Origin of the sequence: Corynebacterium liangguodongii, assembly GCF_003070865.1 — a bacterium.
GTDB lineage: Bacteria > Actinomycetota > Actinomycetes > Mycobacteriales > Mycobacteriaceae > Corynebacterium > Corynebacterium liangguodongii.
The window spans coordinates 112834-170504 of record NZ_CP026948.1 but is presented as its reverse complement, the minus strand read 5'-3'; the positions used below and the strand labels follow the sequence as shown (position 1 = coordinate 170504).

Genomic DNA, 57671 nt, shown 5'->3' with positions numbered 1-57671 from the left:
ACAGCAACGTCCTCGCCGTGACCTTCGCGCTCGCCTCAGCGTTGACGATCGCGGTGGGCACCGTGTGGCGCCACCACATCCTGCGCACGGGCTTAAGCCACACGGAGGCCAACGCCTCGCCGCTGGGCTCGCTACGCAGCGCACAGTGGTGGGCCTCCCTCTGCCTGGCGTTTGTGGCCTACGGCCTGCAGGCGCTCGCCCTGGGGTTCGGCTCCCTGCTGGTTGTCCAGCCGATTTTGGTGCTCTCCCTCATGTTCACCCTCGTGCTCTCCGCCCGCGTGGAGCGGCGCCGCATGGATACCGGCGAGGCGTTGTGGGCGCTGGCTCTCACCGCGTGCGTCGGCGTTGTCATCGTGCTGGGTCGGCCGGTGCCGGGGCAACGCGTCGCCGCCTGGTGGGAGTGGGCGGCGGCCATCGCGGTGGGGGCCATCGCCTGCGCGCTCGTTGTCGCAGCTGCTTATCGACGCCCCCCTTACGCCCAGGCCCTCCTCTACGGCATCGTCTGCGGCGCTGTGTTCGGCTACTTGGCCGTCTTTTCCAAGGTCGCGGTGGACGCGTTCGCCGCCGGGGGGCTTCCCGCGCTGGTGTCCACGTGGCAGTTCTGGGCGATGCTCGCGGCCTCCGTGCTCGGCACCGCAGTCCAGCAATACGCGTTCGGCGCGGGGGTGCTCTCGGCCTCCCTGCCCGCGATGAAGATCGTCGAACCGCTCATCGCGCTCACCCTAGGGTTGACCATCCTGGGCGAGAGTCTGCAGGTCAACACGGTCGCGGAGTGGGCGGTGATGGGGGCGTCGATTAGCGGCATGCTCGTTGCCACGGGCATGTTGGCGCGCAGGCCAGTGGCATAAGCGCGCGGGGGTGTATGATGTGTCCCATGTCATTGGCTGCGGCTCGTCCGTGTGGGCGACTTCTCCTTCTATGCCGCGGCGGGAATCAGGCCACTTTCAGCTAACACGGCCGGCACCCCGCCGCGGAGATTGTCGTTGCCGGCCGTGGAAACACACCGAATACGAGGAGCGTTTGCTGCCATGAGCCCAATTCACCCCGATAAGTTCTCCCACCCCGCCGAAATCCGCACCCCCGAAGGCGCACCCAACCCGGGCCAGCCCGCGTGGAATAAGCAGCGCGGCTCACAGATGCCGGTGTCGCGCTACCTGTCGTTTGCCGAAGAGGTCGAGGACATCACGCTGCCGGATCGCACATGGCCGGACAAGAAGATCACCTCCGCGCCGCAGTGGTGCGCGGTCGATCTGCGCGACGGTAACCAGGCCCTGATCGACCCGATGAGCCCGGAGCGCAAGCGCCGCATGTTCACCCTGCTGGTGCAGATGGGCTACAAGGAGATCGAGGTCGGCTTCCCCTCGGCCTCCCAGACGGACTTCGGCTTCGTGCGCGAGATCATCGAGAAAGACATGATCCCCGACGACGTGACCATCCAGGTCCTCGTCCAGGCACGCGAGCACCTGATCCGCCGCACGTTCGAGGCCTGCGCGGGCGCGAAAAACGTCATCGTCCACTTCTACAACTCGACCTCCAAGCTGCAGCGCGAGGTCGTCTTCCGCAAGGACCGCCCCGCGATCAAGAAGCTGGCCACCGACGCCGCCGAACTGATCAAGGCAGTCGCCGCCGACTACCCGGACACGAACTGGCGCTGGGAGTACTCGCCGGAGTCCTACACCGGCACCGAGCTGGATTTCGCCCTCGAGGTCTGCGATGCGGTCGTCGACATCATGGGTGCGACACCGGAGCACCCGATGATTATCAACCTGCCGTCGACGGTGGAGATGATCACGCCCAACGTCTACGCCGATTCCATCGAGTGGATGCACCGCAACCTGGCCAAGCGCGACTCCATCATCTTGTCCCTGCACCCGCACAACGACCGCGGCGAGGGCATCGCCGCGGCCGAGCTGGGGTATTTGGCAGGGGCGGATCGCATCGAGGGCTGCCTGTTCGGCAACGGCGAGCGCACCGGTAACGTCGACCTGGTCACCCTGGGCTTGAACATGCTCACCCAGGGCGTGGACCCGCAGATCGACTTCTCCGACCTCCCCCGCATCCGCGAGATCGTCGAATACTGCAACCAGCTGCGGGTGCCGGAGCGCCACCCCTACGGCGGCGACCTCGTCTTCACCGCGTTTTCCGGCTCCCACCAGGACGCCGTGAACAAGGGCCTCGACGCGCTCGCCCAAAAGGTTCGCCCCAGCGCGACCTCCACGGAGGTGAGCTGGGAGGAGCTGCGCGAAACGGTGTGGGAGGTGCCCTACCTGCCGATCGATCCGAAGGACGTCGGGCGCACCTACGAGGCCGTGATCCGCGTCAACTCCCAGTCCGGCAAGGGCGGGGTGGCCTACATCATGAAGACCGACCACGGCATCAACATGCCCAAGGCGATGCAGCCGGAGTTCTCCGCGGTGGTGCAAAACATCACCGATTCCGAAGGCGGCGAGGTCAATTCGAAGAACATGTGGGACATCTTCGCCGGCACCTACCTCGACCTCGACTCCCCGCTGGAGCTGGTGAGCTATGAGGTCACCGGCGCCGTGAGCGAGGACGAGGACTCCTCCATCACCGCCGAGGTCCGCTACAACGGTGAGAGCCGCACGGTGACCGGCAGCGGCAACGGCCCGATCGCCGCCTTTGCCCAGGCGCTGGAGGCCCTCGGCATTGATTTCGAGGTGCAAGACTACAGCCAGCGCTCCCGCTCCGCCGGCGATGACGCGGAGGCTGTGTGCTTCATTCGTGCGGATGTCAGCGGGGCCTCCGTGTGGGGCGTCGGCATCGCCGGCTCGATCACCCGGGCCTCCCTCAAGGCCATCGTCTCCGCCGTGGACCGCGGCTTGGGCTCCGCGCTCGCGGGTGGGGTCTAGGCCGGTGGCGCAGCCGAGCACCGATAACCCCGTCGAGGCCTATCCGTTCGTCGCGCTGACCATCCAGGCGACGGGGATCCACCCGTCGACGGGGCGACTGCTCACGCTCGATGCCGTCACTTTTAATGACGAGGGCGCCATTGGCGAGGAGTTCCACTGCGTGTTCAATCCCGGTGGGGACGCCGGGCCGCGCCACAACCACGGGCTCGAGCCCAGCGACTTTGCCCAGGCACCCCGCTTCGCCAGGCACCTCAAGGCGCTCGACAGGCTCGTGGACAAGCGCACGCTCGTGCTTCACGACGCCCCCTTGGCCTGGGGGTTCATCGTCTCAGAGGCGCGCCGAGCGATGACCGCCGCGGCGCGTGCGAACCGCTCGCGCGCCGAGCGAGGCGGTAAGCGCCGTCGGCGCGTCGGGCACATCCCGCGGCCTTGCGGGATCGTCGATACGCTTGCCGCCGCGCGGCGCCACGGCGTCATCCCGCTCGATACCCGCCCCGCCGCCCTCGCCCGCGCTCTTGGGCTGCCTGCCGACGACCCCACGGCCTCGGTGCAGCGCGCCGCCCGCACGGAGGAAGAGACCTCCCGCGAGCGCACGCTGATGGTGCTCTCGCTCTTCTTCGCACTGCGCGCGGCCGGCCCGGTGGCGCAGCTCGCTCCCGATGACCTCGCCGCCGACCGCTTCGGCCTGCAGCGCTCCGCCCTGCGTGTCGACGCCGAAAACGACGCCCAAGGTACCCCCAACCCCGGGGTGTACACGCCGGATCGGGGGCTTGCGCCGGGCATGGAGATCGTTGTCACCGACGACATCGCCGTCGATCCGGACGAGGTCATCGCCCTCGCCCTCGACGCGGGCCTGAACTACTCTGAGAAGCTCACCCGCCAGACCTCCCTGGTCGTCTCGGACGCGGTGGCCCAGGGCGCGGCGCTGCGGGGAAAGGCCATGCACGCAGCACGGAAGCAGATACCCGTACTCTCCGCCGACCAGTTCCAGCGCGCCGTGGCGCGCACCGGGTAGGCCGCCCGTTTCTCAAGCGCCCAGCGGTGCGCTGCGCGTGCGCAGCACAACCACAACAAGCAGCGCGCACAGCAGCGGAACGCCGAGAATCAACCAGAGGTCTAAAACCGGCATGGCCCAGAAGACACCCTGGCCGTCCGGGGAGGAAAAATCCCCGACATTGCGGGCCGGGACCGCCACATGCGCTCCCGCGATCGCGGATGCGGCAGCCAACGCAGCTGTCCACGGGGCACGCCGCGCCGCGAGGGCGCCAAAGACCCCCACCGCGACAACCACAGCCAGCGCGATGAGCAGCGGTGAATCAGCGAGCGGCCCCAGCAAGAGCGCACCAAGCCCGAATCCAAGTGCGCCCGAGACAACGACCGCGATCACGCTCGTCGTGAGCGATTCGGCCCCGTTTTTCCCAAGCCAAGCCCACGCAACGCCCACTAGCGCAAGGCACGGCAGCCACGACAGCAGGGCAAAGAGCAAGAGGTTGCCCATCACAATTCGTCCTTCCTTTTCTTGCTAGCACCCGAATTGGCGACACAGCGCATAAAGCGCGATAGCTTTTCTCGCCAGCGTAGCGATGCCCCTCGCACAGTGCAGCAAGGTTCTGCGGAAAAGGTGCGCCACACCTCTCATCGCCCGTTCAACGACCGCCGGGCAGTGTTGAGTACGCTAAGACCCATGAAAACCGGTCCCCTCTCACGTCTGCGCGCGGGCGCCGCGGTCGCCGCAGCAAGGCTCGCGACCACCGCGTCCCGCGCCACCGGCCGCGGCGCCGGCGGCATGATCGGCGGGCTCGTCGCGGGTGCGATCGACCCGACGATCATGGCCTCGCTCGGTGGCGGCCGTCCGGCTGCGCTGGTGACGGGGACGAACGGCAAGTCCACCACGACGCGCATGCTCGCCGCCGCCGTGGCCACCAAGCACACTGTGGCCACCAACGATGGCGGCGACAACATGGACGCCGGCATCATCTCTGCCCTCCTCGCCGGCAGGGACGCCTCTCACATCGTGCTCGAGGTCGACGAGCTGCACGTGCCGGCGGCCGCGGACAAGCTCGATCCGCTCGCGTTTATCCTGCTTAACCTCTCGCGCGACCAGCTCGACCGCGTCGGGGAGATCAACAAGATCGAGCGCGCCCTGCGCGCCGGCATCGATGCGCACCCCGAGGCCACGGTCGTTGCCAACTGCGACGACGTGCTCGTCTCGTCCGTGGCCTACGATCACCCCAACGTCGTGTGGGTCGCGGCCGGGGCCGGCTGGCTCGGCGATTCGGTGACCAATCCGCGCTCCGGCGGGCACGTCGTGCAGGGAGACGGCGACTGGTATGGCGTACAAAAGCTTGCCGACGGCCGCGAGTTCCGCCGCCCGGCCCCCTCCTACTGGCTCGACGGATCGACCCTCCACTCCCCGCGCGGCGAGGCCGAGTTGGCGCTGAAGCTGCCAGGCCGCGCCAACCTGGGCAACGCCGCCCAGGCGATCGCGTGCGCGGTCGAGGCGTTCGGGGTGCCCTTCGCGGACGCCGTGCGCGCGGCGGAGGGTATCGACAACGTCGCCGGGCGCTACTCCCGCGTCGCCCTCGGCGAGCGCGACGTGCACCTGCTGTTGGCGAAGAACCCGGCCGGCTGGCAGGAGGCGCTGAGCATGGTGGATCGCTCGGCGGACGGGCTGGTGATTGCCACCAACGGGCAGGTGGCCGACGGCGAGGACCTCTCGTGGCTGTGGGACGTGAAGTTCGAGGACTTCGAGGGCATCCACGTCGTCGCCGCCGGGGAGCGCGGCACGGACCTTGCGGTGCGCCTGCTCTACGCCGGCATCGAGCACGAGCTCATCCATGATCCCGTCAGGGCGATCCGCGCCTGCCCGCCGGGCCGGGTGGAGGTGCTGGCCAACTACACCGCGTTCCGCGACTTAAAGAAGGACCTGAGCAAGCAGGAGGACTACCGTGGCTAAGCGTCTGCGCATCGGACTGGTCCTGCCGGACGTCCTGGGCACCTACGGCGACGACGGCAACGCCCTGGTGCTGCGCCAGCGCGCCCGCATGCGTGGGATGGAGGCCGAGATCGAACGCATCGGGCTCGGTGACGACGTTCCCGCCGACTGCGACGTCTACACCATCGGCGGCGGCGAGGATGCCGCCCAGATTATCGCCTCGTCGCGCCTGAAGGCTTCCCCCGGCCTGCAGTCCGCGGCCGCCGACGGCCGCCCGATCTTCGCCGTGTGCGCGGGCATGCAGGTCCTCGGGCACGCCTTCACCGCCCACGGCGAGACCGTCGAGGGGCTCGGGCTTATCGACGCCACCACCACCCCCATGACCACCCGCGCCATCGGCGAAGTCGCCTCGCACCCCACGCGCGCTGGTATCACCGCGGGGCTGACCGAGCCGCTCACCGGGTTCGAAAACCACATGGGCGGAACCGTCCTCGGCCCCGAGGCCTCAGCACTAGGCACCGTCAAGCGCGGGGTGGGCAACGCGGAGAACACCGACGTCGAGGGCGTGGTGCAGGGCAGCATCATCGCAACTTACATGCACGGACCCGCGCTGGCGCGCAATCCGCAGCTGGCTGACCTGCTCATGGCCAAAGCCCTGGGAATCCCCATGTCAGACCTGGAGCCACTGGAGCTCGCAGAGATCGACCGGCTGCGGCTCGAGCGGATGCGCTAGCTAGAGCGTCAGCCGCCCCGTTAGCGCGCGAGAGAGGGTCAGTTCGTCGACGAACTCTAAGTCCCCGCCGAGCGGCATGCCAGAGGCGAGACGGGAGACGACGAGGTCCGGGAAGTCTTTGAGCAGACGCGCGAGGTAGGACGCGGTCGCCTCTCCCTCGGTATCGGGGTCGGTGGCGATAATGACCTCGTGGATCGTTGGCGGCTCCGCGCCCTCGACGTCTGGCAGCACGGAGCCGATGCGCTGGAGCAACTTGGCAATGTCGAGGTCTTTGGGCCCGACGTTGGCCAGCGGGTCGAGCGCCCCGCCGAGCACGTGGTAGCGGCCCTGGTACTCGCCGGTGCGCTCGATGACCTGGATGTCCTTGGCGTCTTCGACCACGCAGACCAACCCCGCGTCGCGGCCGGTGTCGGCGCAGATGCGGCAGACGTCGTCACGCGAAACGTTCGAGCAGACCCGGCAGAACCTCACCCCGTCGCGCACGGCGCCCAGCGCGGCGACGAGCCTATCGATATCGTCCGCGTCCTGCTTGAGCAGGTGAAAGGCGATCCTCTGGGCGCTTTTAGGCCCGACCCCGGGCAGGCGCGAGAGCTCGTCGATAAGGTCTTGCAGAGGTCCTTCAAACACCCCTCGACCCTAGACGATGCCCCCGAACGGGATCTCGCCGGCACCCGGCTGAGCCGCACCGGCGAGCGGTCCGATCTTGCTCTGAGCGAGCTGGCCGGCCTTGTTGTGCGCGTCGCGGTATGCGGCGAGGATGAGGTCCTGCAGCGTCTCGACGTCCTCAGGATCCACCGCCTCCGGCTTGATGGAGAGGTCCTTAATCTCCGCCCCGCCGGACATGGTGATGGAGACAAGCCCGCCGCCGGCGGTGCCCTCCACGGTGGTAGCAAGCAGCTCCTCCTGCGCCTTCTGCAGCTGCGCCTGAACCTCGGCTGCCTGGCGGATAAGGTCCTGCATGTCCTGGGGGATGTTCGGCTGGGTCACGGTGAGTTGCACCCTTTCACGATGTGGGTTTGTGGGAAATTTTGATCGCCAGTGTACTTTTCGTGCGCGAGGAGCGCTACAGAGGACATGCGGGCGAAAGAAAACGAACACGAAATTGATTCCTTGCCAAACGTAGCTAAACGTATAGTTGTACGGTAATGTGTGAGCGCGAAGCGAACGGGACCAATGTTCGCGATTCGTTCTGCAAGAGCAGTGACAAAAGGCACCTGAAAATGCACTCACTTACGAAGCGCAAGCCATCAGGATCTCATATAGTGCCGAAATCAACGACTCTGCACCTGCACCAGCGGTCGCTCAGTGAATGACCCGAGAAGGGTGAACCCCGTTTCGACCCCCACATACGACAGAAGTGCGGGAAGAAGCTCAGCGAAGCACAATAGTTGACGTCATAGCAACTGTTAACCTGAATCTATAATAAGCCGTAAAACGCACTATGAACTGCCTGTAAGCCGCTTAGTCTGTGAATATACTGTACAACGGCGTTGTGCGTTCTATACTGAGGCATAACGGAGCTGCACGATAGCGTAGGACATCGCACGAACTCTCAGTCGCACGAGAGTTTCTACGCTGTATCCGCAGCAGGTTGACCCGGCTTCGTTCGTTCAGGTTCAGTTTGGAACAGGTATGGAGGAAAAGTGCTTAATACCCGCATAGTTTTCGGTTCTTTGGCTGCAGCTTCGCTTATCGTGTCGTCGCTTTTCACCCCGGCGTTTGCACAAGCAGAGTCCGGCGTGGCTGGACAAACAGCAGAAGGCAGCACGGTTACCAACGGCACGGAGGCAGATTTTTGGTTTAAATCCGCAGAAGGAACGCGCACGTTCGATGTTGAGAAGAATGTGCTTGTCCCCCGTCTGTTGGAGGGAGATACCGTCAAAATTGAAGGAGATGTGATCAACGCGTACAACGCGAAGGGTGAGCTCGTCGCCAGCATCAAGGCGACCCTGCCACAAGGCATCGCTCTCGGATATGATGGCGAGGTCATCTACGCCTCATCCGCTGACGGCGTTGCGAACCGGTGCATCGAGAATAAGTGGGTGAGCCTCGGAATCAACACGGCCGCTGACTTGCTTGTTTGCCCTCCTCTCGGTATAGCAACAGGCGGGGTCGGCGGCGCAGCTTGCGGCGCAGCAACCAGTCTAGGCGTGACTGCAGCCAGCTGCTGAAGGCAGTACACCACACACGAAGACCAAAAGGAAGTGATGCTAAATGAGTTCCTCATCCTCACGCAACGCAGTGAGTGTTACTGAGGGGTGGAAAGTCCCTGTTGCAGTCTACGTCGTCTACATGGCCACAATCATTACCGCGGCGTCGGCACTCTTTGGTTGGTCGCTAGAGATTCCGTGGTGGGGTTGGCTGTGCGAGTGGGTCGTGCTCGTTGCAGGCACCTACGCGTGGATCAAGGCCGAGTCGAAGCCCGGAGACGACGGAACACTCTTCCTCAAGAAGAAGACACTAATCACCTCTGCAGCTATCTTTGCGGCTTTGTTCTTCATCGCGCTGGCCATCCTCTGGCTTTTGTAGGCGTCAAGGGCGACGTACTGGCAGCATAATGTGGGTGAGCCCGAAGATATGGGCCCACCCACATTTTAGTGTGAAGAATAGAGAACGAATATGCTGCGGTAGACACAGAAGCTCTACAGGCTACTGCTGACCGACCGATCTCCTCTGACAACAGTGCACTAAGAAGTTTGTGGAGCTTTTCTACCGCCTCGCTTCGCTCGTTGTGCTAGCGCCCGGGCTCCGAAAAGGCAACATTGACGGCTACGGCCCGCGCGCAGCACTTACCGACCGCGCCGACTTTATTACGGACGTCCGTCTCCTCTCCGACAAGAACGGGGCATTCACCGCCTACTCCGGAACCCAGGTTGCCACCGACGTGCTGGTCTTCTGTAGTCGCGAGGACCGCCAAGGGCCCACCGAGCGCACCGAGCACTTCCTGACCACCGCAGAGCTGGAGATCAACGGACAAACATTCCGCATGAACAAGCTTTTTGCGGATCACCCCGAGAACATCCTGGGCACCCCGCGCGCCGCCACAGGGCGTTTCAGGGCACAGCTGGCCTTCGACGCGGGCACCACCACTTCCCTCCCCGAGCAGGGGAGTGCCCGCCTCACCGCCGACACCGCTATTTCCTAGGCTGTGAACACCACCGGCCTGCTCAGCACCGTACGCGCTGAGATGGAATCTGTTGTCGGCACGCTGCACAACTAGAACGACGGAAAAGACCTCACCTTTTCCAGAGGCAGAATACCTTCGAGGGAACTACCGAGTGGGTGCCTGTGCGGTACACGAAAAAGTACGCCGGTTTCCACGCGCTGCGCCCCTCAACGAGCAGTACGACTCCTGTGTAAAAGCCCACGGACTCATCAACCTCCACGAGGTGAAAGAGCCCATAAAGAAATCCGAGGCTGATGTCGAGAAGGCCGTCACCTAACTGGATGCGAAGTGGCGATTCGACAAACGGCCTCGATGATCGTCCTTTCGAAGGTGATCTGTCCACCGACGTTTACGACGAGCTCATGTACCAAGCACGGCAGACCTCCAGCGCCCCGGTCATCAAACGCCGGCACTTGGAGGGAGCTATTGCCTCCGCCCTCTTCATGAGCGCCGTCTATACCCTGGAGCGCTACAACCCGGACACCAAGGAGGCGACAAAAGGACCGCTGTTTACCACGAACCCGATTCGTACCGATGTCAAACCTGACACCGCAGACACTCTCATCGACGCGCTCGACATCATCGAGGGCTCCGATAGGGCACTTACCGCCAACAATCCTGCAGACCTTCCCGGTGGTTACGACGCCGACGCCGTCGTGGAGGAATTGGAGGCAAAAGGTCTAGCGTTTCAAGACCCGCTCGAACCGGAGGAGTGGATTCCGCGCCACCGCTACCTCTCTGGTGCCGTGCGCACTAAGCTACGGATGGCCGAAGACCTGGCCTCCGCCGATGAGTATTTTGTTATCACCCGCGAGGCGCTGCGCCAGGAACTCGTGGAGCGCGGCATGGATGAGAGCCGCAGCCGATTCATCCACGAATGGGATGACCGAAACCTCGAACTCTTCGATGACTACAAAACGGTAAGGTCGATGTGTTATCTGCAACACCGCGAAGTTGTCGACCGGTGCCAACAACCAGACCCGAGCGGTGGCACTGCACCAATTTGACGTGCCGTGGCGACCTGCAGACATGGAGCAACGTCACGGGCGAATATCTGTCAGGGCAACCAGAACCAGGACGTGCGCGTGTACCACTACATCGCTGCAGGAACAGCGGACGGTCACGCCTGGCCCACCCTGAAAAATAAGCAGGAATTGATCCAACAGATTTACCAGGGTAGACGCTGTGCCAATGAGTTGAACGTCGAGAACAACAAGGGTGACGTTCCCGCACGCAACAAGTCGCTGGCCACGGGCAACCCCGACTTCGAGCGCGAGATCGTGTTGACCCTCGAGGTCGAGGAACTGCAATCGCGCAAGACCGAGCATGTTGCTCAAAAGGAGTCGGTGGAGTTCTAGCGGGGACTAGTTCTCACAAGTTGAGCAAGAAGGTGCTAGTCGATCTTGTCGGACTCTTTAAAATAGTCTCCGCAAACTCCGCCGTCCCGGGTGCGCAACCTTATGCAACCCGCAATTTCTAAAAATTAACGGTGCGGTCATTAAGAACACATAGACATCCCGGGCTCGGAACGTGTATGGCAGACTTCGCCGTCATAATCCCCACTACCCGTACACACATTCACAGTCGATGGATCGGCGAACAACGAAGATAACCGATCAACAATGTCTACTTCGTCTAGCCACGGAAGAATCCCAGCCCCTTCTTCTGGTTCGTATTCTTTCAGAGCACCTCCTATTGCCCTACATGGCGCCAATAGGACTTTCGCCGGGGAAGATCAACGAGACGGCGCGGATGAAACATCTCGCAAACAAGAGGGAGAAAGGGACTTTGGTGGTATTCCTCCACACTACAACGGCCGCGCCCCGAGTTCGGAAGCGAGCAGCTCCATTGCCACCTCGGTGGCGTCGCGGCGATCCCTGCTCCCCTCCTCCCGCGCCTGGTCCGCCATGTCGCGCTCCTCGTCTTCCTGGGCGTACTCGGGCGCCGGCGGCACCGGGGAGGGTTCGGCGTCGGGGGGATAGTCCTCCGGCTCGTCGGGTTCCGGAGGCAGCGGGACCTCACTGCGCTGGGCATTACTGGTGTTACCGGCATTGCCACGCTGGGCGCGCCTCGCCGCATCTGCCGCGGCACGCCAATCGTTCTTCAGCTCCGGCACGGGGGCCGTTGCCGACAACTCAGTGGACGGCGCCTTGGGCGCAGGAGCGGTGGCAGCTGCCGGGGCAGGCTCCTCGGGTTCTGGCTCGCGTGGGGCTTTCCCGGCGTTGGGGTTCCACACGCGCTGGGCAGGTGCGGTGGATGCGCTGAAGCCGGCCTTCCCCGGATCGGTGCCCACCACGCAGCGCACCTCCACCGTGCTGCCCAGGTGCTGCGAGAAGACCGCGGCGATGTCGGCGTTGTTCGACGCAGCGTTGATGCGCTCTGCTAGCGCCCCGGTGTTGTGGCCGACGACCAGCGTGTTGCCGTCCATCCCCAGCGGGGTGGCCTCTGTGAGCATGATCTCGGCGACCTTGTTGCGCCCGCCCACCGCCTGGCGCATCTGCGTCCAGTGGGCACGCACCCGCTCGAAGATGTCCTCTGCGGGATGCTCCACGGGTTGGGGCTCCGGTTCGGGTTCCGGCTTACGCTGCGGTGCGCGCTGCGGCCCCGGCGTCGACGTGGTGCGCGGCACCTTGCGTTCCCCCGCCGCTGCGGCTGCGGCAGCGGCGGCAGCGGCAGCACCAGCCCCGCCCCGGGTGACGGGGGCGGGAGACTCCGGCGCGAGCTGGGCGGGCTGCGAAGGCAGGTCTGGGCCAACAACCTGCGCCGGGGCGGAAACCTCGGGGGCGGTGATGAGGTGGGCCATCATGACCTCGAGAAGCAGACGGGGGCTCGTGGCACCACGCAGGCTTGCCATGCGCTCGTTGACCTCGGAGGCAAGGCTGGCTAGCTCATTGCCGGAGAACTTCTCGGCCTGGCTTCGCAGGATATCGACGCGTTGTTCCGGGGCGTTGACTAGGCCCTGGCCGAACGCGTCGGGTACCGTCCTGACAATCATGAGGTCGCGGAGGCGATCGAGCAGGTCGGAGGCGAAACGGCGCGGCTCGTGGCCGGCCTCAATGACGTCGTCGATGGTGCTAAACATCGCGGCCGCGTCGCGTGTGGCGAGTGCATCGACAGCGGCGTCGATAAGCGTCAGCTCAGTGACCCCGAGCAGCGGGATGGCAAGGTCGTAAGTGAGCCCGGCTGGCCCCGCGCCGGAGAGCAGCTGGTCGAGCAGGGAGAGCGTATCGCGCGGCGAACCCCCGCCGGCCTGGATGACCAGCGGGTAGACGGAATCCTCGACGTGAACGCCCTCCTCGCGCACGACCTTTTCCAGCAGCTCGCGCATCGCCTGCGGGGTGAGCAGGCGGAACGGGTAGTTGTGGGTGCGCGAGCGGATCGTGCCCAGCATCTTCTCCGGCTCGGTGGTGGCGAAGATGAAGATGAGGTGCTCCGGCGGCTCCTCGACGATCTTGAGCAGGGCGTTGTTGCCCTGGGTGGAAATCATGTGCGCCTCGTCGATGATAAAGACGCGGTAGCGAGACTCCGCCGGCGCGAACAGGGCGCGCTCGCGCAGCTCGCGCATGTCGTCGACGCTGCCGTTCGAGGCCGCGTCGAGCTCCATGACGTCCAAGTTGCCGGGCCCGCCCGGCGCGAGCGAGACGCAGGAATCGCACTTCCCGCACGGCGTCGAGGTCGGGCCTTCCACGCAGTTGAGCGAGCGCGCGAGAATGCGTGCCGACGACGTCTTACCGCAGCCCCTCGGCCCCGAGAACAGGTAGGCATGGTTGATCCGCCCGTTGTCCAGCGCGGTGGACAACGGCCTGGTCACCTGCTCCTGCCCGATGACCTCACCGAACGTCGCGGGGCGGTATTTCCGGTACAAAGCCACGGGGCTAGCTTAGCGGAGAGCGCCCGCGGAGAAACGGGGCCTTACTTCCCACGCACCAGGTGGGATTCGAGTCGTGCGACCGCCGTACTGGCATTAGGGCCGACCTCGTCGAATTCGGCGACAGCCACGTTGATCTGGGCCTTGGCGTGGGCATCAATAGGGAAATCTTGCGCAACATGCTTGTCCGAGTCGGGGAACAGTGCGCCGTGCGCCCTTAAGTTTCGCAGTCAACGCGCTCCGCGTGGCTAATCCCCTGCTCCAGCTGGCCAAAACTGGATTCATCCACGTCAACGTCGAAGAACACATCGCTATACGGTGCGTCCTTGTCGTTGGCCAGATTATGTTTTACCTTTCCGACGATCTCTTCCGGAGAATGGGACTCAGTTCTCGCCTTCAGGCCAGACAAGCGGTAGAGTTTTCTCAATCTCTCAAAGTATTCTTTCTTCGTAACCGCACCTTGGACCACGAGCAGGGTGGTAGGGTTCTCGGGCCGCCGTCCCGCGGGCTTCCGGCGCTTCGACTACGTTAACCTCCTACCTTGTCCGCGAGAGGTCTGTGTAGCTCCGCCGCAGTTCGTCGAGGGTGCGAACGAGTTCGGCGTTATCCGGGATCGGTACTGCTCCATAGCTGCCCTGCAAGTAGCGTTTTTCGATGTTATGGGCGCTGCGCACGGGAAACTCGTCGAGCGCAATGAGCTCGGAACGAGAGCTTTGTTTGTCGACAAACCATACCTCCCCGCGGTGGAGCACCTCGTCGGGCTGCTTACCGATAAGCGATGTGTCGTGCGACGTAAACAGCAGCTGGGCTCCTGATGGATTGAGCTCAGGATCATCGAAATACGAAACCAGTTGGCGCACAAGCAGCGGGTGCAATGAGAGTCCGATCTCGTCGACGGTAAGAACTCCCCCAAGGGTAAGTGCGAAAAGCGCGGGAACGACAACATCCATCCAGGTCTTGGTCCCCTGCGATTCGTCTTCCTCATGGAGAGAAAAGCTCGCGCCGTCACTCTCGTGCTCGAACTCCAGGTAACGCAAGTACTGTTCAATAGCCTCCGCATCAACCTTGAGCTGAGTGTCGTTGGCAGCTTTTTGGCTCATCGAATAGAGGACCTGCTCCACGGCCGGAGGCGCATCTTCTTTCCGCACATCAACGTTGATCACTCCGACATCCGCCACGCGGAGGATGGACGTCAAGGCGGTCAGCCAATGAACGTTTTCCTGAGCGAGGTCGATAAGCCACCTGTGGCGCTGGACCTGGTCGCCTTCCCCGTCGATCAACGGTAGGAAGAAACGCCACCAGTCAACCGCGGCGATGTGTTTACCCGGAGACTTCACGGTGTCCCAGGCGGAAAACACTAATGACCAGTTGCGCATAAATTGCTCTATATTCCCCTTCGCGGCCTGCGGGAGTCCCGATTGCTGCCCGAACTCGATGTCGTTGCGGGTGCGCTCAAAGAGTTTGATGAAACGAACACGCTCGACGGCTTCCAGCTTCTCCTTGACCACGCCGGCATTGTCAAGAACCAGAAGCCAGCGGTAGTGCACATCGTCCGCGACGTACTCGACTTCAAAGGACGTCTCCCTGTCGAGTGACAACCGATGCGGATCCCGCAACGCCGCCACGAATCTCTCGCCCGTCAGGGAGCGGAAGACAGCGTCGCGAAGTAACGACAAGGGGCGCAAGATATTCGACTTTCCGGATGCATTGGCGCCAAAGACGGCGGCTCGCCGCCAGGTGTTGTCCCGCCACGTCTCCCCGCCGCGCGGCCGAAGAGTCTTAAACCCGCGACGCTGGAGGTCCAACACCGCTTCCTCGGAAAAAGAGCGGTAGTTTGTGATCGCGATTGAGAGCAGCACGCCTTCAGACTACGTCCTGCGAGTCATGCAAATTCTCTGCGTACATGCCATCAATTACTTCCCAGCCCCACACCGCTGCCCAGGATCACCACCCCGAGGACGATCATCACCGCGGGGAACAAGATCTTGTCGGAACGCTCCAGCCACTCACGAATCCCCGGCCGCGTCGCCGCGAAGCGCGCAAGCCACACCAGGGCCGCGACCAGCACGAGGAAAACACCGCAGTACACCGCCACGGCCCACTCCGGCGCCGTGATGAATACGGGCAGGTAGAGGCCGATGTTGTCCCCTCCGTTAGCGAAGGTAACAGCGGCGACGGCCACGGTGGTCACACGCGTGGATCCAGCGAGGTCATCGTCGTCCTCGCCGCGGTACGCGTCCCAGGCCGACTTCAGGCCGATCGCCAGCGGGATGAGCCCGAGGTACGGGATCGCCGAGGGCGGGAACAGCGCCGCAGCTCCCCACGCACTCAACAGCGAGACGGCGAGGATGCCAGCGAAGCCTACGTACTGGCCGGCGAGGATGCGTCGCCACGCGAGAGGTTCCCCCGCCCCGCGGGCGAAGAACAGCGCGAGCACGATGATGTCGTCGATGTTGGTGGCCGCGAACAGCAGTGCGGCCTGCGCGATGGTGGCGAGCATGGCCGAGCCCTACCCCGCCGGGTGAATGACCGACGACACAAAGGGCTGCCGTGCCGCGGTCGCATCTTTGAAACGTTGCACTTCACGTGGCATGAGCACGATTCTACCCGGGCCCCCAGGGCCCCAACCGGGGGTGGCGGGAACGGTATGTTCAACCAATTGAACTATTATGTTCAGTGTAAGCTACCCGACCCACGCAAGGGGACCCCATGACAGAGACCCCGCGCCTGGTGTACTTCTCCTCGGCGAGCGAGAACACCAAGCGGTTTGTTGACAAGCTCGGCATCCCAGCGCTGCGCATCCCCCTGTACCCGAAGCGCGACGGAATGCTTCGCGTCAGCGCCCCCTACGTGCTCATCGTCCCCACCTACGGCGGCGGGAGCATCAAAGGCGCCATCCCGGTACAGGTGAGGAAGTTCCTCAACGTCGAGGCCAACCGGGCCCTGCTGCGCGGCGTCATCACCGCAGGTAACCGAAACTTTGGCACCGCGTACTGCATAGCTGGGCCCATGATCTCCCGAAAGTGCGGTGTCCCGGAGCTCTACCGATTCGAGCTCCTCGGCACCGAGCACGACGTCGCGCGCGTGCGAAGCGGACTGAAAGAGTTTTTCGCCTCCGACGCCTTTATCCGTCACGCCGAACCTGCCGAGCAGCACTAACCACCAAGAAAAGATAAGGATGGACACAATGAGAACACCCACCGAGTTTCTCGCGGATTCGCAAACGCCCCCGCACTTCCGCCTGGGCAACGCCAAGCCGCTGCGGCCGATTAATTGGAACCGCGTGCAAGACCCGAAGGACCTCGAGGTGTGGAACCGCCTGACCAGCAACTTCTGGCTGCCCGAGAAGGTCCCGCTGTCGAACGACCTGGCGGATTGGAACAAGCTCGGCGAATTAGAAAGGCGCCTGACCATGCGCGTGTTCACCGGCCTAACGCTGCTCGACACCGTGCAGGCCAGCGTCGGCGAGATCAGCCAGATCCAGGACGCCCAGACCGACCATGAAGAGGCGGTCTACGCCAACATCGCGTTCATGCAGGCGGTCCACGCCCGCAGCTACTCCTCGGTCTTTTCCACCCTGTCATCCACCGCAGAGATCGACGCCGCCTATTCCTGGGCGATCGACAACCCCGTGCTGCAAGAGCGCGCCGCCGTGGTACTGCGCCACTACTTTGGCGACGACCCATTAAAGCGCAAAGTAGCCTCCACCCTGCTGTCGTCCCTGCTGCTCTACGCCGGGTTCTACCTGCCCCTCCACTTCAGCGTGCACGCGAAGCTGACCAACACCGCCGACCTCATCCGCCTCATCCTGCGCGACAAGGCGGTCCACGGCTACTACTCCGGTTACAAGTACCAGCGCGGCCTGGAGAAACACCCGCAGGAGACACAGGAGCAGATGCGCGAGTTCACCTACGACCTCGTGCGCCAGCTCTACAACCTTGAGGTCGAATACTCCGGCGAGCTCTACAAGCCCTTCGGGCTTTTCGACGACGTCTCCGCCTTCGTCCGCTACAACGCGAACAAGGCCCTGATGAACCTCGGCTACAAAGAGCTCTTCGCCTCAAAGAAGTGCGTCATCCGCCCAGAGATCCTCACCGCACTTACCCCCGGGGCCGACGAGAACCACGACTTCTTCTCCGGCTCCGGGTCCTCCTACGTCATCGGCAAGACCGTAGAGACCGACGACACCGACTGGGACTTCTAGCCTCGAGGCGTGCGCCCGGCTCCTAGAGGGTCTTGAAAATCTCCTCTGCCACGCGCGCCTGCCCCTTGCCGTTAGGGTGGAAGGGGATGCCATTGTCAGGCACGCCCAGGAAACTCGCCTCGCGCACATCGGGGTCGGCGCACATTCCCTGGGGGTTGGCGGGCGGCTCGACGAAGATCGTGCCGGTCTCCGCGGCCACCTGCCGGCCAACGTCGTTGAGGCCGTTGATGTAGTTCTTAATCCACAACCGGTCCTCCAGCGTCGCACCGCCGAGGTCCGGGCAAGTGCGCTCCGGGTCGCCCACGACGTCGAAGTAGCCCACCACGCGCACCTGCGCCTGCGGTGCGCGGCGCTGGATATCGCGCACGATAGCGAGGTATTCGTCGTGGTAATCGCGGTTGGTGTGGGCCACAGAAGCAGTGCCGTTTCCGCATGTTATCCCCCTGCGCGCCGACGACTGTTGCATAGCCTCAATCGAATCTCGCAGCCCAGCGGGGTACGAGGAAGTTGACGACAAAGGATTCGGCTGGCCGTTGAAGCCAAGCACAGCGGGAAGACACGCCGCCAGCGCATCCTCTGTGGACGGATTACCACCGAGGGTAACAGTGACGAGGTCAGTGTCGGGCGTGATTGCCTCAGCCTGCGTAGACGGGTTGGTAAACGGCAGGGGAACGTGCTGCGGACGCCAGTAGTCCTTGGTTCGTGCGAACCCGCAGGACTCATCACGGAACTGCTCGGGGCCGCTGAGCCCGAGGCGAGCCGCGAGTTGGCGCGGGTAATTGTCGTTCGAGCGCGCGCACAGCGGACGGTCGAGGACGTCGAATTGGGTGATGGAACCGACGGAGGCGAACGAATCCCCCACGGCGACATACTTGTGGTACTTCCCCGGCTCCGGTTGCGCGTGCGCGGGGGCAGCTGCGACCCCCGCGATAGCGGCGGCCGCGGAGGCGGCAAGGATGGTGAGGCGAGATAGCACTTTCATGGCAGCTCCTGAACGTCGGCGGATACAACTTCAGGTAGCACCATAGGGCGTATCCAGGGAAAGCGACAGCGGCAAAAATTGTGGACGCCTTTCCCGCATGCCGCCTATGAGCACTTTTATACTTTCGTTCCAGGAACGAGCTACCGCACTCTCGACCGAGATTTTACGGCCCCCATCTGGCCTTATAGTAAGTTCCTGCCAACTTCATGCCACTTACCCGGGTAGCAGGTCCCCGCAGGGCCTAATCGGGGTCCCTGCCCCAATCCCCTACCCACACTCCGCGCCGGCGCAGGCGCGTCTCCAGCGCCGGGTAGCCGCGCTCGCGGGCGATACCGAACTCGTCATCAGTAAGCATGACGAGCTCGAGCAACAGCGTCATCCGCCCCGGCTCGTTATAGAGCGGGGTGCCGCGAGAGAAAAGCTCCGGCTCACGCAGCAGGCCGTGGCGCACCGCCTGCTGCGGCAAGAGGTCCTCCAAAAGCACACCGGGCTGTGCCGGGGCACCAAGGGCCTCAAGCGCGCGAGTGGCCGCCACGACAGCACTCCCCACCGCAAGCGGCTCGGCATCGGCACGGCAGACGATCTCGCAGCGCACCTCGGTGTCGACATCGTCGCTCATCACCAACCCCGTGTCCACGCCCGAGAACCCGGCCGTTACGGCGACGGGCTGGCCATCGTAGGTATCCAGGGCGACCTCGCGGGCGTCGATAAGCGTCAGGCGCATCGTCGGGAAGATCGACGCGAGCCAGCTAGCGAGCTCGTCGCCCGTCATGCCCCGAGCTTTTCCACTGCCGCGAGCAGCACGCAGGTGGCCACGCCGTCCATCGCCTCACGGACCTCATCCAACGGCGGCAGCGAAGGAGCGAGACGGATGTTGCGGCCGCGCGGATCCTTGCCGTGCGGGAACGAGGCCCCCGCCTTCGTGAGCGTAATGCCCGCCTGCTTCGCCAGCTCCCACACGCGATCAGCGGTGCCGTCGATGACGTCGAGCGAGATGAAGTAGCCGCCCTTGGGCTTCGTCCACGTGGCGACGCCGTAGGCACCCAGGCGCTCGTCGAGAATCTCGAGCACCGCCGCGAACTTCGGCGCGAGCGAATCAGCGTGCTTGCGCATGAGCGCATACACGCCCTCGGCGTCCCGGAAGTACCGTGCGTGCGCGAGCTGGTTGACCTTGTTCGGGCCGATGCCGCGGGTGCCCGCGATCTGCGTATACCAGTTGAGGTTCTCCTTCGAGGACGCGAAGAAAGACACCCCCGCCCCGGCGAAGGTGATCTTCGACGTCGAGCTCATGTACCAGAAACGGTTCGGGTTGCCCATCTCCGCAGCGATGGAGATGACATCCGGGTTGTCCGGGAACTCATCCGTGAGCGTGTGCACCGCATACGCGTTATCCCACACGATGCGGAAGTCGGGCGCCGCAGTTTCCATCGCCGCTAAACGGTCGATGACCTCGCGAGAATAGCTAATTCCAGTAGGGTTCCCAAAAATGGGGACGCTCCACATTCCCTTCACGCAAGGGTCTTTGACCAGCTCCTCGATCGCGTCCACGTCGGGGCCATCGTCGAGCATGGGCACCTGGACCATCTCGAAGCCGAATTGCTCGGTGATGGTGAAGTGGCGATCGTAGCCCGGCACCGGGCAGATCCACTTCACGTTGGCCTCGTCCTTCCACGGGCGCTCGGAATCGTTGTTGCCGAAAACGTAGGAAAACGAGACGAGGTCGAACATGATGTTCAGCGAGGAGGCATCCGCCGCAAGGAGCGTGGCGTGGTCGATGCCAAGCACCCCGGCCCACAGCTCGCGGATATCCTCAATGCCGGCCAGGTTGCCGTAATTGCGCACATCCGCACCGGTGGCATCCGTGTAGTCCCCCTCGCCCGGCAGAGCAAGCAGCGCGCGGGAGAAGTCGAGCTGCTCCGCCGAAGGCTTACCGCGGGTCAAATCCAGGCTTAAGTCCTTCGCCTTGAGCTCGTCGTAGCGGGCGCGGACGTCGGCAGCGAGCTGGTCGAGCTCGCCCTTTTCTAGATCAAGCAGGGACATGGGTGCACCACTTTCGTGAGTCGACAATCTGGACCCATGATACGTGCCTCCGACTCTGCGCTGCGCTCCAATACCCGCCAGAGGCAAAAGAAGGGGACCCCACGCACCTGCCAGAGCTCGCTGACCCTTGCTGCGTTCCCGCCCTGGGGGAGTTCACAAGATAGACACCGCGTGGGATCCTGCCCCACACTCTAGCGGCTCGCCATTCCAACCTCAAAAGCCACTACCCCACCAGCCGTTTTGGCCGGTATGCACCGATGGGCTAGAGTAATTCCCCGATGCATTCCGCGTCGCTTCATGGAGGATTCGACTAGCGGCCTATGTCACACGCCTGGAACGCGTGCGGGTAGCAATACCCTCGTGGGTTCAAATCCCACATCCTCCGCCACTGCCAACCCCCGGCGCTTGCCGGGGGTTTCTCACTGTGCATGGCGCACCCTAGAGCCCCAGGGCGAGGAAGGGAAACGTGCTGATCTTGTCTTCGGTGGTGTAGCTCATCCCAGTCGCGGTGATAACGGCTGCGAAGGATGGGGGCGTGCCGGCATCGATTTGGTCGAGTGCCTTGCGCAGGCGGCGGACCCCCTCATCGACCTGTCCGTAGCCGAGCTTGACTTCGACGGCAGCCCAGCGGGCGTCGTCAAGCACGATGACAGCATCAATTTCATACCCGTTAGAGTCGCGGTAGTGGTACACGCGACCCCCGAGGGCTTCCGCCATGACCGAAAGGTCGTGAACCACGGCCGACTCGAATAAAAAGCCAAGCGTTTCAGGATCGCGGCGCAGACTCTCAGCCGTCGCTCCTAGAGCGGCGGCAGCCAGGGATGCGTCGGCGAGGTGGTATTTTCTACTGGTCCTCAGTCGCGCCTTTGAGCGCAACCGGGGAGCCCACGCAGGGACCGATTCGATGACAAATATCCTTTCTAAGGTATCGACGAGCATCGCGACCGACTCAACACTTATCGAGGGCGCCACCGCCTTGAGGTCCTTGCGAATGGTGGCCTGGGTTACCTCTGAGGCGGTCACGCGCGCGAGGGATGCCAGGAGCTGGTCGAGGACAATCGGATCGTGTCGGAAGTCGTGGAGACGGTAGACGTCCGTGCGCGCCGTCTCAGAAAGGTAAGCACGAAGTGGACCTCGCGATTGTTCGGGCGAAAGCGAAATGTGAGCGGGAAACCCGGAGGTTAAGAGTGCCTCGAGGTTGTCATCAAGGCTGAACTGGGTTGGATCGGTCGGAACATCTGCCCCGCCAAAGAGCTCATCGAGCGTGACGCGCGGCTGCGATTTCCCCTTCTCCGCCCACGTGAGGGTGCGCTGCCGAATGCGGAGAAAACGAGCGGCACCGCTGTGCCGCGTAATGTCATCGCTCGGAATGGCAGAGCCTGTGAGGATGTAGTTGCCGAAGCCCTCCGCTCGGTCCACCTAGCCACGCCCACCAGCCTATTCGGATTTTTGCAGACTTTCTAGGTCGATTCTTGCAGATTTGGCATCGGACGCCGAAAGGCTACAAGCCTCAGCTAAACTCCGAGAACCTAAACCCGAGCTGCGCCGCGTTTTCCTTAATCACCCGGATCGTGGAATCGGGAAAGCCTGCCGGCAGGTCGGCGTGAATCTCAACCGTCACGCTCACGCTGGCGCCTGAAGCGTTGAGCATGGCCAGAATCTCGTTGCCGATGGTGTAGAAGCCCGACGCGTACGACTCGCCGTCCACTGGTACCGCACCTCGATAGCGTGTATTCACGGGCACGGGAGGTGTTGGTGGCGCGGGTGGCGTGGGGGTGATCGGAGCGTCAACCTCGGGACCAGGCGAGGGCGTCGGCGCGACCGGCTCCGGTTCAACGACCTGCTTTTGTGCGAGCTCAATAGAGAGCAACACAGTCGAGTCCGTGACGTTGAAGTAGCCCGTCCCCGCCGGCGGGATCACCATATCGAGGTACCTGCCTGAGTCTGGGTCCTTACGTGCCGCAATGGCAAACTTCTCAGAATCGACCATAATGCGTTGGGTCGCACCCGCGATGGCGGAATCGAGAACCTCCCTGCGCGCAAGCCGCATCATATAGGGGAAGCGCGTAAAGTATCCCCACAGCTCACCGACCGTAATCTCCCCCCGCTCGCTCCAGATGGCGCCAAGCTGGTCGCGCAGGGTCATCCCGAGAGTCTCCGCGCCGAGGTCCGCAACGAGCTGCCCGCCGCGAATTAGCTGGGCAGCAGCTCGCTCCGGGATTGTGCCGGTGCCGGATCCCATTTTGTCGTGCTCCACCGTGAAGGGCTGCGTGGCGTCATCCATCTCGGGGTAGAGCAGGTGCGAGTAGGCCGAGATGATCTTATCGTCGACGGATTCGTTGAATCTCCTCCGGTTCTCAACGGCCTGGCGCGTCTGCTGCGCAGAGAGGTTGAGCGCGTCCGCGTCTTTGACAACAGAATCCCACGCGAGGAAGTTGCGCACTGCGGCATCCAGGCTCTCGAGCTCGGCGCTGTCGGCCGCGGCGAAGACCAAGGTATTGCGGAACACTCGCGGAGTTGACCCCCGCTGCTCGATCGTGTCATGGACCCAATCGCGCGCGGGGTTAACCTTCCCGCTGCGCGAATACGGGTACTTGGGGTGGACGATGACGAGGGCGACGGTGTCCTGGTCTGGAACGTCACCGCTGGCCGTCGGAGCCGCGTGAATCCGCTGGAAGTGGTTGTCCGGCTTGGCGGTGCGCTGCAGCCTGGTAACCACTTCGTTCCATACGGTGTCGGGGTCTTCGCGCAGCCTTTCGGCGTAGTCCGCGGCTGTCTTAGCCACAGAGGGCTGGGTATCGAACCAGTAGTGGCCGTTTTCCTCGTAGAAGTAGGTCGAGCGCTGGGAGAGCTGCTCGAGGGCGCTGCCGAAGTTGCCCAGCTGGTCCCCTGGAACTGCCACGCCCAACCAGACGTACTGCTTATCCAGGCCCTTTCGGGAGGTGCGGGGGGCAGCCCCCATAAAGATTGTGCGCGCGATGCGCTGGGTCACCGATCGCGCGCCGAGCACGGGCTTTTGCTTATCGACGACCGCCGCTGTCGATCCTTCCCCGTCAATGTCGGCGTCGATAATAGGCTTCCAGGAATCTTCCAAATACTGCGTGAGTTCGGTGCCGACAGCGTTCGATCCCACGGGCACGGTCCCCGGCATGATCATCGGCGATGTGTCGTTCGTGGCCCACAGCGTGGAGACGATGGTGGAGACGAGCTTGAGCACGCCGCGGGTGCGCTGAAACCGCTCGAGAGCCGACCAATCCTCGTAGAGCCTGTCCATGAGATCGGGGTGGATCGGGTACGAGCGCTTGATGCGGGTCTCATAGTCGTTGCTTGCGGTGGCCGCCTCGCTGGGGAAGAGCGGGGAATCTTTCCGGTACATCTCCGCGAACAGGCGCGCCGTCGCGCTTATTTGGCGCAGCTGATCGGCATCGGGGTCCCGGAATACGCGGCGCCGGACGATTTCGAAGGACTCCTCCTTCGTCGAGGGGCGCCACTGGTCCGCCACACGCCCGATGACGTTTTGCAGGTTCTGCAGTGCCGCCTTGCCGCGGGCGCCGCCGACCTCGTGATCCCTGGCCTCACCGTCGGCGGCCTCCTCGGACGCCGGGATGGAGACCAACAGCATCGTACGCGGGGTCGTACGAACTGCCTCCGTAAGCGTTTGCGCAAAGGTAAATTGCGTTTCAAAGCTGCCCGCGTGCAGCCCCGTTGCATCGACGAGCTGGCGGGCGTAGGCCACCCATTCGTCGATAAGGATGAGCGACGGGGAATACTCGCGCAAAAGCCTGTGCAGAGACTCGCCCGGGTTCGTACCGGTGCGGTCGGCCTCCGCGACGATCTCGTACGCTTCCCGCCCGCCGAGCTGCCAGGCGAGTTCGCCCCAGAGCGTGTGCACCTGCGTGCCATCGGGCTTTGTATCAACACTCCCCGGGTGCAGGTACGTGCCTACGAGCACAACGCGGCGCAACCCGAGGCCTTCCAGGTCCACGTTGCCGTTTTCAGCCACGAGCTCCTGGACGTCCTGGGGGTATGCCCGCGCGGGGAGCCCACTGAACAGGTGGTAGAGCGCCAGCATGGAGTGGGTCTTGCCGCCGCCGAAATTCGTTTGCAGGTTCACCACGGGGCTGGCGTTGTCGTCACCGCCGAAGCGCTTAAGAGCGCGCGAGAGCAGATCGGTCAAACCTTCTGTGAGGTAGGTGCGGTTGAAGAACTCAACCGGGTCAGCGTACTCCGCAGCGTCAGTCCCGTGCGTGTGCACTTTGTGCAGGTCGGCGGCGAACTCCGCGGCGGTAAAGTTGCCGTTAAGCACGTCGTCGTGCGGCAGGATCACCTCACGCCAGGGTTTCATACCCGCGCTGGGTTCCACCGAGACGGCCCTCGTGCGGGTATCGCTCCGCGTCTGCTCCTGGAACACCCTTCGTTGCAAAAGCTTTCGTTGTTTGGCCACGTCGTCGGCCGAGTCGGCAGAGTCCACGGCCCGGAGTAGGCGCTCGATGGAATCGAGCGCACGAATCGTGTCCTCTGAGCTAAATACTGCTCCATGCGCCCACTGATTGCGGGTTTCCCTCAGCTCGGACGCATAGGCCTGCTGGGGGCGCGCCAGGACGTCGTTGAAGGACTTGCCGTACTCGGTGATCGCGCGCAGCAGCGTTTGGGGGTCATCTAATGACACTGTGCGGATAGACCGACCCCCTAACTGTGCCTCACGCCGCGCCCACACATCGTTCCACGGGTCTCCAGAGCCATCTTGAAGTTGGGGCACGGTTCGCATGACCTCATCGACGACGTCTCGCAAGCCCTCTACGAGGTGGCCGAATGCTGCCGTCAAGAGCTGGTTGTTGCTTTCTGCCATCATGTCTCCCTGCGCAGGCCAAATAGCCCCGTTTCCCGGGGCATGTTTTCTTCTCTTGCATTACCAATGTACGCAAGGACCAGACGCGGGAGACTATTTTCTTTAAAACTCCAGGTGGCCCTGGGCACCTGCAGGAAGCTCCGCGGCGAGCTGGCGCGCCTTCTCCACGAGGTCGTTCCACGAGGTCACCAGCGCGTTGAACATGACACCGTGGGAGGTATCACCGTTCTTTTCTGCCTCGTGGTAGAGCAGGAACCCGAGCTCCTTGACGGCGTCTTCATCGACGTGGCCTTTGATGTCGTTGAGCATGCCGGCGACCCTGTCGATGCCGTCGACGCTGAGCGCACCCGTTAGCCGCACGGTGGCTTCCCAGATACTCACGGATTCGTCGCTGGCCACGTCCCATGCCTCGGCGAGTTCCTCCGGCGGGATGAGGCGCGCCTTGCCGCCGCTGGCCTCGAGGATGCCGCCGCGCACCAGCCCGCCGAGCGACGTGTCGGAGGAGCGGGCAAGCTGGTCGGCGATGCCTGAGCTCTCTTTGCCCCACGCGTAGGTGCGGTACCAGCGCAGCGCGAACCGCGAGTCCGGGTCGAGGTCTGCCTCCTGCTCGCCGAGGACCTCGTCGAGAACCTGGTTGATGAGGATGAGAGCATCGCGCACGCCCATGTTGGACCCGTCGGGCTCGCGCACGAGCGAGTAGCGGGAGTACACCGCGATGCCCGGGCCGATCGCGGCCTGGGCAAGGTCCACCGGCGCGATGGTCGCCTGCATGAGTGCGCGCAGCGACTCCGGCAGCTCGCGCTTGAGTTCGCGGACGAACGCCCGGCGCGTGGTTGTCGGCGCGCCTTCGCGGCGCGGGCGGCAGGCGAGCACGATTGACGACGCCAACGCGTTCGTACCCACACTGATCATCCTGCCGCCGCGCTCGCTACGCATCGGCCAAGTTGCGGTGATCTCCCACCCTGCATTCATCAGCCCGTCGAGCAGAGTGTGCCAGCCCGTTGACGATGTGCCCGCATCGCGCGTGTCCTGTTGCTTATACGCGTAGTAGACGGTCAGCGGGACATCGCTCCTAGCGCCTTCGCGCATCCGCGCGAAGACCTTGTTGAAACCTTCGACGAAGAACTGCTCCGCGCCCTCCTTCCCACCGTGGCGATACGGGTTCGCAACCAGTTCCTCGGCCTTCGGCGTGAGCATTGTGCCAAAAACGCTCGGAAGAATCTCTCGCAAAGAGCGCCGCAGCCACACGTAGAAGTAGTCCGACAGATCCGAGTAACCGATGTTGTCGTAGTAAGGCGGGTCAGTTGAAATAACCATCCCGCTGTAATCCTCTTCAACCGCATTGGCTTGGACCGCGAATCCAGGCGATTGAGCCGAAACGTGCTGGATAGCTTCAGCCACCCATTCGACGTTGCCCAGAAACCCGCCGGATGAACCCGAGAACGGATTGACATCAGCAAAGTCCCAGACCATTGGTATAGCTTGGCGCCCGAAGACGTTCCTAACCTTTTCTCCATTCGATTGCCACGAAGCAAGCGACGAAAGCCGATCTGTTTGCCTATCGACAGCCATCCCAAGGAGAATAGACACAGCATCCGCATACGCCTCCGCTCCGCTGCCGCCGGCGTCTAGTCGGGCACCGCGCTCCATACCCGACGCAAGGGCACCGCTAAGCACCTTTTCGCGCGCCTCGGAGACCAGGTCACTCAGCGTGGTGAGTGCGACGAGCTGACGGTTGGTGAAGAGGTCTGCCCACTCGGTCATGCCATAGTTGGGTGTCTTGAAATCCCGAGGGTTCTTCGGGAGTGTACCGCTAGGCACGCCAATAGGCCTGTCCACTGCTGCAACATCGACTTGATGCTCAGACGGTGAGACGTATATCCTCCCTCGCTTGTCTTCACCAACGATTGCGATGAGGTGACGTCCCATCCGTCCAACCTTCCCCTCCGACCGGATATACTTGAAGTCGATCGGCGTGCCGTCGGCAATCGATACCGCCCCCTTGCGCGACACAGTCCCATCCGCATCGCCCTTCGGCCCCTCGGCGTCGTGGCGGACCTCGTAGCGCACCTCGCCGTCGACGACCTTGGCCTCGACCCAGGCTTCCTTGCCCTTCTTCTTGCTCAACCACCACGAGCGCACGAGCGGCACCTCGATGGGGTTGGCGGGGTTCGGGTTTTTCACCGTGCGCGCCCAGATCCACGCGATCACCGTGTGCTCGGTGCCGCCTGGCGCCGTGACCTTCGGGTAGAGGTGACCGATGCGCTTTTCCGCCTCGTCGCGCATCCACTCGCCGTAGAAGCGCACGTCGTCTGCGAGCCCCTCCGCGCGCGACCAGCCGTTCGTAGGCGCGGGAGCGTCCGGGTTCACAGGGGCTTGGCCGGCAAACTTCGGCGGGATCTCAATCATGGCCTTGTTGATGAGCACCGCCAGCGGGTTAAGGTCGCTGGCATGCGCCTCAAGCCCGAGGCGCTGCGCCTCGAGCGGGATCGCACCACCACCGGCGAAGGGATCCACCACGGCGGGTAGTTCACCGCCGTTGGATTTTCTAATCTCCTCGCGCGCCTGCGCAAGAAGCTTCTCGTCGTTGGAGTTCTCCCACACCACGAGCTTTTCCAGCAGCTCGTGCAGGCGGGCGCGCTCGGCGTCTTGTTCCTCCTCCGTGGGGAAAAGCTCGGGGTGGGAGGAGGGGTCGTCGACAAGCTGCGCGAAGAGCACCGCGCGTGCGGCCGCGAGCGGGCGCCGCGCCCAGTAGAGGTGCAGCGTCGAAGGGTGGCCGTGGCGGATGGATTTCTCGCGGGCAGACTCGGCGTTGATGACCTCGAGCGGCAGGGCGACCTCGATGAGCTTCTTGCGCGGGGTGTCAGTCACTGCATCAGGGTATCAACGCTGCTAACTAGGCCCGCGGATCGATCCCCTTGTTCCAGTGGTAGGCCCACTTTTCGTTAGAGGAGTCCGTCCCTAGGCCGGGGCGGTAGGTGTCGAAGGCGCGGTACACATAGCGGATGTCATCATGCGCGGGCCCGTCGGGAGACAGGCTCACCAGCGAGAGGATATGGCGGTTGTCCTCGCTCTGGTTCTGGGCGAACTGGATCTCGCTCGCAGTCACTGTGAACAAATCGGCGCCGCGAGTACGAGCCTTAACCTCGATGAAGTAGACATCCCCGTTCGCGTCGGTGGAGCGAATATCAAAACCCTTGTTGTTGTGCGGCATTTCAACAGGCGTGCGCCCGAGCGCACGTTCCACCGCCATCGTCAGGTCAACTCCGCGGCGCTCCGATTCCTCGGTGCTAATTGCAAAGGTGTCCGGATCTTTGTCTTCTTTTCTGGGGCCGGCGATACCGGGTGGGAGGACGAGCGCTACCCCGCGGATTACCCCAGGAGCCGCCACAAGGCGGCGCTGCCGCTCGATATCGGCGAGGCGTTGGCCTAGCCGCTCCTGCAGCTCCTCGCCCTTGCGCCGGGCTGCCGCCTCCGAGATCTCCTCATCGTGTTTGTCGCCGTCACCGGCAAGGCGCATGGCCTGGCTGTACCAGCGATTGGATTCCGCGGTGAGCCGGTCACGCACCTGCTGGGCGGTGCGATCGAGCTCCGCGTTTCTGCGCCGCACCAGCTCGCTCAAGCGCGGGAGCGCACCGTCCTCGTAGGCCTCGCGAAGCGCCGTAACCGTCACCTCGGCAGCAGGCTTCTTCGTTAGGCCATGCGCGAGCGCGTAGGCGTACTCCTCCTCCGACGCGGCATCAAACGACAGGTGGGCTGGGCTCGATCCCGTCTCCACCGCGATGTCGGTCTCCTGCGGGTCAGCCGGGATGACCACGTAGTCGAAGTGGTGCGAGACCACGTCATTCTCCGCCTCAGCCGTGTGAATGGTCTGCTCAACGATGTAGAGCAGGTGCGGGACGGCCACAGGGGTATCCCTGCGATCCACCAGCACTGTGCCGGTGGTAAGCGTATCGGAGAGCTGGTCGATGGTGTGGTTAACCAAGGCGTCGAGAAGCGGGTGTCCTGGCGCGAGCAGCACCGCCTCGGGCGCGCCCTCCACCGAGACCCGCTGGGGCGAAAACGTCACGCGCTCGTAGCTGCGGGCCACCGCGCCCCCTGCGGCCTGCGCCCTGGCACAAACCGCGGCTGGCACGTGCGTCACCTCGTAGCGGCCCTGCTCCCGCTCGAAAATTCCACCCCCAAAGCGCTCTAGCGCGGACCTGACGAAGGCGTCGATGGCGCCAGGCTGTAGTTTGCGCTCGCGTGCGACCTCCATCGCTCGCTTAATCTCAGCGACGTCTGCCTCACCGAGCGTGTCGTGGTCCAAGGCGGTTTCCTCCACGAGCTCGCGCAGGCCGTGCGTGATACCTGCATCAATAACCTCGTTCATACGGCGCCTTGTGGCGGGATCATCACCATACCGGATTGCCTTGACAAGCAGGTCTTTGAGCGACTCGTTTTCGAAGGCGTCGCCGTTTCCCAACACGTTGAATAGGCTGCCGTTGTAGGCCTGCCCCATGACCTCAATCTTGCCCAAAAGCGCCGCAAACACGTCACCCTCCCGAGTACCGCCGGCGACCAAGTTCCACAGGTGGCACACTTCCCTCTGACCGATGCGGTGGATGCGCCCGAACCGCTGCTCAATACGGTTCGGGTTCCAGGGAAGGTCATAGTTGACCATGAGGTGCGCTCGCTGGAGGTTAAGACCCTCCCCTGCCGCATCGGTGGCCACGAGGACGACCACGTTGGGGTTACGCGTGAACTCTTCCTGGATCCGCGTTCGCTCCTTACGGGCTACCCCGCCGTGTATCGCCACCACGGCATCTTGGCTCCCAAGCAGCGCGGTGATTCGCCGATTCAGGTAGTCGAGAGTGTCCCTGTGCTCCGTAAAGACGATGAGCTTGCGCGGTGCACCGTCGGCCGTCGGCGTGCCGAGCACGCTGGTGTTCAAGATCGAGCGCAGTTGCACCCACTTGGAGTCCTCCTCCGCATTGCGCACACTCTGGGCCTGGGCGAGAAGCACGTCAAGCGCGACGATCTCCGCGCGGAGCTCCTCTACAGTCTGCGAGGCAGTCGCAGCATCAAGAACTTCCTGCTCGACATCCTCCACCTCGGCGGCGGAATACTCCTCGTCGTAGGAGCTCAACCGCTCCACATCGTCTTCGCTTAACCTGGGGTCTACGACCGGGTCCATGTAACCTTGTTCGAGCAGCCTCGCGCGCTCATCAAGCCGATCGCGCCGCCGCTTGAGAGAGAGCACAATCGCCTCCGGGCTCGAAGCTAAGCGCCGTTGCAGGACCATGAGCGCGAACCCGACTGCGTTACCGCGCTTCCTATCCTTGATGCGTTCGGCGCGACCCATCTGCGTGCGCACATAGTCCGTGACGTCATCGTACAAGGCGCGTTCTGCATCAGTGAGGTCGTAGACCACCGTGTAGGCTCGCCTCTCCGGGAAGAGCGGCTTGCCCTCGAAGGTGAGAAGGTCTTCCTTGACCATCCGGCGCATCAGACCCTCGGTATCCGTGGTGTGGACGCCGGTGCGGAACTCGCCTTCAAACCGATCAGGGTCTAGCAACGACATGAACAGCTGGAAGTCCTCCTCCTTGCCAGCATGCGGGGTAGCCGTCATCAGCAGGGCGTTGCTCGCCGAGCTCACCAAGGCGCGCCCCAATTCGAATCTCCTCGTTGCCTTCACCCCGCCCGCCCACGAGCTATAGTGCGCGGACATGCGGTGCGCCTCGTCGACAACAACGACGTCCCAGTCCACCTGCGCCACCGCATCGACGAGGTCGTCCCGCCGCGCCACCTGGTCCATTTTGGCCACGAGAAAAGGGTGCGTGTCCGGCCATCCGTCCTCATCAACCATCGTCGGATCGAACACCTCGAAGCGGAGCCCGAACTTCTCCTCCAGCTCGGTGCACCATTGATCCACAAGCCCGCCCGGCGCGATGATGAGCGCGCGCTTGAGAGCCGAGCGCAGAAGCAGCTCCTTGAGGTAGAGGCCCGCCATGATGGTCTTGCCCGCGCCGGGGTCGTCCGCAAGGAGGAATCGCAGCGGGATGCGGGGCAGCAGCTCGCCGTAGACTGCACGAATCTGATGGGGCAAGGGATCCACCGCGGAGGAGTGGACGGCGGCCATGGGGTCGTAGAGCCCCGCGTAGGTGATCCGCAGCGCCTCCGCCGCCAAACGGAAATCCGCTGCATCAGCGGTGAAAGTGGGGCTCACCGCGGCCGCCGTAAACTCGAGGCCCTCGGCGAAAACGATGTCGACGCTGTGATCGACACTGCTGGCTACAGCCTCTCCCACGGAACTGGGCGTTGTCCTCGCAGTGTGATTGTAGATATGCATGAGCTGTCCTTTTCTCAGATGCTACCGATCCTAGCGAGGATCCGTGCGTGCTCAGCACACCCAGTACCGCCCACCTACAGTGCTAGACAGAATCACATCCCACTCAACGTAAGGAGAACCCCGTGGGAAGTCTTGATCACAGGGTCGCGCTGGTCACGGGCGGCGGATCCGGCATTGGCAAGGCCATCGCCGCTGAACTCGGACGAGAGGGCGCCGCCGTCGTCGTCACCGACATCAACGCCGAGACGGCGCGGGAGAGCGCGGAGGCGATCGAGGCGGCCGGCGGGCGCGCCGCGTCGATGGCCCACGACGCAGAAAGCTTGGACCAGCACATTGCAGCGGTGGAGTTCGCAGTGGAGACGTTCGGCGCCCTCCACCTCGCTGTCAATAACGCCGGGATCGGCGAAGACGGCAAGCCCCTGGCAGAAAAAGACATGGCCTCTTGGGACAAGGTCATCGCCCTGAACCTCTCGGGCGTCGCCTACGGCTGCCACGCCCAGCTCAAGCAGTTCCTCTCCCAGAGAGACGGCGTGCCGTGCGCCATCGTCAACATGGGCTCAATCCACAGCTCCGTCGCCCTCAAAGGCGGCATCCCCGCCTACACCGCCGCCAAGCACGGCGTGGTCGGCCTTACCAAGGCGATCGCCGCGGACTACGCCGATCGGGGCATCCGCTGTAACGCGGTCGGCCCGGCCTACATCGACACTCCGTTGCTCACGGACCTCCGCCCGGAGACCCGCGAGCTTCTCGTCCGCCTCCACCCGCAGGGCCGCCTCGGCGAGGCGGAGGAAGTGGCTAAGCTGGCGGCGTTCCTACTCTCCGACGCCGCGTCCTTCATCAACGGCTCCTACCACCTCGTCGACGGCGGATACACCGCGATCTAGGGGCTTGTCCCCCTCGACCAGGGTGTAGGTGGTGCGGCGCTGGCCTCGGCCGCCCTCCATGGTGGCCGAGGAGGCTTCGATAAGCGTGTTGAGCACGTAGCGGATCTGGGTCTTAGACAGTTTCGTCTCCGACTCCAGCTCACTGACGGTTGCGGTGCCGAGCTTCTCCAGCGCGCCCACGACCACCTCACGGTTGTTCTTGCGGCGGCGGCGACGCCGGCGGCGCCTAGTGCCGGACCTCGCCGATTCCGGCTGCTCCGCGGCCTGCCCCTTGAGCTTGTAGATGCCGTTGTAGCGGTAGAGCAGCCCGGAATGTTCGAGGCCCGCGATTGCCTCGCTCACCTTCTCGCCGTCGTACCACGGGTACTCCCCCGCGGCCAGCGCCTCGGGCGTGAGCTCCTCGCCGCCACGGAGGCGCACAAGGATGTCACCCTGCAGCGGGGTCAGCAGCCCCGAGATCGAAGTCAGCCACTGGCTCTCCGCCTCGCTCAGGCGCGGGGTGAGCGGGAATACCACCGTGGTGGCCACCGCGGCGTCGATCGTGCGGGGCTCGCGCAGCCCGTGCTCGAAGAACGCGCGCCGGGTGGCAAGCTGCGCAAGCGGCGCGAAGCCGAAGACGGGCCTGCCGTCCGAGGTCTCCAGAAGCGCGGCGATGCGGCGCAGGCGCTCGTTGGCAGGCATCCTGCCGGGGCTGGTCACGGTGACCGCCCGCCCCGTGATCTCCACCTCGACCTGACGCCCCGCGTCGAGGGAGGCGGTGAGGTCGCGGTGAAGCAAGGCGTCGGCAAGCACGGTGCGCACGGTCTCCGCAGGCAGCTGCGGGGCGTGATCGGCCACAGCCCGCTCGGCGCGCTCGAGCAGTTCGGGCAGTGCACCGGTGACAACTTCATCGCCCACGCCCTCGATGCGCAGGATCACGCCCAGCGCCTCGAAGATGGACTGCGGGTACGCGCCGAGCGCGTAGAGCCCGGCGACGCGGACCTCGCCGTCTTTGGACACCACGCCGAGCAGCTCAAGGAGCGCGGCATCATCATCGATTGCGGCAAAGTGCTTCTTGGCCGCGCGCGCCTTATCGACGACCTTTTCTACCGCCCCGCCGCTCAACTGCGCGGTACCGACCCCGAGCACGGGCTCGAAATCGCCGCGGCGCCCCTGCCCCGGTTGCAGCAAGGCGACGTCATCGGGCGTGAGCTCCGCGTTCGCACCGCCACGGCGCAGGTAGGCCACGCCCTCGTAGGTGGAAAACTCATCGCCGCGGCGCCCCGCGACGTCGATGATGAGGACGATGTGGGAATCCACATCGACGAAATCAAAAGTCAGCTCGGGAGCCGGGGCGATGGCGTCTTGCACTAGCTGCGAGATCTCCAGCTGCGCCTGCGCCGGGGCGGGCAGACCGACGACCGCGAAATCCTGCTCCGGGTCGACTCCGAGCACGATGGCCCCGCCGGCCGGCATATTGGCAAACGCACAGATGCTGCGCCCGATATCCTCGGCCGCGCCGTCGAATGCGGCGCGGGAATCAAATAAAGTTGCAATTCCACCCGCCGCACGCAGGTTGTCGAGAGCCGCGGCGAGAGCCTCTGGATTCCAGTGAGATTGATGTTGATTACTATTCACAGTACTCACCCTACATCAAACTCCCACTGTGCAATGCCCTGGCGGGCGGAGAACAAAAATAGCGGAAGTAACTTTTCTGCAACTTACCTCCGCATAGTCTTTAGAGAGACTGGAAGACGGTGTCCGCGGTCCTCGCCTGTCCGAACTTGGTCGGGTGGAACGGGATCGCGTCGTCGCCTTCAAGCGGGCCTACTCCGAGGATGCCGGGGGCCGTTCCCTCTCGTTGTGTGTCCGCGCAGATACCGTTGGTCTCCGTTGGCGAATCAACGTAGACGGCCCCGGCATCGGCCGCGACCCGGCGCGCGACATCGTTCAGTCCGGCGATGTAGTCCTTGATGAAGTGCACGTCTTCCACGCCCATGCCGCCTGTGGATAGGCAGAGCTTATTCGGGTCGCCGATGATGTCATAGTAACCCACGACCCGGACCTCCGCGTGCGGTGCGCGGCGCTTAACGTCGCGCACAATGTCGAGATACTCCCAGTAGAAATTCTCGTTTGCCTTAGCAATGGCCGGGGCGCCGGAAGCGCATCCCAGGCCCAGGCTATCGGCCTGACGCTTAGCGTCATACAGTGCACGCCATACCTGCGGCGGGTAGGACGACGACGCGTCGACTGCGTTCGGCCGAGAGTGCAGTCCCGTGTATGCGCCTACACACGCCGCCGTCAAAAACATCGCCGAGGGGTTGCCGCCGAAGGTCAGCGTCACCAGATCTGTATCAGGGGTAACGGCGTCGGCCTGCGTCTGCGGGTTAGCGAACGGCACCGGGGTATGTTGCGGCCCCCAGTAGTCCTGAGTGCGTGCCCACGCGCACGTCGCGTCAAGGAACTGGTCGGGCCCGGACAGCCCGAGCCGCCCGGCAAGCTGGCGCGGGTAGTTGTCTTTCGAGCGGATGCACAGCGGGCGGTCGTTCCACTCAAACTGCGAAACCGACCCCACCGCGGCGAAGGAATCCCCGAGTGCGACATACTTCTTATACTGCCCCGGCGCGGGGTCAGCGTGCGCCGGGGATGCCACAACTCCCGCCGCGGTCAGCGCAACTGCTGCCGCGATGGCCGCGGCCTTCCTGATGAATCCCATAGACTCTCCATATCGGATTGATTGTTGAAAATGCCCTTAATATAGTAGTTCCAGGTTATTCGATTGTGAAGTGGCCCCCTATGTGCGTTCCCACACACACGGTCCTAGTGGAAGCCGCTCAGGCTCGAAGACCCCGAGAAGCTCGCTGAGCCGCCCCACCCCCGCGCACCCAAGCGACTCAGCGATCCACCCCACAACCTCGCGCACGCTGCCAATCTCTCGCAATGCCACCGCCCCATCACGCTTGGCCAACCTGTGCCCTTCCGGCGTGACCACCAACGGAACGTGGGCGTAGACCGGCTCCGGGTAGCCCAACAGGTGCGCAAGGTAAGCCTGCGCCGGGGCGGAAAACAACAGATCTTCACCGCGCACCACCTGATCCACGCCTTGTTCACCGTCGTCGACGACGACCGCGAGGTTATAGGCCCAATCCCCCGCCTGTGCCTGGTTGATGCTGCCCCCGCGCCGCAGCACCACGTCATCGACCGGCCCTGTAACCTCCCCGCGGTAGTAATCCCGCACGCGCCACTGCGCGGCCTCCGCCCGCAGACGCAACGACGGCACACGACCCTCGGCGGCGAGCTGGTGGCGTCGATACGCACGCTGCGTGTCATCCAAATCGCGGCACGTGCCCGGGTAGAGCCCGGACCGCGCGTGCGGCGCGCGAGAAGCGTTGCGAATATCACGGCGGGTGCAGTAGCACTCGTAGACCGGAAGGCGACCCAGCGCGTCTGCGTAGAGCTCGCCGCGGTCGGATTGGAAGACCACCGGGGGATCGAACTCGATCCCGATCGCTGCCAAATCCTCTTGCTGGCGGCTTGCCGCAGAGCGGGTGGAGCGCTCGGAATCAATGTCCTCCACCCGTAGATAGAACCTCCGTGCGCTACCCCGCGCAAAGAGCCACGCGAGCACCGCCGTACGCAGGTTGCCCACATGCAGGTCTCCACTCGGCGAAGGCGCGAATCTACCAGCACTCATGGCACTAGGATATGACGGGTGAATCCCACAGTGACCCGCTCCCCGTACCCGATCCTCATCGCCGTGCTCTGCGCGGTGAGCATCGTCTCCAACATCACCGCCCAAAAAGGTGTCGAAATCGGGCCCCTCATTACCGACGGCGCCTTCTACCTCTTCCCCGTCTCCTACATCATCGGCGACGTCCTTGCCGAAGTCTACGGGTTTAGCACCGCCCGGCGCTCAGTGTTCTATAGCTTCGGCGTCTCGCTGCTCGCCATTGTTTGCTTCCAGATCTCCGTGTGGCTGCCCCCGGCCGACTTCTACGACGGGCAAGAGACCTTTGCCACGGTCCTCGGGTTCTTACCAAGGATGCTGCTCGCGGGATTCGCCGGCTACCTCGTCGGACAGATCCTCAACGCCTGGGTGCTGCAGAAGATGAAAGACCGCTTCGGCCCGGCGAACATGTGGGCCCGCCTCATCGGCTCCACCGTCGTCGGCGAATTCGCAGACACGCTGATCTTTTGCGCCATCGCCGCCGGCGTCATCGGAATCGAGACCCCAGGGCAGTTCGCCAACTACGTCATCGTCGGCTTTTTGTGGAAGACCTTCATGGAGATCGTCTTGCTGCCGATTACCTACCCCGTCATCGGTACCGTGCGCCGCGCCGAGCAGCGGCTCGCTCACGACGTCGCCGTGGCGTAGTAGCGCCCCATAAACTCCTCCTTGAACTGCCAGTACGTGCCGTCAGCGATGCGCGCGCGGATGGTATCGACCAGCCGCAGCATGAACTCGAGGTTGTGCATCGTGCACAGCGTCCCGGCTAAGAACTCCTTCGCCTTGAGCAAGTGATGGATGTAGGCCCGGGTGTAATTCTCCGAGACGTAGCCGCCGAATTCCTCGTCCACCCCCGAAAAATCGCGCGTGAACCGCGCCGCGGTGAGGTTGAGCCGACCGTCTAAGGTGTAGACCCCGCCGCGCCGCCCCAGCCGCGTCGGCGCGACGCAATCGAAGGTGTCAACCCCGGCCTCGACGGCAGCAAAAATATCGTCCGGCTCGGAGATGCCCAGTAGGTGGCGGGGCTTTTCCTCCGGCAGCTCCGCGGTGACCCAGCCGACGATGGTGCCCAAGTTTTCCTTCTCCAGCGCGCCGCCGATGCCGAAGCCGCCGAAACCGCGCTTGCCTTCCGCGCGCGCCTGCGCATCGAGCCCAACGAGCCCCCGTGCCGCGGCGCGGCGCAGGTCCTCGTACTGCGCGCCCTGCACCACGCCCCACAGCGATTGGAGCGGCTTGCCCGCCCGCGCCCGGGTGAGCCGATCGTGCTCATCAAGACAGCGCTTCGCCCAGCGGTGCGTGCGCTCGACCGAACGCTCCTGGTAGTTGCGGGTATCAATCAGGGTGGTGAGCTCATCGAAGGCGAACATGATATCGGCACCGAGCTGGTGCTGGATCTGCATGGAGACCTCGGGGGTAAACCGGTGCGCGGAGCCGTCGATGACGCTTTTGAAATCAACCCCATCCTCGTCCACCCGGGCCAGCCGCTCCTTGTGGGCGGCGCGCACCTCGGCCTCGCTGTAGCCGTCCAGGCTCATCGCCAGCACCTTCCTAAACCCCGCGCCCAGGCTCATCACCTGGAAGCCGCCGGAGTCGGTGTACGTGGGGCCGTGCCAGTTCTCGAAAACCGCTAGCCCCCCGGCCTCGTCGACAATCTCGGGTCCGGGCTGGAGGTAGAGGTGGTAGGCGTTGGACAAGATCGCCTGGGCGCCGACCTGGCGCACCTGCTCGGGCGTGAGGGTCTTGACCGTCGCCTTCGTGGCCACGGGAATAAACGCCGGCGTGGCAATATCGCCGTGCGGGGTGCGGATCACCCCGGCACGCCCGCCCGTGCCCGCAAGCCGCGCGGCGATCTCAAAGGTCGTATCCGGCGTGTGCTCAGGCATCGGCCGGCTCCTTGTCTGCGCCTGCGCGGCGTTCAAATTCCGCCTCGAGCGCGGTGCCCTCGACGTCGACCTCCGGCAGCAGGCGGTCGAGCCAGCGTGGCATCCACCACGCGGCGCGCCCGAGGATGAACATCGAGGCGGGCACGAGGGTCATGCGGATAAAGAAGGCGTCGAAAAGCACGGCCACCCCCAACGCAAAGCCGAAGATCTGGATGAACGGCAGCGGCTGATCCACGAACGCGACGAACACCGCGATCATGATAATGGCCGCGGCCGTGACCACGCGTGCCCCCTGAGCAAAGCCCTCTACCGTCGATTCCTCCACGGCGCGCAGCTCCGCGCCCGGCCCGTTTCCACGCGCGCGCAGGTAGTGCTCGCGCATGCGGGTGACAAGGAAGACCTGGTAGTCCATCGCAAGGCCGAAGGTCACGCCGATGAGGAAGATGGGCATGAACGAAATGATCGGCGCGGCGGTGTTGACCAGGCCCAGAAATCCCATTTGGAACACCGCAATGGTCACGCCAAAGGCCGCGCCCACAGAAAGCAGGAACCCCAGCCCGGCCACCAACGGCACCGCGAGAGAGCGGAAAACGACGATGAGCAGCACGATGGCCAAGCCCACCACGATCCCCAGGTAGAGCGGCATGGCGCCTGCGAGCTCTTCGGTGATATCCATCTGCACCGCGGTCAGGCCCGTCAGGCCGATCGCAACCCCGGTCGCGTCCTCGACGCGCTGGCCGGTCTCCCGCAGCCCGTGCGCCACGTCGAGGGTGAACTCCTCCTCCGGGCCCGCCGTCGGTGTTGCCGCGATCTGGGCCGCCGTGAGATCGTCGTTCACCGCGACGAGCTGGGCGTGGCGCACGCCGATGACGGACTTCGCCTCACCCACCGTGTAGAGGAACGAGGCGAGCGCCGCCTTTTGGGCCTGACCGCCGACCTCGTCCGGGATCGCATCGACGTACGGGCGCAGGATCTCGGCGTCGGGGTTGACTCCGTGCGCGTCGACCACGACGAGGAACTGGCCGTTGATGCCGGGGCCGAAGCCCTCGGCGAGCAGGTCGGCCGACTTGCGCTGGGTCGTATCCAGGTTCGAGGTCGTATCCGCCGGCAGCGCCATTTGCAGGCTGAGCACCGGGATGGAAAGGGCGCCGAGCCCGAGAACAACCACCGCCATGGCGACGGCCGGGAAGCGCTTGACCAGGCCCACCCAGCGCCGCCCGAGAGAAGCCACCGCGAGGTCCTTGCCCGGCCGCTTCCCCGGCCCAGGGTTGCCCGCCACGCCCGGGATCTTCGCCCCAAACGAGCGCTCGCCCCACGCCCCCAAGAGCGCCGGGATGAGGGTGAGCGCGATGAGGACGGAGATGGCGACCGTCACGGCGGCAGAGAGCCCCATCCAGGTGAGGAACTCAATTCCCGCCAGGGACAGGGCGACGAGCGCGGTAAAGACGGTCAACCCGGCGAAGACGACCGAAGAGCCGGCCGTGCCCGTGGCCATGCCCGCGGCGTCCGGGCCGCTCAGGCGGGCGCGCTCCTGGCGGAAGCGCGAGAGGATAAACAGCGCGTAGTCAATGCCCACGGCCAGCCCGATCATCACCGCGAGGACCGGGGTGATCTCGTTGAGCTCGGTGAACCTCGTTGCCACCACAATGAGCAGCGCGCCGATGCCCACTCCGATCACCGCGGTGACCACGGGCATTGACGCCGCGACGAGCGAGCCGAAGGTAATCATGAGCACCAACAGCGCCACCCCGAGGCCGATGAGCTCGCTGGTGGTCTTGATCTCCAGCGGGTCACCGAAGCCGGGCCCGCCCGCCTCCACCGTCAGCCCGGCGTCGCGCGCCAGCTGCATCGCCTCGCTGACCACGTCGCGGTCGGCCTGCGGCACCGTCAGCGCGGAATCGGCCCCGAAGTTGAATACCGTATAGGCGATCCGCGCGTCGTCGGAGACCATGCGCACGTTGTAGGCGTCCTGCTTCGCCGACTCTTCCGGCATCCCCATCCGGGTCATCTGCTCGACGATCGTGCGGGTAATCTCCTCGTTGACCTTCACCGGGTTACCAAAACGCTCGGTGCTGGTGATGCCCTCGAGGTTATCCCGGATGTAGCCCACCGCGCGATCCATCGCGGCCATGTTCTCCGGCGAATCCAGCCTCTCCCCCTCCGGCGCAGCGAAGACGAGGTTGACGCTCGGTGCAGTAGAGACATCTCCTGCGCCGGGGAAGTTTTCCTGCAGGCTCTCCAGCGCCGCGATGGACGGCGTGCCGGAGATGGAAAATTCCGAGGTAAACGGCTTCGCCAGCGCAAAGCCCGCCCCGGCCGTGCCCGCGAGGAGCAGCAGCCAGGCTACGATGACGCGCCACCGGTGCAGGTAGGACCACCGGCCCAGGTTGAACAGAATCTTCGCCATGTTGCCCGTCCTTACACTCTCTCTGGCGTCGTCTACGCCCCGCCTATCTTATAGGCGGCATGGACAAAGCCCCCGACCTCATCCGATCGGGGGCTTGTTGTCTACGTGGCGGTAGCGGCGGGATTTGAACCCGCGGTGGTTTTACCCACACTCGCTTTCGAGGCGAGCACCTTCGGCCGCTCGGACACGCTACCGCAGATAAGAGTAACGGGTAGGTGTGTGCGCGACCAAATTGCCTCCGCCGCGGAGGTAATTCCTACTTGTCGTCCTCGCGGGCGTCCTTGAGCTTGCCGGCAACCTCGTTGACCTTGTCCTTCACGGCGTCGCCCACCTCGGAGGCCTTCTCGCGGATCTGGCCGCCGAGCTGGTCGGCCTTGCCTTCGTTCTCGAGGGACTTATCGCCAGCGACCTCGCCGAGGCCCTCCTTGATGTTGCCCTTGAGCTGGTCTGCTTTGCCTTCGAATGCCATGGTGAAATCCTCTCGTAGATGAATGTTTGTCTTCACCCCACCGTAGCAACGCCCGCCCGCCCCGTGGGTAACAATTAGGTGTCAGATCGACGCAAACGCCCAAAGAATCCCGTGAGGATCGCCGCGGTTTCCTCCTCACATACCCCGCCGCGGACCTGCACCCTGTGCACGTGGGCGGGGTCGCGCAGGGCATCGAGGACGGAGCCCACGGCCCCCGTCTTCGGCTCGAACGCACCGAAGACCAGGCTCTCGACCCGCGCGCCGAGGATCGCGCCGGCGCACATCGTGCACGGCTCTAAGGTGACCACGAGCTCGCAGCCATCGAGGCGCCAAGTGCCCAGTGCCCGTGCGGCCGCGCGCAGTGCTTCGACCTCGGCGTGGGCGGTGGGATCGCAGTTCGCGTGACGACGATTCACACCCCGCCCCACCTCTCGCCCTGACGCGTCGAAGACCACGGCGCCGACGGGGACGTCGCCACGCGGAGTGCCCCTGGCCACCTCGATGGCGCGCGCCATCCGCCCACGGGCGACGCGCTCGGCGGCAGAAAGCGCGCTAGCCAAGCGCCCGCGACGGGCCCGGCCGCACGATGAGGACGTAGTCCTCCTCGAAGGTCGACGCGATGTGCTCACTCATGCCGTTTAGCGTAGTCCCCCGCCCCGGGGCAGAAGTGTGTAAGACTTGTCACCGTGACGACTCCTCTTGATGACCAGCGAAACTACCGCCTCCCGCCGGTCTGCATCCTTGGCCTCGGGCTCATCGGCGGATCCATCATGCGCGACCTCGCCGCGCGCGGCGAGCGGGTCTACGGCTACAACCGGTCGCGCTCGGGGGCGTACGCGGCGAACAAGGAGGGTTTCGACGCCTCCACGGACCTTTCAGCCACGCTCGACCGCGCCGCGGGCGACGAGGCCTTGATCATCATCGCCGTGCCCATGTCCGCCGTGGAATCCATCCTCGACAACATCGCGGCCCGAGCCCCGCACTGCGGGATTACCGACGTCGTCAGCGTGAAAAAGCCGGTATACGACCTCGTGCGATCCCGCGGCCTCGCGCCACGCTACGTCGGCGGCCACCCCATGTCCGGCACCGAAAACTCAGGCTGGAACGCCTCCCACGTCGGGCTGTTCGAGCGAGCGGCCTGGGCGGTGGCCTACGACTGGGCGGCGGAGCGCACGGACGCCGGCGAGCCCGTCGACCCCTCCTGGACGACCCTGTTCGCACAGGTCTGCACCCTCGCGGCGCTCTCCGGGGCGGAAGCCGTACCGGTGACCGTTCATCACCACGACGAGGCCGTCGCCCGCGTCTCGCACCTACCGCACGTCATCGCGGAGTCCCTCGCCATCGTCGGAGACCACGGGGGGACGCTCGCCCAGTCTCTCGCCGCGGGCTCGTTTAAGGGCGCGACCAGGGTTGCCGGGACGGATCCCGAGCTCGTGCGCAACATGTGCGAGACCAACGCCGAGGCGCTCGTGCCCGTGCTCGACGAGTTCATCTCGCTGCTCGGCAGCGCCCGCACGGCCCTCGCCGGCGACACCCCGACGGTCAAGGCGCTCTCCGAGGCGGGCAACCGGGCCTTCGTGCGCATGACGGCGCGCTCCGGGGCCCGGCGCGAATCCGTCTCCCCCGTGCGCATCTCCTCCCGCCCCGTCATGCGCGTCCACCCCGGTGCGCCAGGATGGGTGGGCCAGCTCAAGCAGATCGAGGACCTAGGCGGCCGCGTCGAGGTGTTCTAGGCAGATGCGCCTCAACCCGGACGGGTAAGAATGCGCCCGGAGCGTCATTTTTTGGGCATTCTTACCCGTCCGGGTTTACCCTCAATGGCACGGGGCGCACACGCAAAACCCCCAGGCCGTAGCCCGGGGGAGAAAATTGTGCGCCCGGAGGGATTCGAACCCCCAACCTTCTGATCCGTAGTCAGATGCTCTATCCGTTGAGCTACGGGCGCTTGCAACGTGTTAGAACATTACACGGCCCATAGAAACACACCAAAACGGCAGTTCAACGGCTAGATTCCGAGCACGGACTTGGCCATGAGGAAGTAGATGATCAGCCCCGTGGCGTCGCAGAAGGTCGAGATGAACGGGTTGGAAAACACCGCGGGGTCCGCGCCGACCTTCTTGGCCACAATCGGCATGAGACCGCCGACGGTGGCAGAGATGGTGCAGATCAACAACAGGGTGGCGCCGATGACGGCACCAATCCCGAGGCCGTAGAAGGCCGTGGCAAGGGCGAAGCCGAGTGCTCCGAGCACGGCGCCGAGGGTAAACCCCACGCGGACCTCGCGCCACATGACTCTGAGGATGTCGCCTGCTCGGACGTCGCCAAGCGCGAGTGCCCTCGTGACCGTGGTGGCGGCCTGGTTTCCCGTGTTGCCGCCCGTGCCCGTGAGCAGTGGGATGAACAGGGAGAGAACGACGGCCTTCTCCAGCGTCGATTCGAAGACATCGAGGACCTGAACGGTGAGGATTGCGGAGAGCGCCAGCACGAGCAACCACACAATGCGGCTGCGCACGAGCCGGATCACCGGGGTGGTGAGGTAGGGCTGCCGCAGCGCCTCGGAGGCGCCCATGCGCGCCGAGTCCTGTGTGTTTTCCCCCTCGACGACGTCGTGGGCCTCGTCGTAGGTGAAGATGCCGATGAGGCGGTTGTCATCATCCACCACGGGAACGGCGAGGCGGCCCGAGGCCAAAAGCCAACGCGCGGAGTCCTCGAGTTCGTCGCCGGAGTGGAACACGCTCGCCGCCTCCATCACCGCGGAGACTCGCGCGTCCTCCCCGGCGGCGAGCATGTCGCGCAACCGCAGCACCCCGCACACCACGCGGTCGGCGTCGACGACGGGGACGGTGTAGATCGTCTCAAAGCTGTCGATGCCGCGACGTAGCTCTTCGAGCACCTCCCCCGCCGTCATCTCGGGGTAGACGACGGGAACCTTCGGCGACATGCGGCGCCCGACGGTGCCCTTTTTGTACCCGAGCACGACGGAAGTGACGCGCTGGTCATCCTCGTCGAGCTCGCGCACGAGCCGCTCGGCTATTTCCGCCGGGAGGTGATCGAGCAGTGCGACGCGATCTTCCGCCCCGAGCGCGCCGAAGTAGTTCACCACATTCTCCCCGCCGAGCGCGCGAACCACGGCGGCCTGGTGGGCTGGGCCGAGTGCGTCGAAGACGTGGGAGGAGCGCTCCGGTGGCAGCAGCCGCAGGATTTTCGCGCCGCGCGTGGGGTCAGTGCGCGAGATCTCCCCGACGAGCTCGCGGTGGCCCATGCCGGCGAGCTGCCGCTGGATCCGCGCGAGTTCGTCCGCGCTCGGACCGCCGCGCATGTTGAGCGAGACCACCTTAACGCTGCCCCCGGCTGGCGAAGGACTCCAGCGCCGCCGGCGATCCGGCAACAACGATGAAATCGGTCGCCGAGAGCACGTCACCGCTGCGCAGCGGGGACCAGCTGCCATCGCCCTCGCGCACCGAGACGAGCTGCACGTCATGGCTGTCCCACACCTTGGCGATGTCGAGGGGCCGGCCCACGATCGACGGCGGCGGGGCGAGCCGGGTCACGCCGTAGTCCGGTGCGATCTCGGCGAAGTCGCGGAAGCGGCCGCCGAGCAGGTGCGCGACCCGGCGGCCCGTGTCACGCTCCGGGCGGATGACGTGGTGCACGCCGATCTGGGTGAGGATGCGCCCGTGCGCCTCCGAAGTCGCCTTCGCCCAGATGTCGCTCACGCCCATCTCCACGAGGTTGGACGCGGTGAGGATGGACGCCTCCAGGTGGGTGCCGATGGCGAGGACCACCCGCTCTACCTCGTGGACGCCGAGCTGGCGCAGGGCCTCCGGGTCGGTGGAATCGGCGCACACGGCGTCGGTAAGGTAGTGCGCCTGCTCGCGCACGAGCTTCTCGCTGGAGTCCATGCCAAGCACCTCGACCCCGTGGGCCATGAGCTCGGTGGCCAGCGACGCGCCGAAGCGCCCCAGGCCGATGACGACGACGGGCGGGATGTCGATCTTGGGCTTCGGCCCACCGAATCCCTTAAAAACGTTAGCCAATGAAGGGCCTTTCCTCTGGGTAGCGGTAACGGCGGCTCACCGCCCTCGCGGCCAGGGCGGCAACGAGCGTGGTCGGGCCAACGCGGCCGAGGTACATGATGAGACACAGGATAACCTGCGATGGGGCAGACAGGCTCGCCGTGATCCCGGTAGAGAGCCCGACGGTGGCAAACGCGGAGACCACCTCGAAGTTGACCTGGTCGGCGGTGAGGTCTGGGTCGAAAATCCGCAGCCCGGCGATACCCGCGGTGACCACCGCGATGCCGGCGAACGTCAGGGAGAGGGCCTGGCGGGTCACGGTGCGCGGCAGGCTGCGGTGCCCAATGGAGGTCTCCTCCCGCCCGAGGAACTCCGCAGCCATCGCGGCCGCGAGCACGCAGGCGGTGGTGACCTTCACGCCGCCGGCGGTGCCGGCGGAACCGCCGCCGATAAACATCAACACGTCCGTGCCCATCAGCGTGATGGGGTGTACATCGGCGTAGTCGATGGAGTTAAACCCCGCCGTGCGCGGTGAGGCACCGGCGAAAAACGCGTTGAGCAGCTTCTGGCCCAGCGGCATGCCCGCTAGCACCCCGTTCCACTCGGCGGTGGCTACCAGCGCCGTTCCAGCAATCAGCAGCAGCGCCGTGCCCGCCAGCGTCATCCGCGCCGTGATGGAAATGCGGTGGACCTCGGCCCGCCCCCGGCGAGCCAGGCGCAGGATCTCCGCCCACACCGGGAAGCCAAGCCCGCCGCCGATGAACGCGGCGGCCAGCGGCATGAGCACCCAAAAGTCTGCGGCGTAGGGGATGGCGTTGTCGGTGTTCGTACTAAAACCCGCGTTATTGAACGCGGAAACGGAGTGGAACACGCCCTCCCACAGGGCGCGACCCGGGGAGTGGCCGTAGGCGAAGATGAAGCGAAGCGCCAGCGTGAGCGCCACCAGCGCCTCCGCCACGAGGGTGAACAGCAGGGTAAAGATCAGCGTGCGGCGGATCCCGTCCGCCGTGATCGGGCGCCCTTCGGCGGCAGAGGTCTTGCGCGTTTTAAAGCTCACGCGCCCGGTGAGAAGCAGCCCGGAGAGCGAGGCAAGCGACATGATGCCCAGGCCGCCGAGCTGGATGAGCGCCAGGATGATCGCCTGGCCTATCGGCGTCCAGTATGTGGCGGTATCCACGACGATGAGCCCGGTGAGCGAGACCGCCGAGGTCGCCGTGAACAGCGAGGGCAAAAACGGTGCCCACTGCGGGCCAGCGGTGGAAAACGGCATCATGAGCAGCAGCGTGCCCACGAGAATGAGCGCAAGGAAGACGATCGCCGTCAGCCGCGCCGGCCCGAGAAACCCCGGGGAGGGTTGTAGTTTCACGAGCGCACAGCATAGACGCGCGGGGCGAGAAGCAAAACCCCCACCGCATAGAAGGTGGGGGCATAAGCACTGGCGGAGACGACAGGATTTGAACCTGCGGCCCTCCGCAAAGAGGGCAACTCCTTAGCAGGGAGCCCCATTCGGCCACTCTGGCACGTCTCCAGACCTTTTGCATACTACCCAACGCCCGGGCTTGGAACCAAATACACTGATGCGCATGATCCGTCCCGACATCGCCTCGATTCCCCCGTACGCGCCCGGCAAGGCGTTCCCCGACGCGGTGAAGCTCTCGTCGAACGAGTCGGCCGAGGGCCCGCTGGAGGAGGCGGCGGAGGCCATGGCAGCCGCTGCGGCCGGAGCCAACCGCTACCCCGACATGTTCGCCGTCGAGCTGCGCGAGACACTCGCGGCGCACCTCGGGGTGGAGGCGTGCGAGGTCGCGGTGGGCAACGGCTCCTCGGCGCTGCTCCAGCAGCTCGTGCAGGCGACCTGCACGGCGGAGAACAACGTCATCTACGCCTGGCGCAGCTTCGAGGCCTACCCGATCTTTTTGCAGGTCGTGGGCGCGAAACCCCGGCCGGTTCCCATTGACCGCGACGGCAGGCACGACCTCGACGCGATGGCCGCGCTCATCGATGAGGCGACCTCGCTGATCTTCGTGTGCACGCCAAACAACCCTTCCGGGCAGGTCATCACCAACGCCGAGTTCGATGCCTTTATGGCCAAGGTCCCGCCGCGGGTCACGGTCGCCCTCGACGAGGCCTACTTCGAGTACAACCGCGACGAGGACGCGGTCGTGGGCACCGAGGCGATCCGCCGCTACCCCAACGTCGTCGCTTTGCGCACGTTTTCCAAGGCCTACGGGCTCGCCGGGGTGCGCGTGGGCTACGCGTTCGGGCGGCGCGAGCTTATCGACGCCCTCAGCAAAGTCGCCATCCCCTTCCAAGTCAGCTCGGTGGCCCAGGCCGGGGCGATCGCCTCCCTCGGCGCCCCCGAATCGCTGGCACAGCGCACGGGAGAGACCATCGCCGTGCGCGATGAGGTGGCAGACCGCATCGGGGCGGCGCGCAGCGAGGCCAACTTCGTGTGGCTGCCTGGGGTGGATGCGGCGTCGATAAGCGAAAGGCTCGCCGCTGAGGGCGTTGTTGTGCGCGCCTTCCCCGAGGGCCTGCGGGTGACGGTGACAAACCGTGAGGAAGCGGAGCAGTTTTTGCGCGCCTGGGACGCGATCCACAGCTAGAGTTGGACGCATGACGCAACTGCCCCGCCCCGACATCGACCCCGACGGCCTGCTCGAATACTCGGTCGTCTTTACCGACCGCTCGCTCAACCACATGTCGCGCAAGTTCATCTCCGCGGCCCAGGAGCTGCTCGGCATCCTCACCGAAACTTACGGAGCCGAGACCGTAGCGCTCATCCCGGGCGGGGGCACCGGGGCGATGGAGGCGGTCGCCCGCCAGCTCGCCACGGGGAAGAAGGTGCTGATTATCCGGCAGGGCAACTTCACCTACCGCTGGAGCCAGATCATCGAAAAAGACCAGATCACCGACCAGGTCAAGGTGCTCAACGCCGTGCCCACCGACGACTCCGAGCGCCCCGCTTACGCCCCTCCCGCGCTTGACGACGTCCGCGCCGCCATCGCCTCCTTCCAACCCGACCTGGTGGTCACCGCCCACACCGAGACCGCCTCCGGCACCACGCTCGGACCCGACTACGTCACGGTCTTAGGCGCAGCAGCCCACGACGCCGGCGCACTGTTCGTCCTCGACTGCATCGCCGCCGGCGCGGACTTCACCAACATGCGGGAGGCGGGCGTGGACGTGCTCGTCTCCGCGCCGCAGAAGTCCTGGTCGGGCTCCCCCGCGACCGGCTACGTCATGCTCAGCGCCGCCGGGCGCGCAGCGGTCGTTGCCAGCGAATCGACCTCCTTTACCCTGGACCTCAAGCGCTGGCTGGAGATCTTCGAGGGCTACCGCGACGGCGTGGCGGCCTACCACTCCACCCTGCCGACCGACACCATCGTGCACAACCTCGAGGTGATGAAGGAATCCCTCGCCATCGGCCTCGACACCCTTGCCCAGCGCCAGGTCGAGCTCGGCCGCGCCGTGCGCGAGGGCGCCTACGCCCGCGGCTACACGTCCGTGGCCGCCGAAGGTTTCGAGTCCAACGGCGTCGTGGTGCTCTACGCCGATACCCCTGAGCTGAAGTCCGGTGCGGCGCTCAAGCCCTTCGGCGTGCAGATCGCAGCCGGCGTCCCCCTCGTCATCGGCGAGGGCGAGGACTTCTCCACCTTCCGCATCGGCCTGTTCGGCCTGGACAAGTGGGCAGACCCCCAGGCGGCGGCGCAGCGCATCCTGGGCGCGCTGGATCGGGTGTAGGGATTGGCGGAGACGGCGGGATTTGAACCCGCGGAGGTGTGACCCTCGCCGGTTTTCAAGACCGGTGCATTCGGCCGCTCTGCCACGTCTCCAGTAGGGCAGATTCTACCCACGGTCCCACTCCGGCCGTTAATCTGGGGCGCCATGAAGGCAATCACGCTCGCTAACCCGGACGATCCGCGCTCGCTCTCGCTTGTCGACGCCCCCGCCCCCGCCCCCGCAGACGACGAGGTCGTGGTCGAAGTCGCCGCCGCGGGCGTCAACCGCGCCGATCTCATGCAGGCCAAGGGGATGTACCCGCCGCCGCCCGGCGAGCCAGAGACCATGGGTCTCGAGTGCGCAGGGACTGTCGTGGGCACCGGCGAGGAGGTCGGCTGCCTGCTCGCCGGCGGTGGCTACGCCGAGGTCGCCGCCGTGCCGCGCGGCCAGCTCACCCCCGTCCCCGCGGGGCTATCGCTGGTGGAGACCGCCAGCATCGTCGAGGTGGCGTGCACGGTGTGGGCGAACCTCGGCATGCTCGCCGGCGTCCGCGAGGGCGAGCGCGTCCTCGTCCACGGCGGCGCGGGTGGCATTGGCTCTTTTGCCATCCAGCTGCTCGCAGCGCTCGGCTGCGAGGTGGCCACCACCGCAGGCAGCGCCGAGAAGCTGGAGTACTGCCGCCGCCTCGGCGCCGATATTGCCATCAACTACAACGAGGCCGACTTCGCAGAGGAGCTCGAGGGCTCCTGCGATGTGATCTTGGACGTCGTTGGCGGGCCATACCTCGAGCGCAACGTGCGCAGCCTCGCTATCGGGGGCCGCCTGGTCACGATAGCGGTCCAGGGCGGGCCGAAGGGCACGCTCAACCTGGGCAGGATGATGCCGCGCCGACAGTCGGTGCACGCCACCACCCTGCGCTCACGGCCGCGCGAGGACAAGGCCAGAATCGTGGCCAGCACCGTCGATGCCGTGTGGCCGCTGATCGAAAGCGGGGCGATCAAACCGACGGTGAGCAAGACTTTCCCGCTTGCCCACGCCGCCCGCGCACACGACTTTCTCGAGTCGGGAGAGCACACCGGCAAGGTGGTGCTCATCCCTTAAGCGAGCGAGGCGACGGTGCGGATGAGCTGGTCAATGTCGGCGGAGGTGTTAAACGGGCTGAGCGAGACGGTCACCGCTCCCCCGAGCTCGTCGACACCCATGTCCTCCGTCAGCGGGGAGGGCGGGGTCAGCGTGGCGACGATCCCGTGCGCCAGCAGGCGCTGGTAGACCGTCTCCGCAGGCACCCCGACTACCCCGAAGGACAGCCGCGCGATGCGGTCAATCTCCGTCTGCGTCTCCGCGGCGGCCTCCCCAGAGACTCCCACGATGTGGACCGCGGGCAGGGTGCCCAAGAAGGTGTGCAGGTCGTCCCGGAGGCCGTTGAGGTAGCGCGCGGCCTCGCCCATGGAGGTGGCCAGGCGGTGGCGGCGCGACGCACGCCCCGCCGGGGCATCATGGAAGGAGGCGTAGTGGTCGACGGTGGCGGCCACCCCGCCGGCCAGGCCGGGAGAGATTCCCAGCGAGAGCTTCTCCGCCCCGCGGGCACCCGGGCGGGTGATCGATTCAAGACGGGCAAACATCGCGGCGTCGCGGAATACCAGCGCCGCAATCTCCGGCCCGCCCATCTCTTTCAGATCGACCGCGACGATGTCGGCGCCCCACTCATCGAAGCTAATGGGGCGGTAGGGGGCGTACGCAGAGGCGTCGACAAGCACCCAGGCCCGCGATTGCGCGCGCACCGTCTCCACGATCTCCGCCACGGGGGCGATCACGCCGAGGTGCGGGTGGGCGGCCGGCACGGAAACCAGCCGCGTGGCGCCGTCGACTAGATCCATGTACTGCCAGCCCGGCAGCTCGCCGGTGGCCAGATCGGCTGCCGCCCAGCGCACATCCGCGCCCGTCCGCAGCAAGGCGGAGGTCAGCTCGACGCGGTCGACGTTGTTGAGCACGATCGTCGAGGCGCGGCGCACGAGCGGGCGTATCGACGCCGCCAGGGACGCGTAAAGATATGGAAGGCTCGGCCCGAGCACCACGCGGTCCGGGGTGGCCCCGACGAGATCGGCGACGGCGACGGCGGCGTCGACAAGCAAGCCCGTCCCCTCCGCGGCCCCCGAGAACTGCTTGGCGTGAGAACCCCCCGCCGGCTCGGGAGTGGAAACCACCGGAGAGATGCGGAAAGAACGCGCCACGGCCGCCGATACCCGCTCGGGCACCTGCGGGCAATCGTGCGCATTGAAGTAGATCCAGCCGTCGGATAGGGAGGTATAAAGGCCGCGCACGCTGGGAACATCGTAACCCACGCCCCACCTCCTTAACGCCCAAGCCGCGCCGATAGACAACGCTACCAATTATGCACACGCCCACCCCACAACGCACATCACCAGCACCACCCCGGTACCCTCCAAGATGTGCAGGACAACCACCAGCAACGAGAGCGCTTGCTTAGCCACGTCACCCGCATGACCAGCGACGGGAGCGCCGACACGCCCCCTTCGACGTCGAAGACCTTCCGCACAGCGTTTCGCGACCTCGGCCGCGGCTGGAGCCAATCCGAGCTCTGGCTCCAGCTCGGCTGGCAAGACATCAAGCAGCGCTACCGCCGCAGCGTGCTTGGGCCTTTGTGGATCACCATCGCCACCGGCGTCATGGCGCTGGCCCTCGGGCTGCTCTACTCCATGCTCTTCCAGATCTCGGTGCGCGAGTTCCTCCCCCACGTCACCGTCGGCTTCATAGTCTGGGGCTTTATCGCCGGCTGCATCAAGGATGGCTCAAACGTCTTCATCGAAAACGAGGGGTTGATCAAACAACTCCCCTCCGCGCTGTCCGTCCACGTCTACCGCCTCGTATGGCGCCAGCTGCTCTTCCTCGCGCACAACATGGTTATCTGGGTCCTGCTGGTGCTCATTTTCCGGATCCCGCTGACGTGGAATACCCTGCTGGCTATCCCGGCGCTGGCGCTGCTGGTTATCAACGGCGTGTGGGTGACCATGCTCTTCGGCGTCATCGCCACCCGCTTCCGCGACGTCGCGCCGCTGCTCGAATCCCTCGTCCAGCTGCTGTTCTACGTCACCCCTATCGTCTGGACCACCCAGACCCTTCTCGAGCAAGGCGGCGAAGTCGCCCAGCGCGCCCGCATCGCCGAGCTCAACCCGCTCTACCACTACCTCGAGATCGTCCGCGGCCCGCTCATCGGGCTCGAGGTGCCCGCCTACCACTGGGGCATCGTCGGTGCCTGCACCATCGCCGGCCTCCTCGCCGCCGTGCTCGTGATGCGCCAGTGGCGCTTCCGCGTCCCGTACTGGGTTTAAGGAGTAAATCGTGGTTTCCATCGACACCTACAACGCCTGCGTCGACTTCCCCATCTTCGACGCGAAATCGCGCTCGCTGAAAAAGGCCGTCGTCTCCACCGCCGGCGGTGCAATCGGGCGAAACGCCTCCAACACCGTCGTCGTCGAAGCGCTCAAAGACATCAACCTCCACCTGCGCGAGGGCGACCGCGTCGGCCTCGTCGGCCACAACGGCGCCGGTAAATCGACGCTGCTGCGCCTGCTCTCCGGGATCTACGAGCCGACACGGGGGGTGGCGCGGGTGCGCGGGCGCGTCGCTCCCGTCTTCGACCTGGGGGTGGGCATGGACCCGGAGATCTCGGGCTACGAAAACATCATCATCCGCGGGTTGTTTTTGGGGCAGTCGCGCCGCCAGATGAAAGCCAAGATCGACGAAATCGCCGAATTCTCAGAGCTCGGAGACTACCTCGACATGCCGCTGCGCACCTACTCCACCGGCATGCGGGTGCGCCTCGCCCTCGGGGTGGTCACCTCCATCGAGCCCGAGATCTTGCTTCTCGACGAAGGAATCGGCGCCGTCGATGCCGCCTTCATGGCCAAGGCCCGCGTCAAGCTCGCCGAGATGGTCGAGCGCTCCGGCATCCTCGTCTTCGCCTCCCACTCCAACGACTTCCTAGCCCAGCTATGCACCACCGCCCTGTGGGTGGACAAGGGCGAGATCAGGCAGGCCGGCCTCGTCTCCGACGTGGTTACCGCCTACGAGGGGCCGGAGGCCGGGGGGTATGTCGCCGAGTTGGTGGAGAGGTTCCACGGGATGTAGGGGTGGCTTTGGCTGGTGCGCCACGCGTGACACCAACGACCACCCCTGCGTCACCGATGTCACTATCCCCAGGACACCACGCAGCGACCTGCCACCGATGTCACCCACCCACCGCCGCGCGTGACACCAACGACCACCCCTGCGTCACCGATGTCACTATCCCCAGGACACCACGCAGCGACCTGTCACCGATGTCACCCACCCACCGCCGCGAGCAATCGCCGTAGGCGAGAGGGCAACTCTGGAAGAGTCCCCGCGGAGAATCGGAGGACGGTCCACCCTTGGGCCGTAGCCTCGAGGTTGATGAGGGAATCCTTCTGCCGCTGTTGATACTCCCAATGGTGCTGCCCGTCGTACATGAGTCCGATCTTGGGCTCGAGAAGGGCAAGATCGAAAACTGTGATGAGTTGAGTGCCTAGCAGAAGGGGGTGCTGCTCGCGTAGCGTGAGGTTGAAATCTGCGGCTATGTCCACTGTCATTAAGCGCATTTCAGTCTCCTTGGGCGAATCTGCGTGGGCGCTCGAGAGCCGCAAAACCTTCTCTACCCACCTCTTGCTGACGCGCCTGCGACAAGCCAGTTTGATTTCTTCAGGCGAGACTCCGAGGTGGCGCCTCGAGGCGTCGATAAGCTGCACGGCGGGTAACTGCTCGAGGCTCTTTAAGGCTTGGGCCGTCGCAACGGCCGGGGAAGCGACGCGGAAGGGGTAGCCGTGAACTGACACAGTCCACGCCTCCGTCGCTTTGCAGCCGCGCCGTGTCACCGTCGGCGTGCACGGCCCACCTATCGAGTTCGATGCTACGGGGGCAACGAGGGTCGTATCGTGCCCTTCGGCCAAATGGGGCAATCCGTAGACTGCCAAAGCGCTGTAGCCGGTAATGATGCTGGTGGGATGCTCGATGGCGTTCGCCAAAGCACGCGCAGCGGCGGGCGCTGCGTAGCGCACTCCGCGCGGGTGCAATTTCGCCTGCAGCTCGACGGCCCAGTCCGGCCGCAGAGATTCCGGAGGAACGTACCGGCGCGTGGAAATCTGGACGTATCCCGGGCCCGGGTGTTGGGTGATGCCCCACGAGTCGCCAAGGGGCATGCCGTTGAAAGGTCTCATACTTCATTAGAGTCCCGCTCGGCCCCCAACGGTTCCCCTCGTGCACAATGAAGTGTATGGACACGACCCTGGACCCAAACGGCACGACCGCGGCCGTGATTGTCACCCATAACCGCGTCGAGCTCTTGCGCCACTCGCTCACCATGGTGGCCGAGCAGACGCACCGGGTGGACTGGATCATCGTGGTGGACAACGGGAACCAGCCGGAAGTACGAGAGCTGCTCGAGGCGCTATGCCCCGAGCGCGGCGTCTACCTCCCCTCGAAGACCAACCTCGGCGGCGCCGGCGGGTTCGCCTACGGCTTCCTGCACGCCCTCGCTCTCGGGGCGGACGCTATCTGGTGCGCCGACGACGACGGCCGACCCGCCGATGACAACGTCCTCGCGGAGCTCTACCGAGTAGCCACGAGAGAAGGCCTCGCGGAGGTCAGCCCGATCGTGGCCAATCTCGAGGATCCAACCAAGCTCGCCTTCCCGTTACGGCAGGGGCTGACCTGGAAACGCGAGACCAGCGAATTGGAGGGCGACTTTCTCCCCCAGTACGCCTCCCTGTTCAACGGCGCCCTGATCAGCGCAAAAGCAATGGAACGCATCGGGGTGCCCGACTACCGGCTATTCATCCGCGGCGATGAGGTGGAGTACCACCGTCGATTAGCGCAATCGGGCCTGAAATACGGCACCGCGCTTACCGCCTACTACCTCCACCCCGACGGATCCAGCGAGTTCCACCCCATCATGGGCGGGCGCGCCCACGCGCAGTGGCCCGACAACGAGACGAAGCGCTACTTCACCTACCGCAACCGCGGCTACATCATCAACCAGCGCGGAATGCGGGCGATGAAACTACAGGAAGTCGTGCGTTTCGGGTGGTTCTTCCTCGTGCAAAGGAAAAACCCGCAGGAGTTCACAAAGTGGCTCACGCTACTGCGGATGGGGGCGCGGGAGGATTTTCGGCGTCCTTAAACGCGCGCGGTTCGGCAGACGAGACGATCTTCGTCTCCGCCCGGAAGATCAGGCGGCGCTGCAGGGCAAAGTTGGTCACGGTGGCCACGCCCTGGGCGATGATGAAGGAGATGCCGTCCTTCCACGGGTTGACAAATCCGAGCGCTGCGAGCGGCGGTTCCGTCACGGCGTAGAGCAGCAGCTGCACGCCGAAGGTCGCCCCGTAGAGGATGAACACCGCCCCCGCCTTCTTGGCGCTGACCTTGGCTTGGAAGGCGAACTTGGAGTTGAGCAGGTAGGCGATCAGGGTGCCGAAGCACCAACCGATCGCCTTGGCCGGCATGCGCCCGAAGGGAGAAGTCAGGAGGTACGTGATCCCAAAATCGACCACCGCGCAGCCCACGCCGATGATGACGAAGGGGATTAGCTGGCTCAGCAAAGAGGCTTTTTGGGAAGGCACGGGCGATAATCCTACCCGCGCAAAAGCGCTCTGTAGACATCGAGACGCGCCACCGGGGCGTGCGCGCCGGCCCCGTAGGCACCGAGCGCGGCGAGGCGCACGAGCGAGCCGGCGCATAGTTCGCGCACGTCGCGGGCCCGGTAGCCGGTGTGGCCGAGGGCGGCGAAGGTGGCTTCGATGACGGTGTCGGTCGTCTCGGCGTCGGCAAGGCAGGCGAGCGCGAGCACGACCGTGTAGAAGGCATCGCGGCCGAGCGGGGTGCGTTCCCTGGGCACCTCGCTTATCGACGCCCCCTCCACCCGCCCCAGGTCCACCGCCTTGAGCAGGAGCACATAGTCGTACATGCCGGAGCGCTCGACGATGTCGCGCACCTCCGGGCGGGCCTGGGCGAGCACGGCGCGGGCGGAGTCGTCGCCAATGAGCTCGCGGTTGATCTCGTCGATCCGGAACTCCGCGCCGGCGAAGTCGCCCGCACCGGCGACCACGACGGCGGGCGGGGTGTTGTCGTCGCGCGGGTAGGCCTCGACGAGCTCGAGTTCGAACTGCCACAGCCCCCAGTGGTAGAAGATCGTGGTGCGCGCCCCAGAGAGGGCCTCGCCCAGGGTGGTCTCCCCGTCTGGCTGGGCGAGCTCGGTGGGGGCGCCGGGGCGCTCGCTGAACCCGGAGGGTGCGGGGCAGCCGTGAAAGCCGAAGGAGAGGGCGAGGGCGCGTGAGACGTCGGCAAGCGTGGCCGCCTCGTCGATCCCGATGTAGCGGTAGGCGTCTTCCTCGCTGCCGCGGGCGCTCGCGCGCACGACGTAGGTCGATCGCGTCCCGGCGCGGGGGCGCACCAGGGCGAGGTCGATGACGGGGGCGCGGTGTTCGGCGAGCGGCACGGGTTGCCTCCTGCTATGTCGCGAGCCGCCGCGCCGCGATGTAACCGGCCCCGGCGAGGAACCCGAGCGCGGAGTACGGCCGGGACACGCCGCGGCGGCGCAGCCACCCGGCCGCCGCCTTGTAGAAAGCGACGTTCACATACGTCAACGCGCCGAGGACGGCCACGCCCAGGCCAAGCACCCCCCATGTCTGCGCGGGCGACCCCGCCTTTTCCGGCGCGCGCTCCACCGCCGCGGTGAGGTCGTTGCGGGGGTCCTCGTCGACGGCGTTCATCACGGCGATCGCGGCAAGGTTGGCCGCCGCCAGCCCCGTCCACGCCGCCGCGCGGGCCCCGCGGCCCTGGACCACGTCCGGCACGGCGAACATCGCGGCGATGAAGCCGGCCTGCGCGATGCGCCCGGCTGAGGTGTCGTCGAGGGAGTTGTAGTCGATTGGTGCGCTCATGTGGCCCCATCGTAGGCTGAAAAACCATGAGGAAGCACTACAAGGGCGATGATCCGGACGCGATCCACGAGGCCGCGCAGCGGGTCGAGGCCCCGCTCTCCGATTTCATGGTGCGGCTTTTCGCCGAGGAGCTGCCGTTTCTCGATAGCGCCTCGCGCACCCGCGTCTACGAAATCCTGCGGGAGCACAAGGCCGCGGGCCGCCCGGTGATCACGTCGCAAAGCGAGCTGCCGCCAGAGATTCGTGACCTCATGGACCTCTAGGGCTCGACTAGGCTGGGGCGCATGCAATTACACACTGACGTTGAATCGCTCCACGGCTGGGGCCGCACCGCGCCGTCGACGGCGCACGTGCTCTCCACCCCGGACGTCGAGGTGATCAAGCGCGCCGTTGCGCAGGTGGCCGAGGACAACGCGACACTTCCCGCCCACGCCCGCCGCGGCGTGATCGCCCGCGGCATGGGCCGCTCCTACGGCGACCCGGCGCAAAACGGCGGCGGCCTGGTGGTGGACATGCGCCCGCTCAACCGCATCCACTCCATCGACCCTGCCACCGCGATTGTCGATGTCGACGCGGGCGTCACCCTCGACCAGCTCATGAAGGCTGCGCTGCCCTACGGCCTGTGGGTCCCG

At 65.1% G+C, this 57671-nt stretch carries 52 protein-coding genes, 5 tRNA genes and 1 other RNA gene (2 of these 58 only partly in view); 24 read left to right on the top strand and 34 right to left on the bottom strand.

Annotated features, from left to right (window positions below):
• The 3 genes from C3E79_RS00805 to C3E79_RS00795 all read left to right on the top strand — a co-directional run.
• Window positions 1-848: the 3' portion of a DMT family transporter gene (locus C3E79_RS00805; RefSeq protein ID WP_108403195.1), read on the top strand. The gene continues 16 nt to the left of window position 1, outside the view; only the last 848 of its 864 coding nucleotides appear in the window; the start codon falls outside the window, past its left edge; the stop codon is at window positions 846-848.
• Between the two features lie 180 nt (window positions 849-1028).
• Window positions 1029-2870, top strand: a complete 1842-nt coding sequence (gene leuA / locus C3E79_RS00800; RefSeq protein ID WP_108403194.1) for a 2-isopropylmalate synthase — start codon at window positions 1029-1031, stop codon at window positions 2868-2870.
• Window positions 2871-2874: 4 nt separating this feature from the next.
• Entirely contained in the window at window positions 2875-3885 is a 1011-nt protein-coding gene (locus C3E79_RS00795; protein ID WP_108403193.1) for a DNA polymerase III subunit epsilon, read from the top strand.
• A 12-nt stretch (window positions 3886-3897) separates the two neighbouring features.
• Here C3E79_RS00795 and C3E79_RS00790 read toward each other — a convergent pair whose 3' ends face one another.
• Complete coding sequence (locus C3E79_RS00790) at window positions 3898-4368, bottom strand: hypothetical protein (protein ID WP_108403192.1); 471 nt, start codon at window positions 4366-4368, stop codon at window positions 3898-3900.
• 186 nt (window positions 4369-4554) lie between these two features.
• Between C3E79_RS00790 and C3E79_RS00785 the strand changes: the two genes are divergently transcribed.
• Both C3E79_RS00785 and C3E79_RS00780 read left to right on the top strand, forming a co-directional pair.
• Window positions 4555-5826, top strand: coding sequence for a Mur ligase family protein (locus C3E79_RS00785; RefSeq protein ID WP_108403191.1), 1272 nt, complete (start codon window positions 4555-4557; stop codon window positions 5824-5826).
• Window positions 5819-6538 (top strand): type 1 glutamine amidotransferase, encoded by a 720-nt coding sequence (locus C3E79_RS00780; protein ID WP_108403190.1) that lies wholly within the window; start codon window positions 5819-5821, stop codon window positions 6536-6538. The genes C3E79_RS00785 and C3E79_RS00780 overlap by 8 nt, the downstream gene beginning before the upstream one ends.
• Here the strand turns inward: C3E79_RS00780 and recR are convergent, their stop codons facing one another.
• Both recR and C3E79_RS00770 read right to left on the bottom strand, forming a co-directional pair.
• Window positions 6539-7165, bottom strand: coding sequence for a recombination mediator RecR (gene recR / locus C3E79_RS00775; protein ID WP_108403189.1), 627 nt, complete (start codon window positions 7163-7165; stop codon window positions 6539-6541). It abuts the gene before it with no gap.
• A gap of 9 nt (window positions 7166-7174) precedes the next feature.
• Window positions 7175-7525 carry a YbaB/EbfC family nucleoid-associated protein gene (locus C3E79_RS00770; protein WP_235840720.1) on the bottom strand — a complete coding sequence of 117 codons (351 nt, stop codon included), beginning with the start codon at window positions 7523-7525 and terminating at the stop codon, window positions 7175-7177.
• A gap of 656 nt (window positions 7526-8181) precedes the next feature.
• On the opposite strand from C3E79_RS00770, the gene C3E79_RS11250 reads away from it, so the two are divergent.
• From C3E79_RS11250 to C3E79_RS11245, 5 genes are all read left to right on the top strand, one after another.
• The gene (locus tag C3E79_RS11250) at window positions 8182-8709 is read left to right on the top strand and encodes a hypothetical protein (protein ID WP_146183427.1); all 528 of its coding nucleotides are present in this window, start codon (window positions 8182-8184) and stop codon (window positions 8707-8709) included.
• A gap of 43 nt (window positions 8710-8752) precedes the next feature.
• A complete protein-coding gene (locus C3E79_RS00760; RefSeq protein ID WP_146183426.1) occupies window positions 8753-9067 on the top strand; it encodes a hypothetical protein in 315 nt (104 codons plus the stop codon).
• Window positions 9068-9236: 169 nt separating this feature from the next.
• On the top strand, window positions 9237-9683 hold the full coding sequence (locus C3E79_RS00755; protein WP_108403186.1) for a hypothetical protein: 447 nt from the start codon (window positions 9237-9239) through the stop codon (window positions 9681-9683).
• A gap of 302 nt (window positions 9684-9985) precedes the next feature.
• Complete coding sequence (locus C3E79_RS00750) at window positions 9986-10711, top strand: hypothetical protein (RefSeq protein WP_108403185.1); 726 nt, start codon at window positions 9986-9988, stop codon at window positions 10709-10711.
• 189 nt (window positions 10712-10900) lie between these two features.
• Window positions 10901-11062: a hypothetical protein gene (locus C3E79_RS11245; protein WP_158268513.1), complete on the top strand. Its 162-nt coding sequence runs from the start codon at window positions 10901-10903 to the stop codon at window positions 11060-11062.
• A gap of 449 nt (window positions 11063-11511) precedes the next feature.
• Here C3E79_RS11245 and C3E79_RS00745 read toward each other — a convergent pair whose 3' ends face one another.
• The 4 genes from C3E79_RS00745 to C3E79_RS00730 form a co-directional block, all read right to left on the bottom strand.
• A complete protein-coding gene (locus C3E79_RS00745; protein WP_108403184.1) occupies window positions 11512-13575 on the bottom strand; it encodes a DNA polymerase III subunit gamma and tau in 2064 nt (687 codons plus the stop codon).
• Between the two features lie 214 nt (window positions 13576-13789).
• A complete protein-coding gene (locus C3E79_RS00740) occupies window positions 13790-13999 on the bottom strand; it encodes a hypothetical protein (protein WP_108403183.1) in 210 nt (69 codons plus the stop codon).
• 109 nt (window positions 14000-14108) lie between these two features.
• Entirely contained in the window at window positions 14109-15431 is a 1323-nt protein-coding gene (locus C3E79_RS00735) for an AAA family ATPase (RefSeq protein WP_108403182.1), read from the bottom strand.
• 50 nt (window positions 15432-15481) lie between these two features.
• Window positions 15482-16072 (bottom strand): cadmium resistance transporter, encoded by a 591-nt coding sequence (locus tag C3E79_RS00730; protein WP_108403181.1) that lies wholly within the window; start codon window positions 16070-16072, stop codon window positions 15482-15484.
• A gap of 209 nt (window positions 16073-16281) precedes the next feature.
• Here C3E79_RS00730 and nrdI point away from each other — a divergent pair, with 209 nt between their 5' ends.
• Entirely contained in the window at window positions 16282-16731 is a 450-nt protein-coding gene (nrdI, locus tag C3E79_RS00725; protein WP_108403180.1) for a class Ib ribonucleoside-diphosphate reductase assembly flavoprotein NrdI, read from the top strand.
• Window positions 16732-16759: 28 nt separating this feature from the next.
• A complete protein-coding gene (gene nrdF, locus C3E79_RS00720) occupies window positions 16760-17776 on the top strand; it encodes a class 1b ribonucleoside-diphosphate reductase subunit beta (protein WP_199219514.1) in 1017 nt (338 codons plus the stop codon).
• A 22-nt stretch (window positions 17777-17798) separates the two neighbouring features.
• Here nrdF and C3E79_RS00715 read toward each other — a convergent pair whose 3' ends face one another.
• The 4 genes from C3E79_RS00715 to ffs all read right to left on the bottom strand — a co-directional run bounded on the left by C3E79_RS00715 (window position 17799) and on the right by ffs (window position 20982).
• Window positions 17799-18758 carry an SGNH/GDSL hydrolase family protein gene (locus tag C3E79_RS00715; RefSeq protein ID WP_108403178.1) on the bottom strand — a complete coding sequence of 320 codons (960 nt, stop codon included), beginning with the start codon at window positions 18756-18758 and terminating at the stop codon, window positions 17799-17801.
• Between the two features lie 241 nt (window positions 18759-18999).
• Window positions 19000-19530: a hypothetical protein gene (locus C3E79_RS00710; RefSeq protein ID WP_108403177.1), complete on the bottom strand. Its 531-nt coding sequence runs from the start codon at window positions 19528-19530 to the stop codon at window positions 19000-19002.
• Window positions 19527-20798, bottom strand: coding sequence for an aspartate aminotransferase type Ic (locus C3E79_RS00705; protein WP_108403176.1), 1272 nt, complete (start codon window positions 20796-20798; stop codon window positions 19527-19529). The genes C3E79_RS00710 and C3E79_RS00705 overlap by 4 nt, the downstream gene beginning before the upstream one ends.
• Window positions 20799-20883: 85 nt before the next feature.
• Window positions 20884-20982: signal recognition particle sRNA small type (ffs, locus tag C3E79_RS00700), an RNA gene on the bottom strand.
• Window positions 20983-21097: 115 nt separating this feature from the next.
• On the opposite strand from ffs, the gene C3E79_RS00695 reads away from it, so the two are divergent.
• Window positions 21098-21186, top strand: a tRNA-Ser gene (locus C3E79_RS00695).
• 50 nt (window positions 21187-21236) lie between these two features.
• On the opposite strand, the gene C3E79_RS00690 is transcribed toward C3E79_RS00695, so the two are convergent.
• From C3E79_RS00690 to C3E79_RS00675, 4 genes are all read right to left on the bottom strand, one after another.
• Window positions 21237-22217 (bottom strand): ATP-binding protein, encoded by a 981-nt coding sequence (locus tag C3E79_RS00690; RefSeq protein WP_108403175.1) that lies wholly within the window; start codon window positions 22215-22217, stop codon window positions 21237-21239.
• Window positions 22218-22308: 91 nt separating this feature from the next.
• Window positions 22309-25647, bottom strand: coding sequence for a DUF499 domain-containing protein (locus C3E79_RS00685; RefSeq protein ID WP_108404986.1), 3339 nt, complete (start codon window positions 25645-25647; stop codon window positions 22309-22311).
• A 102-nt stretch (window positions 25648-25749) separates the two neighbouring features.
• Window positions 25750-28518 carry a DUF1156 domain-containing protein gene (locus C3E79_RS00680; RefSeq protein WP_108403174.1) on the bottom strand — a complete coding sequence of 923 codons (2769 nt, stop codon included), beginning with the start codon at window positions 28516-28518 and terminating at the stop codon, window positions 25750-25752.
• Between the two features lie 25 nt (window positions 28519-28543).
• On the bottom strand, window positions 28544-31936 hold the full coding sequence (locus tag C3E79_RS00675) for a helicase-related protein (protein ID WP_158268512.1): 3393 nt from the start codon (window positions 31934-31936) through the stop codon (window positions 28544-28546).
• Window positions 31937-32100: 164 nt separating this feature from the next.
• Between C3E79_RS00675 and C3E79_RS00670 the strand changes: the two genes are divergently transcribed.
• Complete coding sequence (locus C3E79_RS00670; protein WP_108403172.1) at window positions 32101-32862, top strand: SDR family NAD(P)-dependent oxidoreductase; 762 nt, start codon at window positions 32101-32103, stop codon at window positions 32860-32862.
• Here C3E79_RS00670 and C3E79_RS00665 read toward each other — a convergent pair.
• The 3 genes from C3E79_RS00665 to gluQRS all read right to left on the bottom strand — a co-directional run bounded on the left by C3E79_RS00665 (window position 32791) and on the right by gluQRS (window position 36535).
• On the bottom strand, window positions 32791-34479 hold the full coding sequence (locus C3E79_RS00665) for an AlbA family DNA-binding domain-containing protein (RefSeq protein WP_146183425.1): 1689 nt from the start codon (window positions 34477-34479) through the stop codon (window positions 32791-32793). The two genes, C3E79_RS00670 and C3E79_RS00665, sit on opposite strands and share 72 nt — an antisense overlap.
• A 100-nt stretch (window positions 34480-34579) precedes the next feature.
• Window positions 34580-35557, bottom strand: coding sequence for an SGNH/GDSL hydrolase family protein (locus tag C3E79_RS00660; protein WP_108403170.1), 978 nt, complete (start codon window positions 35555-35557; stop codon window positions 34580-34582).
• 78 nt (window positions 35558-35635) lie between these two features.
• The gene (gene gluQRS, locus C3E79_RS00655) at window positions 35636-36535 is read right to left on the bottom strand and encodes a tRNA glutamyl-Q(34) synthetase GluQRS (protein WP_108403169.1); all 900 of its coding nucleotides are present in this window, start codon (window positions 36533-36535) and stop codon (window positions 35636-35638) included.
• A gap of 18 nt (window positions 36536-36553) precedes the next feature.
• Between gluQRS and C3E79_RS00650 the strand changes: the two genes are divergently transcribed.
• Window positions 36554-37216 (top strand): queuosine precursor transporter, encoded by a 663-nt coding sequence (locus tag C3E79_RS00650; protein WP_235840719.1) that lies wholly within the window; start codon window positions 36554-36556, stop codon window positions 37214-37216.
• Here the strand turns inward: C3E79_RS00650 and tgt are convergent.
• From tgt to C3E79_RS00625, 5 genes are all read right to left on the bottom strand, one after another.
• On the bottom strand, window positions 37195-38451 hold the full coding sequence (gene tgt, locus C3E79_RS00645; protein ID WP_108403168.1) for a tRNA guanosine(34) transglycosylase Tgt: 1257 nt from the start codon (window positions 38449-38451) through the stop codon (window positions 37195-37197). The two genes, C3E79_RS00650 and tgt, sit on opposite strands and share 22 nt — an antisense overlap.
• Entirely contained in the window at window positions 38444-40858 is a 2415-nt protein-coding gene (locus C3E79_RS00640) for an MMPL family transporter (protein WP_108403167.1), read from the bottom strand. Before C3E79_RS00640 ends, tgt begins: the two co-directional genes overlap by 8 nt.
• 106 nt (window positions 40859-40964) lie before the next feature.
• Window positions 40965-41052 (bottom strand) — tRNA-Ser (locus tag C3E79_RS00635).
• Window positions 41053-41114: 62 nt separating this feature from the next.
• On the bottom strand, window positions 41115-41327 hold the full coding sequence (locus C3E79_RS00630) for a CsbD family protein (RefSeq protein ID WP_108403166.1): 213 nt from the start codon (window positions 41325-41327) through the stop codon (window positions 41115-41117).
• 74 nt (window positions 41328-41401) lie between these two features.
• Complete coding sequence (locus C3E79_RS00625) at window positions 41402-41842, bottom strand: nucleoside deaminase (protein WP_108403165.1); 441 nt, start codon at window positions 41840-41842, stop codon at window positions 41402-41404.
• Window positions 41843-42097: 255 nt separating this feature from the next.
• Here C3E79_RS00625 and C3E79_RS00620 point away from each other — a divergent pair, with 255 nt between their 5' ends.
• Window positions 42098-43060, top strand: coding sequence for a prephenate dehydrogenase (locus tag C3E79_RS00620; protein WP_235840723.1), 963 nt, complete (start codon window positions 42098-42100; stop codon window positions 43058-43060).
• 139 nt (window positions 43061-43199) lie between these two features.
• On the opposite strand, the gene C3E79_RS00615 is transcribed toward C3E79_RS00620, so the two are convergent.
• The 5 genes from C3E79_RS00615 to C3E79_RS00595 form a co-directional block, all read right to left on the bottom strand.
• Window positions 43200-43272, bottom strand: a tRNA-Arg gene (locus C3E79_RS00615).
• Between the two features lie 60 nt (window positions 43273-43332).
• A complete protein-coding gene (mgtE, locus tag C3E79_RS00610; protein WP_108404984.1) occupies window positions 43333-44646 on the bottom strand; it encodes a magnesium transporter in 1314 nt (437 codons plus the stop codon).
• Window positions 44647-44662: 16 nt separating this feature from the next.
• Window positions 44663-45364, bottom strand: a complete 702-nt coding sequence (locus tag C3E79_RS00605; protein ID WP_108403163.1) for a potassium channel family protein — start codon at window positions 45362-45364, stop codon at window positions 44663-44665.
• A complete protein-coding gene (locus C3E79_RS00600) occupies window positions 45357-46709 on the bottom strand; it encodes a TrkH family potassium uptake protein (protein ID WP_108403162.1) in 1353 nt (450 codons plus the stop codon). Before C3E79_RS00600 ends, C3E79_RS00605 begins: the two co-directional genes overlap by 8 nt.
• Window positions 46710-46779: 70 nt before the next feature.
• Window positions 46780-46871: transfer RNA gene (locus tag C3E79_RS00595), tRNA-Ser, on the bottom strand.
• 55 nt (window positions 46872-46926) lie between these two features.
• Here C3E79_RS00595 and hisC point away from each other — a divergent pair.
• Together hisC and C3E79_RS00585 are read left to right on the top strand one after the other, a co-directional pair.
• Window positions 46927-47949 (top strand): histidinol-phosphate transaminase, encoded by a 1023-nt coding sequence (hisC, locus tag C3E79_RS00590; RefSeq protein WP_108404983.1) that lies wholly within the window; start codon window positions 46927-46929, stop codon window positions 47947-47949.
• Window positions 47950-47959: 10 nt separating this feature from the next.
• Window positions 47960-49087 (top strand): aminotransferase class V-fold PLP-dependent enzyme, encoded by a 1128-nt coding sequence (locus C3E79_RS00585; protein ID WP_108403161.1) that lies wholly within the window; start codon window positions 47960-47962, stop codon window positions 49085-49087.
• A 4-nt stretch (window positions 49088-49091) separates the two neighbouring features.
• On the opposite strand, the gene C3E79_RS00580 is transcribed toward C3E79_RS00585, so the two are convergent.
• Window positions 49092-49179, bottom strand: a tRNA-Ser gene (locus C3E79_RS00580).
• Between the two features lie 52 nt (window positions 49180-49231).
• Between C3E79_RS00580 and C3E79_RS00575 the strand changes: the two genes are divergently transcribed.
• Window positions 49232-50167 (top strand): NAD(P)H-quinone oxidoreductase, encoded by a 936-nt coding sequence (locus C3E79_RS00575; RefSeq protein WP_108403160.1) that lies wholly within the window; start codon window positions 49232-49234, stop codon window positions 50165-50167.
• Here the strand turns inward: C3E79_RS00575 and C3E79_RS00570 are convergent.
• Window positions 50164-51408 (bottom strand): aminotransferase class V-fold PLP-dependent enzyme, encoded by a 1245-nt coding sequence (locus C3E79_RS00570; protein ID WP_108403159.1) that lies wholly within the window; start codon window positions 51406-51408, stop codon window positions 50164-50166. The genes C3E79_RS00575 and C3E79_RS00570 overlap by 4 nt on opposite strands.
• A gap of 159 nt (window positions 51409-51567) precedes the next feature.
• Between C3E79_RS00570 and wzm the strand changes: the two genes are divergently transcribed.
• Window positions 51568-52416 (top strand): galactan export ABC transporter permease subunit Wzm/RfbD, encoded by an 849-nt coding sequence (gene wzm, locus C3E79_RS00565; RefSeq protein WP_108404982.1) that lies wholly within the window; start codon window positions 51568-51570, stop codon window positions 52414-52416.
• Between the two features lie 10 nt (window positions 52417-52426).
• Window positions 52427-53215 carry a galactan export ABC transporter ATP-binding subunit Wzt/RfbE gene (gene wzt / locus C3E79_RS00560; protein WP_108403158.1) on the top strand — a complete coding sequence of 263 codons (789 nt, stop codon included), beginning with the start codon at window positions 52427-52429 and terminating at the stop codon, window positions 53213-53215.
• A 194-nt stretch (window positions 53216-53409) separates the two neighbouring features.
• Here wzt and C3E79_RS00555 read toward each other — a convergent pair whose 3' ends face one another.
• Complete coding sequence (locus tag C3E79_RS00555; RefSeq protein WP_146183424.1) at window positions 53410-54318, bottom strand: hypothetical protein; 909 nt, start codon at window positions 54316-54318, stop codon at window positions 53410-53412.
• Window positions 54319-54365: 47 nt separating this feature from the next.
• Here C3E79_RS00555 and glfT1 point away from each other — a divergent pair, with 47 nt between their 5' ends.
• Window positions 54366-55280, top strand: coding sequence for a galactofuranosyltransferase GlfT1 (gene glfT1 / locus C3E79_RS00550; RefSeq protein WP_108403156.1), 915 nt, complete (start codon window positions 54366-54368; stop codon window positions 55278-55280).
• Here glfT1 and C3E79_RS00545 read toward each other — a convergent pair.
• From C3E79_RS00545 to C3E79_RS00535, 3 genes are read right to left on the bottom strand one after another with little or no spacing between them, the layout of a single operon-like run.
• The gene (locus tag C3E79_RS00545; protein ID WP_235840718.1) at window positions 55234-55719 is read right to left on the bottom strand and encodes a GtrA family protein; all 486 of its coding nucleotides are present in this window, start codon (window positions 55717-55719) and stop codon (window positions 55234-55236) included. The two genes, glfT1 and C3E79_RS00545, sit on opposite strands and share 47 nt — an antisense overlap.
• A gap of 11 nt (window positions 55720-55730) precedes the next feature.
• Complete coding sequence (locus C3E79_RS00540; protein WP_108403154.1) at window positions 55731-56594, bottom strand: plasmid pRiA4b ORF-3 family protein; 864 nt, start codon at window positions 56592-56594, stop codon at window positions 55731-55733.
• A gap of 13 nt (window positions 56595-56607) precedes the next feature.
• Window positions 56608-57039 carry a hypothetical protein gene (locus tag C3E79_RS00535; protein WP_108403153.1) on the bottom strand — a complete coding sequence of 144 codons (432 nt, stop codon included), beginning with the start codon at window positions 57037-57039 and terminating at the stop codon, window positions 56608-56610.
• A 26-nt stretch (window positions 57040-57065) separates the two neighbouring features.
• Here C3E79_RS00535 and C3E79_RS00530 point away from each other — a divergent pair, with 26 nt between their 5' ends.
• Window positions 57066-57302 (top strand): hypothetical protein, encoded by a 237-nt coding sequence (locus C3E79_RS00530; protein WP_108403152.1) that lies wholly within the window; start codon window positions 57066-57068, stop codon window positions 57300-57302.
• 21 nt (window positions 57303-57323) lie between these two features.
• A protein-coding gene (dprE1, locus tag C3E79_RS00525) for a decaprenylphosphoryl-beta-D-ribose oxidase (protein ID WP_108403151.1) crosses the window boundary here: on the top strand, window positions 57324-57671 show its beginning. 1068 nt of this gene lie beyond the right edge of the window; the window shows 348 of its 1416 coding nt (coding positions 1-348); the start codon lies at window positions 57324-57326; its stop codon lies off the right edge, out of view.

Excerpts from the sequence above, each read along its gene's own strand:
- C3E79_RS00585 (WP_108403161.1), top strand. The coding sequence starts at position 47,960 with ATGACGCAACTGCCCCGCCCCGACATCGACCCCGACGGCCTGCTCGAA.
- C3E79_RS00660 (WP_108403170.1), bottom strand. The coding sequence starts at position 35,557 with ATGGGATTCATCAGGAAGGCCGCGGCCATCGCGGCAGCAGTTGCGCTG.
- C3E79_RS00710 (WP_108403177.1), bottom strand. The coding sequence starts at position 19,530 with ATGACGGGCGACGAGCTCGCTAGCTGGCTCGCGTCGATCTTCCCGACG.
- glfT1 (WP_108403156.1), top strand. The coding sequence starts at position 54,366 with ATGAAGTGTATGGACACGACCCTGGACCCAAACGGCACGACCGCGGCC.
- C3E79_RS00790 (WP_108403192.1), bottom strand. The coding sequence starts at position 4,368 with ATGGGCAACCTCTTGCTCTTTGCCCTGCTGTCGTGGCTGCCGTGCCTT.
- C3E79_RS00535 (WP_108403153.1), bottom strand. The coding sequence starts at position 57,039 with ATGAGCGCACCAATCGACTACAACTCCCTCGACGACACCTCAGCCGGG.
- C3E79_RS00640 (WP_108403167.1), bottom strand. The coding sequence starts at position 40,858 with ATGGCGAAGATTCTGTTCAACCTGGGCCGGTGGTCCTACCTGCACCGG.
- C3E79_RS00715 (WP_108403178.1), bottom strand. The coding sequence starts at position 18,758 with ATGAAAGTGCTATCTCGCCTCACCATCCTTGCCGCCTCCGCGGCCGCC.
- hisC (WP_108404983.1), top strand. The coding sequence starts at position 46,927 with ATGATCCGTCCCGACATCGCCTCGATTCCCCCGTACGCGCCCGGCAAG.
- nrdI (WP_108403180.1), top strand. The coding sequence starts at position 16,282 with ATGACAGAGACCCCGCGCCTGGTGTACTTCTCCTCGGCGAGCGAGAAC.
- mgtE (WP_108404984.1), bottom strand. The coding sequence starts at position 44,646 with ATGCGCGGCGGTCCGAGCGCGGACGAACTCGCGCGGATCCAGCGGCAG.
- C3E79_RS00555 (WP_146183424.1), bottom strand. The coding sequence starts at position 54,318 with ATGAGACCTTTCAACGGCATGCCCCTTGGCGACTCGTGGGGCATCACC.
- leuA (WP_108403194.1), top strand. The coding sequence starts at position 1,029 with ATGAGCCCAATTCACCCCGATAAGTTCTCCCACCCCGCCGAAATCCGC.
- C3E79_RS00785 (WP_108403191.1), top strand. The coding sequence starts at position 4,555 with ATGAAAACCGGTCCCCTCTCACGTCTGCGCGCGGGCGCCGCGGTCGCC.
- C3E79_RS00760 (WP_146183426.1), top strand. The coding sequence starts at position 8,753 with ATGAGTTCCTCATCCTCACGCAACGCAGTGAGTGTTACTGAGGGGTGG.
- C3E79_RS00630 (WP_108403166.1), bottom strand. The coding sequence starts at position 41,327 with ATGGCATTCGAAGGCAAAGCAGACCAGCTCAAGGGCAACATCAAGGAG.
- nrdF (WP_199219514.1), top strand. The coding sequence starts at position 16,760 with ATGAGAACACCCACCGAGTTTCTCGCGGATTCGCAAACGCCCCCGCAC.
- C3E79_RS00625 (WP_108403165.1), bottom strand. The coding sequence starts at position 41,842 with ATGGCGCGCGCCATCGAGGTGGCCAGGGGCACTCCGCGTGGCGACGTC.
- C3E79_RS00530 (WP_108403152.1), top strand. The coding sequence starts at position 57,066 with ATGAGGAAGCACTACAAGGGCGATGATCCGGACGCGATCCACGAGGCC.
- C3E79_RS00685 (WP_108404986.1), bottom strand. The coding sequence starts at position 25,647 with ATGGCAGAAAGCAACAACCAGCTCTTGACGGCAGCATTCGGCCACCTC.
- C3E79_RS00750 (WP_108403185.1), top strand. The coding sequence starts at position 9,986 with ATGCGAAGTGGCGATTCGACAAACGGCCTCGATGATCGTCCTTTCGAA.
- C3E79_RS00730 (WP_108403181.1), bottom strand. The coding sequence starts at position 16,072 with ATGCTCGCCACCATCGCGCAGGCCGCACTGCTGTTCGCGGCCACCAAC.
- C3E79_RS00705 (WP_108403176.1), bottom strand. The coding sequence starts at position 20,798 with ATGTCCCTGCTTGATCTAGAAAAGGGCGAGCTCGACCAGCTCGCTGCC.
- gluQRS (WP_108403169.1), bottom strand. The coding sequence starts at position 36,535 with ATGAGTGCTGGTAGATTCGCGCCTTCGCCGAGTGGAGACCTGCATGTG.
- tgt (WP_108403168.1), bottom strand. The coding sequence starts at position 38,451 with ATGCCTGAGCACACGCCGGATACGACCTTTGAGATCGCCGCGCGGCTT.
- wzm (WP_108404982.1), top strand. The coding sequence starts at position 51,568 with ATGACCAGCGACGGGAGCGCCGACACGCCCCCTTCGACGTCGAAGACC.
- C3E79_RS00620 (WP_235840723.1), top strand. The coding sequence starts at position 42,098 with ATGCGCGACCTCGCCGCGCGCGGCGAGCGGGTCTACGGCTACAACCGG.
- C3E79_RS00575 (WP_108403160.1), top strand. The coding sequence starts at position 49,232 with ATGAAGGCAATCACGCTCGCTAACCCGGACGATCCGCGCTCGCTCTCG.